Below are 56,920 nucleotides of genomic sequence, written 5' to 3' on the forward strand. Positions count from 1 at the left end.
CGCGGGACCCTTGGCGGCATGGATGCCGCCACGGAGCTTACAGGGACGTACTTGCAGCGTGTCCCGCGATGGTGGGCGGGCAAGGGCCCTGCAGCGGGCGCGAAGACCTCGAGGGCGAGGACACCGCACCAGATAGTTGGCTGGTGATTTTGTTGAAGAACGAAACCACCGCATCGTGCGGTTTGCGGGTTGCGGGTTGCGGGTTGCTGTGCTGAAACTTTGCGCACCGATCAACTCGACTGGTCCTTGTCCGCCCACCGTCGCGGGACCCTTGGCGGCATGGATGCCGCCACGGAGCTTACAGGGACGTACTTGCAGCGTGTCCTGCGATGGTGGGCGGGCAAGGGCCCTGCAGCAAAGCCGCAGATCGACGGCTTTAAAAGGTGACATCACCTAACGCAAGGGCTCAAACCGAGTCCCCATCCCGATTCACCATGCCGCCCACCGCCACGCCGGATAGAATTGCGGCATGACCGAATTCATTCCCCCTGGCACGCTATACCACTCCCTGCCTTCGCCGTTTCCGATGAAGCGCGGTGGTGAGCTGCATCAGGCTCGTGTGGCTTACGAAACCTGGGGCACGCTGGCTGCCGATCGCAACAACGCGGTGCTGATCGTCACCGGCTTGTCGCCCAACGCGCATGCGGCCGCAAATCAGGCCAACCCCGAGCCGGGTTGGTGGGAGGCGATGCTGGGGCCGGGCAAGCCGATCGATACCGAACGCTGGTTCGTGGTGTGCGTCAATTCGCTGGGCAGCTGCAAAGGTTCGACCGGGCCGGCCTCGATCGATCCGGCCACCGGCGAGCGCTATCGGCTGCGCTTTCCGGACCTGTCGATCGAAGACGTGGCCGATGCCGCCGCCGATGTGGTGCGCGCACTGGGCATCGAACAGCTCGCCTGCCTGATCGGTAACTCGATGGGCGGCATGACCGCACTGGCGCTGTTGCTGCGGCACCAAGGCATCGCGCGCAGCCACATCAACATCTCCGGCAGCGCGCAGGCGTTGCCGTTTTCCATTGCCATCCGCTCGCTGCAGCGCGAAGCGATCCGGCTGGATCCGCACTGGAACGGCGGCCACTACGACGACACGCGCTACCCGGAATCGGGCATGCGCATGGCACGCAAACTCGGCGTGATCACCTATCGCTCGGCGCTGGAATGGGACGGCCGTTTTGGCCGGGTGCGGCTGGATTCCGAACAGGCCGACGACGATCCGTTCGGGCTGGAATTCCAGGTCGAAAGCTATCTGGAAGGACACGCGCGCCGCTTCGTGCGCTTCTTCGATCCCAACTGCTATCTGTACCTGAGCCGCTCGATGGACTGGTTCGATCTGGCCGACTACGCCGAGCCGACTCCGAGCGCACAGAGGCCATTGGCTGGCGCCCGCGGCCCCGGCGCGCCTGTTGGCATTGCGTCGGCAAGCCAGGGCTCCAGCGATGGCGAGGTGCTGGCCGGCCTGTCGCGTATCCGCATCGCGCGCGCGCTGTCGATCGGCGCCAACACCGACATCCTGTTCCCGGTGCAGCAACAGGAACAGATCGCCGATGGCCTGCGCGCCGGCGGCGCCGATGCCCGTTTCATCGGCCTGGATTCGCCGCAGGGCCACGACGCCTTCCTGGTGGATTTTGCACGGTTCGGCCCGGCGGTCCGCGATTTTCTGGACGCCTGCTGATTGCCAGGTCCAGAGCCACATCCAGAGCCAGATCACGCCCCTCGCAGACCGCCAGCAGCGTACTGCCGCGCCGGCTGCTGGCCGGCCTGTTCGCGGTCGGCATGCTCGGCCTGGTGCTCGCAGAACGGCTACCGGCTGCGATTGCGCTCTGGTACGCGGCAACCAGCATTGCCGCGCTGATCGCCTATCGGCTGGACAAGACCGCAGCCACACGCGGCCAGCGCCGCACCCCGGAAGCCACCCTGCATGCCATCGCCTTGCTCGGTGGCTGGCCCGGCGCGCTGCTGGCGCAATCGCTGTTCCGGCACAAGACCGTCAAGACCTCGTTCCAGATCGCGTTCTGGGTCAGCGCGCTCGCAAACGCCGCGGCCCTGGCCTGGGCGGTGTATCTGACGCGCTGAGGCGCGCCATGCCTGCGCTTCGACTGCGCAACAGCGATACAGGCGCGGCCGGTGCTCGGTACGGCATGCCCACGCGTCCCCCCGGTCATGAGCGCGCCATCCACGCCCACCTTACGACTGCGCGCTTCGTTCTGTTGGTCGCTCCAGGACCCAGCCATGGCGAAGGCCGCTCACTCCAGCGGCTGCAGCGTTCCATCACGCATGCGGTAATGCCGGTGCACCACACCGGCAGGCACGCTGTAGTGGGTGATCATCACCAGGCTGCGCTCGCCGAGTGCGGTGGCCAGATCCAGCAGCAAGGCGTGGGCGGTGTCCACGTCCAGGCCGTCGGTGGGTTCGTCGAGCAGCAGGATGGGAGCATCGCGCAACAGCGCACGCGCCAGCGCGAGGCGACGTGCCTGGCCTGCCGAAAGCGTGGCGCCGTTTTCGCCCACCCAGGTGTCCAGACCACGTTGCGCACGGGCCCAGTCGTGCAGGCGCACCTTCTCCAACGCCTGCCACATCGCCGCATCGTCGGCAGCGGCATCGCCGATGGCCAGATTCTCGCGCACGCTGCCGGCAAAGACCGGCGCATTCTGCGGCAACCAGGCGATGCGGCGATGCCATTGCGCCTGTGCGCAGTCACGCAGATCGATGCCGGCGTAGCGCACCTGCCCGGCCTGCGGATCCCATAGCCGCAGCAGCAATGCCGACAAGGTGCTCTTGCCGCTGCCGCTGTCGCCACTGATGGCGATGCGCTCGCCAGGCGCCAGGGTCAAATCGAGTGCGTGCAGCACCGGCCGTACGCCACCGGGCCACGCAAACGACACCTGCTGCAGTTGCAGCGTGCCAGTCCGTGGCATGTCGATGGCCTGCACGGGATCGGCGACCGACGGGGCTTGATCGACGATGACCTGCAGGCGCCGGGCAGCGACGCGCGCGCTTTGCAGCGACTGCAACGCAAGCCCGGCACCGGCCCATACCTCCAGCAGCGCCATGGTCAGAAACACCAGGCCGGCAGCCATGTCCGCTGCGATCAGCCCCCGCTCGGCGGCGTGCAGCGCAAGCCACAGCATGCCGGCCAGACCGAAGGCAGCGCAGACCGCGTGCAGCAGGTTGCCGGCGATCAGGCGACGCCGTTGCAGGCGGTCGCCCTGCCCCACGGCCGCCGCAGTGGCGTGAAGCCGATGCAGCCAGGCGCCTTGCGCATCGACCGCGGCCAGGTCGGCCGCACCTTCCAGGCCTTCGAACGCCTGCGTGCGCAATGCCGTGCGGTGCTGCGCACGCAACTGCTCGCGCTGCGCGCCGCCACGTGCGACCTGCCAGGGCACCAGCCCGCCGATCAACCCACCCAGCGCCAGCAACAACAGCGCCGCGGGCGGATAGATCAAGGCAGCGGCAACCGCGCCGGCCAGCCAGATGCCGACCAGCGCCGACAGCGGCGCGAGCGCACGCACGCTCAGGCCATCGACTTCGCCGATGTCCGACATCAGGCGCGCCAGCAGATCGCCGGTGCGCGTGGCCGACAGCCGCCCCGGCGCCAGCGGTAACGCACGACGGAAGAACCACACCCGCAGATCGCGGGCGATGCGCAAGGTGGCATCGTGGCCGATCAATTTTTCACCATAGCGCGACACGATGCGCGCAAACGTCAACGCACGAATGCCGGCCGATGGCGAGAAGAAATTGAAGCCAGCCCCCATGCCGGCAACGCCAGCCAATGCCGCGGCCGTGAGAAAGCTGCCGGACAGGCTCAGCAGGCCAACCCCGGCCAGCATGGTAACCAGCACCAGCAGCGCAGACAGCAACAGCCGCCAGGCGTGCTGGCGAAACACCCCGCTCAAACGATCGTGGCGTGTGTCGTTCATGGCGCGCTCGCCGTCACGGTCGTGCCACGCAGATCGATCACCACATCGGCCCAGCGCATCACCGCAGGGCTGTGCGTTGCCAGCACCACCGCGCGGCCACGTGCAAATACGCCAAGCGTGCGCAGCAATTCGGCTTCGGTGTCCGGATCGAGAAACGCGGTGGGTTCGTCCAGTAGCAGCAGATCCGGCTCGCGCAGCAGCAGCCGCGCCAATGCCACACGCCGCGCTTCGCCACCGGACAGGCCGAAGCCGCGCTCGCCGATCAGCGTGTCCAGGCCGGCCGGCAACTGCGCGGCGAAGCGCAGCACCTGCGCGGCATCGGCCACCGCGTGCAGGCGTGCGCTGCTGGCCTGCGGATCGGCCAGCCGCAGATTGTCGGCAATGCTGCCGTGAAACAGGTACGGCCGCTGGGTGGCATAGCCCACACGCGTGCCCGGGCGCAGCACTACACTGCCCGCTTCGGCTGGCAGCCAGCCGGCAAGCCCTTCCAGCAAGGTGCTCTTGCCACTACCGCTGGCACCGATCACCGCCACGCGCTGCCCGGGCTGCAGGTCCAGCGAGAATTGCGTGATCACCGTGTGCGGCGCACCAGCCGGACGCAGTGCCAGAGCACGTGCCCGCAGCAACGGCGCATGCGCCTGTGCAGGCTCCAGGGCGTGTTGCGACAGCGCCGAGCCCGGCGCGCTGCCATCAACATCGTCGGGGAAGCCTTCCAGCAACCGCTCGGCCTCCGTCACTGCGGCCAGCGCGTTGGCGCGGTCGTGGTAATACGCTGCAAGACGCCGCAACGGCGCAAAGAATTCCGGCGCCAGCAGCAGGCAGAACATGCCCGCACCCAGCGACGGCAGCCCATGCAAGTCGAGCATGCCCAGATAGCTCAAGCCGAAATACAAGGCCACGATCGCCACGCTCACCGAGGCGAAGAATTCCAGCACCGTGGACGACAGGAACGCGATGCGCAGCACCTTGAGCGAACGCTCGCGCACGCCCTCCGCCGCCGCCGCAATGCCGCCCAGTTCGGCCTGGCCACGGCCATACACCCGCAGCAAGCCCAGCCCCTTCAGACGGTCGGCAAAGTGCCCGCCCATCCGTGCCAGCTCGCCGAGTTGCTCGCGACCTGCAGCTTCCGCACCCCATCCCACCAGCATCATGAAAAATGGAATCAACGGCGCGGTGAGCAACAGCACCAGGCCCACCACCCAATCGACCGAAAACACCGCAATCAGGATCACCGGCGGCACCAGCATGATCTCGGTGCGTGCCAGCTGATAGCCGACGAAATACCCTTCCAGCGCATCGGTGTGCGCCAGGCTCAACTCCCCCAGTTCGCCGCTGCGTTGCCGGCGTAGCCAGAGCGGGCCGTGCTGCACCAGACGGCGCGCGATGCGGGCACGCAATTCGCGCTTGGCCGCATCGGCCACCTCGCCGGTCAGCGATTGCGCACAGCCGTTGAGCAGTGCACGCCCGAGCAGCGCGACCAGCAACCCCACGCCCACGTTGCGTAACTGCGCCAAGGCCACGTGCTGCACCAGTACCGCTTGCACCAACCATGCGATGGCCGCCGACTGCGCCAGCAACAACACCCCAGACAACGCCACCGCCACAGCGGACAGCCGACGGGCACGCGCAGCGGGTGCGGCAAGCGCATCCAGCCACTGGCCGCGTTGACGGCGCTGGGCGTGCGTTTCGCTGACTTGCACGCTGGGCTGGCTCACATGGCTCTCTTCAGGCGCTGCATCGCAGGCGATTGTAAGTCGCCACTGCCCACTGCGGGATGGACAGTGTGCCGCACCCGAGCGGGGCCGCATTGATTTGGATCAACGCGCGCGGCGCGGCGGCGGCAGATGATCCGCCATGTTCCTCACCGATACTCAACCAGGCCACCCCGCCATGATCGACTCGACAGTTGTCGAACTGTCGCGGCTGCAATTCGCAGTCACCGCGATGTACCACTTCATCTTTCCGCCGCTGACCATGGGCCTGTCGTTCCTGCTCGGCATCATGGAAAGCGTCTACGTCATGACCGGCAAGCCGATCTGGCGGCGCATGACCATGTTCTGGGGCGTATTGTTCGGCATCAACTTCGCCATGGGTGTCGGCACCGGCATCGTGATGGAGTTCGAGTTCGGCATGAACTGGTCGTACTACAGCCATTACGTCGGCGACATCTTCGGCGCGCCGCTGGCGATCGAAGGGTTGATGGCGTTCTTCCTGGAGGCGACGTTCCTGGGCCTGTTCTTCCTGGGCTGGAACCGCCTGAGCAAGCTGCAGCACCTGATCACCACCTGGCTGGTGGCCTTGGGCAGCAACTTCTCTGCGCTGTGGATCCTGATCGCCAACGGCTGGATGCAGAACCCGACCGGCGCGGTGTTCAACCCGGACACCATGCGCATGGAAGTGGTCGATTTCATGGCGGTGCTGTTCAACCCGGTGGCGCAGGCCAAGTTCGTGCATACCGTCAGCGCCGGCTACGTGCTCGGTGCGGTGTTCGTGATGTCGATCAGCGCGTTCTATCTGCTACGCGGCAAGCACACCGAGATGGCGCGCCGCTCGTTTGCGGTGGCCGCAGCCTTCGGCCTGTTGTCGTCGCTGTCGGTGGTGGTGCTCGGTGACGAGAGCGGCTACGCCGCCAACGAACACCAGAAGATGAAGCTGGCCGCGATCGAAGCGATGTGGGAGACCGAAGCCGCGCCGGCCGACTTCACCGCGTTCGGCATTCCCAACCAGCAGACCCATCGCAACGACTACGCGATCAAGATTCCGTACCTGATGGGCCTGATCGCCACGCGTTCGCTGGATCAGCCGATTCCCGGCATCCTGGAACTGGTCGGCCGTGCCGAACACCGCATCCGCGGCGGGCAGATCGCCTACGGCGCGCTGCAACGCATCCGCGCCAACAAGGACGATCTCGAAGCACGCAAGATCTTCGATGCGCATTGGCAGGATCTTGGCCACGGCCTGCTGCTCAAGCGCTATCGCGACGACATCGGCAATGCCACGCCCGAGCAGATCGCGCAGGCGGCGATGGATACGGTGCCACGTGTGCTCCCGCTGTTCTGGACGTTCCGCATCATGGCAGGCATCGGCGTGTATCTCATCGCCTTCTTCGCCATTGCGTTCTGGTTCGCGTGCAAGCACACCTTCCAGGAAAAGCGCTGGTTCCTGACCCTGGCGTTGTGGACGCTGCCGCTGCCGTGGATCGCCATCGAGTGCGGTTGGTTCGTGGCCGAGTACGGCCGCCAGCCGTGGGCGGTTGAAGGCGTGCTGCCGACCTTCTATGCCGCATCGGGTCTGGATCTGTATGAAATCGTGTTGACCCTGGTCGGCTTCACCGCGCTGTACACCACGCTGCTGGTGATCGCGATCAAGCTGTCGCTGAAGACGATCCGCAAGGGCCCTGACGCGCTGTTTCCGCCGACGCCATACAGCCCGTCACCGAACGGCGACTCGCCCCACGCTTCCTCACCCCATGCCCCATTGAGCACCGGCGCACTGGCCGGTGGCGCACCGTAAGCCAGGAGAGACACCATGGATTTCATCTTGCTCGACTACACCACATTGCGCGTGATCTGGTGGCTGTTGCTTGGCGTATTGCTGTGCGGTTACGCGGTGATGGGCGGCTTCGATCTGGGCGTCGGTGCGCTGCTGCCGTTCGTGGCGAAAAACGATGCCGAACGTCGTCTGGTGATCAACACCGTCGGCCCGGTCTGGGAGGGCAACCAGGTATGGCTGATCCTGGGCGGTGGCGCGATCTTCGCTGCGTTCCCGCCGCTGTATGCGGTGAGTTTTTCCGGATTCTATCTGGCGATGTTCGTCATTCTGTTTGCGCTGATCCTGCGGCCGGTCGGCTTCAAGTTCCGCGGCAAACTGACGGACCAACGCTGGCGCAACAGTTGGGATTGGGCATTGTTCGTCGGCGGTTTCGTTCCGGCGTTGATCATGGGCGTGGCGGTTGGCAATGTCGTACTGGGTGTTCCGTTCCATTTCGACGACAGCATGCGCATCTTCTACACCGGCAATCTGTTCGGGCTGCTGACCCCGTTCGCGCTGCTCGCCGGTCTGCTCAGCGTGGCGATGCTGATCGCCCACGGCGCGGCGATGCTGGTGCTCAAGACCAGTGGACCGGTGGCCGAACGCGCCGCGCGTATCGGCAGCCTCGCCGCGCTGGGTGCGGTGGCATTGTTTGCCGCAGCCGGCGTCTGGGTGGCGTTTGGCCTGCCCGGCTACGCCGTGACATCGGTGCTGGCGACCGATGCGCAGACCAATCCACTGGCCAAGACCGCTGCACTGACGGCTAGCGGCGGCTGGCTATACAACTACGGCAGCATGCCGGCCACCTTGGTGGCGCCGCTGGTCGGCCTGCTCGGGCTTGGGATGAGCGCAGTGCTGCTGCGTGCACGACGCGGCGGGCTGGCGTTCATCGCCTCGGGCAGCGCCATCATCGGCATCGTCTTTACCGTGGGGTTTGCGCTGTTCCCGTTCCTGCTGCCGTCCTCCACTGCACCGAGTGCCAGCCTGACGCTATGGGACGCTTCCAGCAGCCGTCTCACGCTGTGGATCATGCTGCTGGCCACCACCGTGTTCATGCCGATCGTGCTGGCCTACACGGCGTGGGTGTATCGCGTGCTCCGGGGCAAGGTGACTGCCGACGAACTCTCCGCCAATCCCAATGCGTATTAGCTGACGCGGTTGCGGCGATGCCGGCATGTCGTCGCAGCTGCGCTCGCCTTCCCACTTCCTCAACGTTTTTCAGGAGCACACACGATGTGGTACTTCGCCTGGATTCTCGGCACCGGTCTGGCGGCATTGGCCGCTGTTCTCAACGGCATGTGGTTCGAGGCGCGCGAGCCCGAGCGTGCGCATCGGCCTCAGGAAAAATAATTGCGATGGATGCTTGCCGATTCCGCATTCCCTATGTAACATACGCGGCTCCTTCGGGGTGTAGCTCAGTCTGGTAGAGCGCTACGTTCGGGACGTAGAGGTCGCAGGTTCGAATCCTGTCTCCCCGACCAGTTTCAAAACACAAAACCGGCCTCGTGCCGGTTTTGTGTTTTCAGGCGCCGCCGCACGGATGTGCACGGTGCGGATGGTCTGTCATGTCTGTTGTCACTGCCGCCTCGTCTTTGTCCGCCCAATCGCGTGGGCGCGCCCTGGTGCTGGCCGCCATTTTGTTGTCCGCCTTCAACCTGCGCACGGCGGTGACGTCGTTGACCCCGTTGCTGGAACGCATTGCCGGCGAATACGGGTTCGGGGCGACGACCATGGGCGCACTCGGCATGTTGCCCACTGCCGCATTTGCGCTGACCGGCGTTGCAACGCCTGCGGTGCTGCGTCGCTACGGGCTGCTGCGCACCGCACTGGTATCGATGGCGCTGGCCACGCTGGGGCTGATGGTGCGACCACTGCTGCCGGGCACCGGCGGGCTGCTGACCGGTTCGCTGGTGGCGCTGGCCGGCATGGGCATGGGGAATGTGGTGCTGCCGCCGTTGGTGAAACGCTACTTCGGCGACCGCGTGGGGCGGGTCAGCACGCTGTACATCACCGTGCTGCAGGTTGGCACCCTGCTGCCGGCGTTGATGGCGGTGCCGGTGGCCGATGCGCTGGGCTGGCGCAGCTCGATGGTGGTGTGGGTGTTGCCGGCACTGCTGGCCCTGGTGGCCTGGGCGCTGGTGCAGGCCAGCCAGGGCCGCCCGCGCGCTACCGGACCGGCACCGGTCACGCCCACCTCCGAAGCCGAAGGCCGGGTCGCACGCACCGCCCTGGGCTGGAGCATGGCGATCACCTTCGGCATGACCTCGCTGGTGACCTATTCGATGTTCACCTGGCTGCCCACGCTGCTGCGCGAAGCCGGCGCCTCGCCCGCGTTCGGCGGCACCATGGTGGCGCTTTTCGCCGCGCTCGGCATGGTCGGCGCATTGACCATGCCGGCCTTGGCAGTGCGCATGCGTAACCCGTTCCCGATCGTGTTGCTGTGCGCGGCCTGCCACCTGGTCGCGTTTGCCGGGCTGTGGTGGGCACCGCTGGCGGCGCCGATCCTGTGGGTGACCTTGCTTGGCCTGGGGCCCAGCACCTTCCCGCTGGCCCTGGTGCTGGTCAACCAGCGCAGCCGCACGGCCGCCGGGTCGGCCGCGCTCTCCGGGTTCTCGCAGGGCATGGGCTATGCGGTGAGTTGCCTGGGGCCGTTTCTGTTCGGCTGGCTGCATGCGCACAGCGGCGGCTGGAGCTCGCCGTTCGTGTTTCTGGTGATCTGCATCGTGGTGCAGCTGGGCGCCGCCTGGGTGGTGTGCCGCCCGCAGTTGCTGGAAGACGTGTGGGCGCCGCCGGCGCGCGGCGCCCGTGGGCTCAACGCACCGGCAGACTGATGTAGGTGGGCTGCTCCGGCGTCACGTAAACGCGCTGGGTAGCCTTTTGATAATCGCCCGGCTTGGCGAAGAAGATATTCGGCACGTAGGTTTGCGGGTTGCGGTCGTAGAGCGGGAACAGGCTGGATTGCACCTGCACCATCACCCGGTGGCCTTTCTGGAAGGTGTGGTTGGCGGTGGGCAGGCCGAATTCGAACGCCAGCGGCTGATTGGACGCCAGCGGCTTAGGCGCGCTGAAACTCTCGCGATAGCGGCCGCGGAAGATCGCCAGCGAGACCGGCAACTCGTAGCCACCCATCTTGGGGGTGGACGCCATCTCGTCCGGGTACACGTCGATCAGCTTGACCACCCAGTCGCTGTCGCTGCCGCTGGTGGAGGCCTGCAGATGCACATCGGGCGCACCGGCGATCTGCAACGGCTCGGTCAGCGGCTCGGTGACGAAGGTCAGCACATCCGGGCGTCCGTCCACAAAGCGTTGGTCGTGGACCAGCCAGGTGGTCCACATGCTGCGGTCGGCAAAATCCACCGGGCGCGGTGCGAACGGCACCGGCTTGGCTGGATCGGAAACGTATTCTTCAAACGCGCCCTGCCCTGCAGCGGGCTTGTCGAAGGACAGCTTGCCGCCGGCCTGCAGATACAGCGGTTTGCTCGCCGACGCACAGCCCTTGGCGCAACTGCGCGGCCAGGACTGCAGGCGATCCCAGCGGTTCTCGCCGGTGTCGTAGATGAACACCGGCGGCGTGCTCGCCTTGGGCGCGCCATCGACCAGGTATTGATCGAAGAACGGGCGCAGCACATCGCGACGAAACTGACGCGCGGTGTCGCCATCGAAATTCAATGCGCCCAGGGAGCTGCCGTCGTAGTTCACCTGGCTGTGCCGCCATGGCCCCATCACCAGATAGTTGAGCGTGTTGCGCTTGTCGCGCGGCTCCATCGCCGCGTAGCTGTGGATCGCGCCCCACATGTCTTCCTGGTCCCACAGCCCCTGCAGCCACATCGTGGGCACCTTGAGCGGCGTGCGCGCCATCACCTTGTCCAGCGCCTGCTCCTGCCAGAACGCATCGTACGCCGCGTGTTCGGTGAGCTTGTGCCACCACGGCAACTGCTCCAGCCCGGCGGCCTTGGCGAAGTCCCCGGCCGAGCCGGCCTGCAGGAAATTGCTGTAATCGTCCTGCCCCTGGCGCGGGATGCCGGCGCCCTTGCCGCGCTTGCTGAGCTGGCCGGTGAAGTAGTCGAAGTTGACCTGGCGGAACGCGCCGTAGTTGAACCAGTCGTCGCCCATCCAGCCATCGATCATCGGGCTTTCCGGCGCGGCCACCTTCAACGCCGGATGCGGGTTGGTCAGTGCCATCACCACGGTGAAGCCTTCGTAGGACGAGCCGATCATGCCGACCTTGCCGTTGGATTCGGTCACGTTCTTGACCAGCCAGTCGATGGTGTCCCACGCATCGGTGGCGTGGTCCACGTCGCCGGGATTGAGCGCGCCGCGCAGCGGGCGGGTCATCACGTAGTCGCCCTCGGAGCCGTACTTGCCGCGTACGTCCTGGAACACGCGGATGTAGCCGCCTTCCACGAAGACGTCGTCGCCGGGCGGCAGCAGGTCCTTCATATGCGGCGAGGCCAGGCGCTCGCTACGGCCGCTGGCGTCGTATGGCGTGCGCGTCAGCACCATCGGCGCGTTGCGTGCGCCCTTGGGCACCACGATCACGGTGTGCAGCTTCACGCCATCGCGCATCGGAATCATGACCTCGCGCTTGACGTAGTCGTTGGCAGCCTCGCTTGCCACGAACGGCTTGCCGGTGATGTCCGGCGTCATCGGCGAGGTCTGGGCGAAGGCACTGCCGGTGGCGGCGGCAATGGCGGTGGCGAGCAGGCAGACAGCAAGGCGGCGCATCGACGACTCCGGAACGGGCGGGGCAATCGACGACTGTAGTGAGGCCACAGGCTGCCGGGGGAGTGTCAAAGGTCGTGGTCGGCGGGTTGGACGTGCGCTGAGTGGCTGCGGATACGGCGGGGTGTGGGCACGGTTTGCACGCACGGTGGCTGCGGACAATGGCGCAGGCAGGGCTGCGTCAGTTCGCGACGCCACGCCTCCACCACCAGGGGCGCGGCAGCGCTGCTTCAGCAGGCAAAGGATCGCTGGCGGGCCGCCACGGTCCTGGTCGGCCGCGTGCCGATCAGTGACGCACCTGGCCTTCGCCACGCACCACAAAGCGCTCCACGGTCAGCGCTTCCAACCCCATCGGGCCATACGAATGCAGGCGCGTGGTCGAGATACCGATCTCCGCGCCCAGGCCGAGCTCGCCACCATCGGAGAAGCGCGAGGAAGCGTTGACCATCACCACCGCCGAACGTAGTGCATGCACGAAACGCTCGGCGTTTGCGGCGTCCTCGGTGGCGATCACTTCGGTATGGTCCGAGCCGTACTGGCGAATGTGGGCCAGTGCGGTGTCAAGATCCGGCACGATTCGGATCGCCAGGATCAGATCCAGATACTCTGCGGCATAGTCGTCGTCGCTGGCAGGCGCGATCTCGGGCACCACCGCACGCGTTGCCGCGTCGCCACGCAGTTCCACGTTGCGCGCGCGCAGCGCAGCGGCTGCCAGCGGCAGGAAGCGCTCGGCGATGTCTGCATGCACCAACAGCGTTTCCAGCGAGTTGCAGGCCGATGGCCGGCTCGCCTTGCCGTCGACCAACAGGCGCACGGCACGCTCCACATCGGCCGACGCATCCACAAACAGATGGCACACGCCCTTGTAATGCTTGATCACCGGCACGCGCGCGTGTTCGGCGACAAAGCGGATGAGCCCTTCCCCACCACGCGGAATCGCCAGGTCGATGATGTCGCTGAGCTGCAGCAGCTCCAGCATGGTCTCGCGACGCAGATCCTCGACCAGCGTCAAAGCCGCTTCCGGCACACCCGCCGCACGCAATGCACCCTGCAATGCGCGCGCAATTGCGGTGTTGGAATGGATCGCCTCGGAGCCGCCACGCAGGATCACGCCATTGCCGGCCTTGATGCACAGCGCGGCCGCATCGGCGGTGACGTTGGGACGGGCCTCGTAGATCATCGCAATCACCCCCAGCGGCACGCGCACCTTCTGCACGCGGATGCCGTTGGGGCGCGTGTCGTCGCGTGTGACCTGACCGACCGGGTCCGGCAACTGCGCCACCTCGCGCAATGCCGCCGCGATGCCGGCCAGGCGCACCTGGTCCAGCGCCAGCCGGTCGAGCATGGCTGTGCCGGTGCCTTTGGCGCGAGCGGCTTCAAGATCGCGCGCGTTTGCGGCAAGGATCAACGCGGCATCGGCTTCCAGTGCGGCAGCCATCGCGTCGAGCAGATCCTGCTTGGCCTGCGCGGAAAGTTGCGAGAGCACCTGCGCGGCCTCCCGGCACTGCAGGGCCAGCATTTTCATTTCGGACATGGTGGGAACGTTCGGCCGTCGAGACTGCAGCAGAAAGTAGCGCAAAGCATCGCGGAGAGCCAAAGCGGTCGCGCTTGCAACGATCTCTCGGCGCGCCGCTGCCGCAGCGCAGACGACTGGATCAGGGCGCGTGCAACGCGCTGGCTCCCGGACGAGCATGGGTAGCGCGTCGCGCTTGCGATGCGCTACAGCACCACCAGGTCGTCGCGATGCACCACGTTCTCCCCATAGCTGTACCCGAGCACGGACTCGATCTCGCGCGAATGGCGGCAGGCAATACGGCGGATATCCACTGCCGAATACTGGCTGACGCCGCGCGCCAGGCAGCGCTCGCCGCTGTCGTCGCGCAGACGGATCTCCACCATGTCGCCACGCCTGAAGTCGCCCTCGGCCCCGGCCACGCCGCCAGGCAACAACGATGCGCCCTTCTCGCTCAGCGCGGTCGCCGCGCCGGCATCGATCAGGATGGCACCGGCTTCCACCGGCGCATGCCGCAACCAGTACTTGCGCGCCGCAATCCGCGTGCGCGCGGCATGGATGCGCGTCCCGCATAGGCGATCCTGCGCCAGCCCGCGTACCACCTCGCTGCTGCGGCCATTGAACAGATAGGTCTCGATGCCCGCGGCGCCGGCCTTGGCGGCAGCTTCCAGCTTGGTGCGCATGCCGCCGGTGCCCACGCTGCTGCCGCTGCCGCCGGCCATCGCCATCACCTGCGGCGTGAGATCGGGGACATCGTCGAGCGGCCGCGCCAACGGGTTGCTGCGCGGGTCGGCGCTGTACAGGCCGTCGATATCGGTGGCGATGAACAAGGCATCGGCATCGACCAATGCGGCGACGATCGCCGCCAGATTGTCGTTATCGCCCAGCTTGAGCTCGTCCACCGATACGGTGTCGTTTTCGTTGACCACCGGCAGCGCGCCAAGCCGCAACAACTCGCCCAAGGTAGCGCGTGCATTGAGATAACGGCGACGGTTGCGCAGGTCGTCGTGGGTCAGCAACACCTGCGCCACCGGGCGCTCGAAAAAGCGTTGCCAGAGCGCGATCAATTGCGCCTGCCCCAGCGCAGCCAGCGCCTGCCGCGCGGCGATCGGCGCGCCGGCCTCGGCAGCTTTGGGCAGGATTGCCCGGCCGGCCGCCACCGCGCCCGACGACACGATCACCAGCTCCCGCCCGGCGGCCAGATTGGCCGACACGAACTGCGCCAGGCCCAGCGCAAAGCGGGGCGACAGGCCACCACCGTCTGCGGCCAGCAGGCTGCTGCCGACCTTGAGCACCGCACGCCGCCACGGCGGCAGCGCTTGCTCGGTGAACGGCGAGGTGTTCGCAGGCGTGGTCATCGTGGCGAAATGCTCAGTGCGTCTTCCATTCGTGGACGGTCAGCGTGGAGGCATCGCGCAGCACCAGCGGATCGCGTGCCACGATCTGCTGCGCCTGCTCCAGGCTGTCCACGTTGACCAGCACGTAGGCGCCGCCGCTGCCGTCGCTGAAGCCGCCGGTCAGTTCCAGCTGCCCGGCCGCCCGCAGCGTATCGAGAAATGCGCGATGCGCCTCCACCACATCCGCCGGAAAGTGCGGTTTGCGCATCGCCAGCACCAGATAGCGCATCGACATCAGCCGGCCTCCTTGTCGGGTGTTGCCTCACTACGACCGAACGGGGTGGAAATCACCAGGAAGCGCGCTTCCATCGCGGACAGGTTATGCATCTGATGGGTGGAACCGGGCGGCACATGCAAGCCCTGCCCCACGCGCAACACATGCTGTGCGCCGTCCAGCTGCAGCATCACCTCGCCGGCCAGCACATAGAAGAAATGCCGCGCGCGACTATGCCGATGGCGCAACTCTGCAGCGCCTGGCGGCATGTGTTCCTCGAGCACGCTCAAGTTGGGGTCGCGCAACAGGTGCCAGCCGTGGCTGGCTTCGCCCCAGGGGTAATGTTCGGCGGTGTCGGTGCTGATCATGGCCATCAGACCAGGGCCTCCCATCGGGCACGCAGCACGTCCAGCTGCAGGTCCGCTGCGGCACCTGGCGAGACACGTGCAGCCAGGCTGCCTTCCGGCGTGCGCCCCTGCCCTGCGGTTTCCGATGCTTCCGCTGCAGCCTTGTAGGCATCGCGGAACGGGACGCCGGCCACGGCCGCTTCCACTGCCACGTCGGTGGCGTACATGCCCGAGTCGATCGCCGCATGCAGCTTGTCCCGGCGCCATTCCAGATTGGCGAGCAGCGCCGGCAACAGTTCCAGCGCGGCCAGGCCACGGCCGAAACCGTGCACGATGGCGCCCTTGCTGCTCTGCAGATCGCGGTGATAACCGGACGGCAGCGACAGCAGCTGTTCGATCTCGGTCCGCGCGGCCGCCACGCTGGCATGGGTGGCGCGCATCAGTTCGATGACATCGGGGTTGCGCTTGTTGGGCATGATCGAGCTGCCGGTGGTGTACTGCGCCGGCAACGCGACAAACGCAAATTCGCCGCTGGTGAACAGCGACAGATCCCAGGCGATACGCCGCAAGTCCAGGGTGGCGCTGCCAAGCGCCTCGAGTGCGGCCAGCTCGTACTTGCCGCGCGACAGTTGCGCGTAGATCGGCGAGACCTGCAGACGTGCAAAACCGAGCTCGGCGGTGGTGTGCGCGCGGTCCAGCGGCAGATTTACGCCGTAGCCGGCAGCGGTGCCGAGCGGGTTGCTGTCCACCAGGTGCAAGGTGTCGGTCGCGCGCACGGCATTATCGATAAACGCTTCTGCCCAGCCGGCCCACCACATGCCCGCCGACGACACCACCGCACGCTGGATATGCGTGTAACCCGGCACCGGCAACGCGGCTTCGGCCTGCGCGCGATCCAGCGCCACCTTGGCGATCTCGCCGCTGAGCTCGGCCACGCGCCGCAGTTTGTCCTTCAACCATAGCCGCGTTGCGACCAGGATCTGATCGTTGCGACTGCGTCCGGTGTGGATCTTGCGGCCGGCATCGCCCAGGCGCTCGGTCAGGCGTGCTTCGATCGCCGAATGGCAATCTTCGTACTGGGCATCGAGCACGAATGCGCCGCTACGGAAATCGTCCGCCAACAGATCGAGTTGTTCGCTCAGGCCGCCCAGCTCCTGCAACGACAGGATGCCGATGTGCTGCAGCCCCTGTGCATGCGCCTTGCTGGCCGCGATGTCGTGCAGGAAGAACTCGCGATCCAGGATCACATCGTCGCCGGCCAGGAAGGTCTGGATTTTGGCGTCAACCGCAACACCGGGTTTTTGCCACAACAGATTGGTCATCGGAAAGCGTCTCGAAGTAAAGCATCAGGTTAAATCCCCGCACATGGATGCGCGGGCTTCTGCGAGGGACTCGCATCTTTGAATCCCCGCACATGGCGGTGCAGGCTTCTGCGAGGGACTCGCATCAACAAATCGCGGTTAATTCGTCCCAGCCCAATGCCAGGTTGAGGTTCTGCATCGCCTGGGTCGCCGCGCCCTTGAGCAGGTTGTCCAGCGTCGCCACCACCACCACCCGCTTGTTGCCGGGCGCCAGGGTGATGCCGCCGATCTGCACGCCGTGCTTGCCGGCAATGCGGCTCACCCACGGCGCCTCGTCGACAAGCTCGACCAGCGGCTCGCCCGCATACCGCTGCGCATAGCGCGCCTGGATCTGCTCGCGTGTCAGCGCTTGCTGCAGCCACAGGTTGACGGTCATGGTGATGCCACGGAAATGCGGCGCCACGTGCGGCATGAACTCCACCGGCACGCCAAGCTGCGCCGACACTTCGCGCTCGTGCATGTGGTTGGTCAGCGCATACGGCATCAGGTTATCGGCGAGCAGCTCGGGGTTGTTCTTGTCCGACGGCGTGGTGCCCGCACCGGAATAGCCGGACACGCCAAAGCATTGCGGCGGGCCGGCCAGCTGATCCAGCAAGGGGGTGATCGCCAGCTGCATCGCGGTGGCATAGCAGCCAGGGTTGCTGATACGGCGCTGCCCCGCATACCTGCCACGGGTGAGCTCGGGCAAGCCGTAATACCACGCCGGGTCGAAACGATAGTCCGCCGACAGATCGATCAGCAGCGTCTGCGGCCGGCTCGCGTCGATTGCGGCAACGAACGGCTCGGCCTTGCCGTTGGGCAGCGCCAGGATCACCACGTCGGCGGCCTTGGCGGCCACCGCGTCGGCGTCCAGGCTTTCGAATCGCAGATCGCCGCGATACCCGTCGTTGTGGTCGGCCACGGCCTGCCCGGCCAGTTCGCGCGATGACACGAACACCAACTGCAGGTGCGGATGCGCCGCCACCAGCTTGATCAATTCCGAACCGGTATGCCCGCGGGCGCCAACGATGCCGATGGTTGTTGCTTGAGCACTCATGCGTTTGCTTCCAGGCGGAACTGCAGGTGGCGTTTCACCCCCGCCCATTCCGTATCGATGATGGAGAACACCACGGTATCGCGCGGCGTACCGTCGGCGTGGCGGGTGTGATTGCGCAGTACGCCGTCCTGCTTTGCGCCCAGCCGCGCGATTGCCGCGCGCGAGGTGTGATTGAACCAGCTGGTCTCGAACACCACGCTCAGGCAGCCCAGCGTTTCGAAGGCGTACTGCAGCAGCATCAGCTTGGCTTCGGTATTGACGCCGCTGCGCTGCACGCGCGGCGCGTACCAGGTGTAGCCGATCGACAGCTTGGGCACTGTCGCATCCAGCCCGTAATAGCGTGTGCAGCCGACGACCTCACCGGCCGCATCGCGCACCGCCAGCGGCAGTGCCGTGCCCTCGGCGCGGGCCGCCAATGCCGCCCCGAGGTAGGCATCGACCTGGGCCGGTGCCGGCACCCCGGTGTACCACAGGTGCGACAGCGCACCGTCGCCCAGTGCCGCGCGCAGACCATCGGCATGCGCTGGCTGCAGCGGCTCCAGGGTTGCGTGCTGCCCGCGCAAGACAGGCATCTGGCTCCAGGCCAAGGGCAAGGCGATGGGCGTCATTATGCTCAGCCCAGCAGCGTCGGCTGGCGCGTCGCACAATGCGCCACGCAGTGCTGGATCTGCTCGAAATTCTCCAGCCCGTACCAGAACACCTTCCACTTTTCCTGCTTGATGCAGCCGTCGGATTCGGCGTAGTAGAAGATGTTGACCTGGTTGTTGTGACGCGAGCGCCAGAACAGCTGCGGAGTTTCCTCGCGCATCACGTTCCACACTGCGCGGCCCAGGCCCTCGCCCTGCGCATCGTCGAGCACGGCAAACTTGTCCAGATAGATCAGCGCGCTTGCACCCAGCATGCCTTCGTCGGTGAGGATCACCGCGGCGCGATAGTTCTCGCTGACATAGGCACGCAACAACTTGGTGTTGCTGAAGTAATCCGGCACCAGCGTGCGGCCGAAGCTGGATTCGATCAGCGACTTCAGGCGAGGCAGATCCAGTTCGTCCCAGGAGGTCGCGCGCAACACGCGCTCGCCCCGCCGCACCAGCGTGCCCGAGCCCTTGTGGGTGAACAGTTCCTTGGCCAGGTCTGCCGGCCGGGTGATCGACACCGACGATTCCAGCGGCAGCCGGTCGAGCAGATCCTTGATCTGTTCGATCTTGACCCGCATGCCGCCGTTGATCCACGGCTGCTGCATCAGATGATCGTATTCGGTGGACAGGTTGATCGAATCGATCAGCTTGCCGTCGGCATCCAGCAAACCGCCGGTACCGGTGAGGAAGATGATCTTGTACGGCTGCAGTTCCTGCACCAGTTCGTTGGCGGCGAAATCCGCATTGACGTTGAGGATCTGCCCACTCGGCGTTTCGCCCAGGCTGGTGATCACCGGGATCGAGCCGGCCTGCAGGCTGGCTTCGATCGGCGCCAGATTCACCGCCTTGACCTCGCCGACCAGCCCATAGGTGTCACGGTCCAGATACTGCGCTTCGAACACGCCGCCGGTGATCGATGTGGCACGCGCACCGTTCTGCTGCAGCGCTTCCACCAGCTTGAGGTTGGAGGCCTGGAACACCTTGCGCACGATCGCCAGCGCTTCCGGCGACGTCACCCGCAAGCCGTTGACGGTCTGTTTTTCGATGCCCGCTGCAGACAGCTCCGCATCCAGCTGCGGGCCGGCGCCATGCAGCACGATCGGGGTCAGGCCCACCTCCTGCAGGAACGACAGCGACGAGGTCAGCGCGTCCAGGTCGTCGCGCAGCACCGCGCCACCCACCTTGACCACCGCAAAGCGCTTGGCGTCCAGCTGCGAAAAACGCTTGAGGTACTGGCTGATTTCCTTGGCGCTGGCCATGCTCGAAAGCAGGCGCACGATGGTCTGGCGGGTCTGTTTGTGGGGCTGTGCGGAGAGGGACATTGCGGTGATCGATAGGAGGAATGGCCGCGCCAGGCGCGGAACGCGGCGTCAGTGCGCGCCGTTGATGATGCGGTGTACCGAGTCGGCATAGCGCTGCAGTTGCTCCAGCGTCACGAATTCGTCGGCGGTATGCGCCTGGGCGATATTGCCCGGGCCATAGACCAGCGCGGTATAGCCGCCGGCGGAAAACAGCGAGGCTTCGGTCCAGAAATCCACCGCGTTGCCGATCGGCAGGTCCAGCGCATCGGCCACATCGCGTGCGGCCAGGCGGCGTTCCTCTGCGCGTGCGATGTGACCCGACGGCAGGCTCGGCCCGCGAAAGGTTTCTTCGAAATGCGCTGCCGCAGGATCGGCAAAGCCGGCAAACGTGGCCAGCAAGCCGTCCACGTCCATCGACGGCAACGGACGAAAGCCAAACCGTAGCTCCGCCGCCGGCGCGATCATGTTGGCCTTGATGCCACCGTCGACGCGGCCGATGTTGAAGCGCAAACCGGTCAGGCCGCCGAAGCGCGCATGCGCCAGCGACTCGACATGGTCCAGCGCCTTGCCGCCCCAGCGCATCGCCTGGTGCAAGGCACTGGCGGACGGATCCTGCTTGCCCGATGCGTGCCCGGCACGGCCGGCAAAGCGCATCAGCACCGAACTGATGCCGCGATGCGCCAGCACTGCCTCGCTCATGGTCGGCTCGGCCACCAGCACCGCCTCGTAGGGCAAACCACGCGCCAGAAACGCAGCGATGCAGCGCGGGTCGTTGGCCTCTTCGTCGGAGGAAAACAGGAACGCGGCATCGCCATCGCCGGCATTGGCCGCTGCCACCAACGCCGCCGCCGCGCCCTTGATATCGCACACCCCCAGACCGATCACCCGGTCCTCGTTACGCCGCATCACGTGCGGATCGGCACTCCAGTGCGGCGAATCCGGCACCGTGTCCAGATGCACGTTGAACAGATACCTGGGAGTTCCGCGCACGGCATACAGGCTCACTGCACCGGCGCCGTGGTCGATCACCTCGACCTGGAAACCGGGCAGCTGCGCGCGCAGGTAGTCGAAGATGCCGCCCTCGGCAGCGATCGCCCGCGGCGGATTGCGGGTGTCGAAGGACACCAGCTTCTGCAGATGCGTCAGTGTGTTGTCGAGCAGTGTGGTCATTGATCGCGTCTTATTGCGTCGGGTCGCGTGTGGTTGGTCTTTCTAGCGCCCATCTAGCCGCTTCCACGCCTGCAGGGGAAGCGGCCCGAGAGGGCAGATGGGGCATGCGGCAGGTCGCCCTCATCCGGCGCTATGCGCCACCTTCTCCCGCGTGCGGGAGAAGGAACATAGGCTGCCTGCGGCGGTCGTCTCAGCGGTTGACCTGCGCATAGAGCGTCGAGCTCATCCCGAACAGCTTGATGAAGCCTTCGGCCTCTTCCACGCCCCAGTCGGCCGACTGCGCGTAGGTCGCGCCCTTGGTGTTGAGCAGGTGCGGTGAGCGCACCGCCACCGCATCGACGCGGCCGCCGCGGGTTTCCAGCGTCACTTCGCCGTTGACCTTGGCCTGCGAGGACTTCAGGAACGCCTCGATGTCGGTCTTGAGCGGGTCGTGATAGAAGCCTTCGTACACCAGCTCCACCCACTTGCGCGCCACGTCCGGCTTGAAGCGGTTCTGCTGCTTGGTCAGCACCGCATCTTCCAGCGCACGGTGCGCGGTAAGCAGCGAGATCAGGCCCGGCGCCTCGAACACGATGCGGCCCTTCAGGCCGATCACGGTGTCGCCGGTGTACACGCCGCGGCCCACGCCGTACTGGGCAAACAAGGTATTGAGCTTGGCCAGGATCTTGGCGCCCGGAAGCGGCTTGCCGTCCAGCTCCACCGCCTCGCCTTCGACGAACTTCAAGGTCACCGTCAACGCTTCGGTCGGCCACGCACTGCGCGGGGCGCACCAGCCACGCGCCCCTTCGCCCGGCGCTTCCCAGCGGTCGATTTCGCCGCCGGACATGGTCAGCCCCAGCAAATTCTCGTTGATGGTGTAGGCCTGCTGTTTGGCGCGCACGCCGAAGCCGCGCGCTTCCAGGTACTTCTGCTCGTAGGCGCGAGTCTGGGTGTGTTCCTTCTGGATCTCGCGGATCGGCGCGACGATCTGGTAATCGCCCAACGCCTTCACCGCCAGGTCGAAACGCACCTGGTCGTTACCCATGCCGGTGCAGCCGTGCGCAATGATGCGCGTGCCCAACTCTTCGGCGCGCTTGAGCGCGGCATCGACGATCAGATAGCGGTCCGACACCAGCAACGGGTACTGGCCCTGGTAGCCCTCGCCCGCCCACACGAACGGCTTGACGAAGCCTTCCCAGATCGCCGGGCCACCATCGACGGTGACATGGCTGGCGGCGCCCAGTTCGGCGGCGCGCTTCTCGATGAAGTCGCGCTCCTCGGCATCCACACCGCCGGTATCGGCAAACACGGTATGCACCGCATAACCACGCTCCTGCAGATACGGAATGCAGAAGCTGGTGTCCAGGCCACCGGAGAAGGCGAGAACGATATCCTTCTTGCCGCCGGGAATCGGGAGTTGGGAATCGGGAATGGTGGAAGCAGTGCTCATCATTGTTTCCTTGGTACGTAAAAGTGGGGATCAACGTTCTTGCTGTTGCGATTCTCTATTCCCGATTACCGATTCCCGCTTGCGAAGCGAGCGCCGCCATGATCGCCTTCTGCACATGCAGGCGATTCTCGGCTTCATCGATGGCGATGCAGTTGGGCGAATCCATCACCGCGTCGGTGGCCTTGACGTTGCGACGCAGCGGCAGGCAATGCGAGAACACGCCGTTGTTGGTCAGCGCCATCTTGCGTTCGTCGACGATGAAGTGCTGGTACTGGTCGCGGATCGGCTTTTCCGGCTCCCAGTTGCCGAAGAACGGCAGCGCGCCCCAGCTCTTGGCATAGACGACATCGGCGCCGGCGTAGGCGCTGTCGATGTCATGGCTGACCTGCAGCGAGCCGCCGCTTTCGGCCACGTTCTGCGCCGCCCAGTCCATGTAGCGCTGATCCAGGATGTAGTCCGGCGTCGGGCACAGCAGGGTCACGTCCATCCCCAAGCGGGTGGCGATGGTCAGCGCGGAATTGGCCACCGCAGTGTTGAGCGGCTTGGGGTGATAGGTCCAGGTCAGTACGTACTTCTTGCCGCGCAGATCCGGCGTACCGAAGTGCTCCTGCAAGGCCAGCGCATGCGCCAGCTCCTGGCACGGGTGGGTGATCGTCTCCATGTTGATCACCGGCACCGGCGAATACTTCGCGAAGCTTTTGAGCACCTGGTCCTCGCGGTCCTTGGACCAGTCGACGAACTTGGGAAACGCGCGCACACCGATCAAATCGACATAACGACCCAGCACCCGCGCCACTTCGGCGATGTGCTCTTCGGTGTCGCCATCCATCACCGTGCCCAGGTTGAACTCGATCGGCCAGGCATCCTTGCCCGGCTGCAGCACCACCGCATGCCCACCCAACTGGAACGCGCCCAGCTCGAAGCTGGTGCGGGTGCGCATGGACGGGTTGAAGAACACCAGCGCGATCGACTTGCCCTTCAGCTCGCTTCCCAGCTTGTTGCGTTTGAACAACGCGGCCTGGGTCAACAGCGCGTCCAGTTCGGCGCGGCTCCAGTCCTGGGTGTTCAAGAAGTGCTTCAGTGACATCGATCGATCCTTTGCTGCGTGCTTCTGCTGCGTGGTCCGCCAGGAGCGACGGGGTGCGCGACATGCGCGTTTCTTGCGGTTGAAACTTTTGTGACGCCAAAACGAAAAAACCCAGCCTGTGGGCTGGGTCTTCAGAACGGACAGCAAAACGCCCCGGTTACCCAGCGAAAATGTGGGATTCCGGTCGGCGGGCACGCGAGGTCATGCCGGAGGCCATCCGGGCGGCGCTGGTGTCGTGCTGAAAGGGGATTGCTTGCATAGGGCGCGAATCCTCGCATGCATGCGGGCACGGCGCAACCGCCATGCGCCTCAGCGCGGCGGTGCGACGATGGCGTCGGGAATGTACGGGGTCACCGACACCCGGATGCGCAGCCGGTTGCCCGGATCTTCCGGCAGCCGCGAACGGTACTTGGTGCCCTTGTAGACGTAGTCCACGTCGAAGGCGATCGGGCGCCGGAACTCGCGCGGCACTTCCACGACCTTGCAATTGCGGCGGGTGCTGGTGGGCGGCACTGCCGCCGGCGTCGCCGGCTCGGGCCGACGCGAGAACATTTCCTTAACCGAATCGACCATGCGGTTGATGCGGCCCTCGTCCTCGACAGCGGCAACCGGCACCGGCGTCGCCTGTTCGGCCTCGCACTGTTCTTCGATGCGGGTGGCGCGCAGGGTCTGGTAGACCGGCTCGACATTGAGCACCTGCGCGTAATCCAGCTTGACGTTTTCGATCACGACGACCCGGTTTTTGACATCGGGCTCTGCCGCATGTGCCGGCAATGCCTGCCAGGCCAGCACACACAGCGTGGGGAACAGAAGAAGTCGCATCAGGACCGAAGTGGCGAAGCCAGGCAGTACGTAAGTGTATGGAGCTTGCGATCTCCGGGGCTGAACGCAGCCCATCCGGTCGCCGGTGTCGGCGTGCCGGTTCGCCATCTTGCCGCAAGGGGCTAGAATCGCGCGGTTACCCTTTTTCAGATGCCGATGAGCCTGCGCCTGCACAACAACCTGACGCGGCGGGTCGAACCGTTCGCGCCGCTCGATCCGTCCTGCCCCACCCTGTATGTGTGCGGCCCTACCGTCTACAACTACGCGCATATCGGCAACGCCCGCGGCCCGGTGGTGTTCGACGTGCTGGCCGCACTGCTGCGGCGGCGCTATGGCGCGCTGCGCTACGCACGCAACATCACCGACGTGGACGACAAGATCAACGCTGCCGCACAGGCGCAGGGCGTGCCGATCTCCACCATCACCGACCGCTTCGCCGCGATCTATCGCCAGGACATGGCCGCGCTCGGCGTGGTGCCGCCGGATATCGAACCGGAGGCCACCGCGCATATTCCGCACATCGTGGCCATGATCGAGCAGCTGATCGAGGGCGGCCATGCCTATGCCGCCGAAGGCCATGTGCTGTTTGCAGTGGCCAGTTTCGACGGTTACGGCAAGCTGTCGCGGCGCGACCCCGACGAAATGCTGGCCGGTGCGCGCGTGGACGTGGCGCCGTACAAGCGCGACCCCGGCGACTTCGTGCTGTGGAAGCCGTCCAGCGACGAGCTGCCCGGCTGGGAGTCGCCGTGGGGCCGCGGCCGCCCCGGCTGGCATATCGAATGCTCGGCGATGGCCGCCGCGCACCTGGGCCCGACCATCGACATCCATGCCGGCGGCGTGGACCTGCAGTTCCCGCATCACGAAAACGAAATCGCGCAAAGCGAATGCGCGCATGGCGGCGCCACCTTCGCCCGCTTCTGGCTGCACAACGGCATGCTCAATTTCAGCGGCGCCAAGATGAGCAAGTCGCTGGGCAACATCGAGACCGTGCACGACCTGATCGCCAAGCACCCGCCCGAAGCGCTGCGGCTTGCGCTATTGAGCGCGCATTACCGGCAGCCGCTGGATTGGTCGGATGCGCTGATCGAGGATCAGGTCAAGCGGCTCGACGGCTTGTACGGAACCTTGCGGAGCCTGAAGGCGATCCAAGCGCAGGCAACGATTCCCGAGCAGATAGAAGACGCGCTCAGCGACGACCTCAACACACCGCTGGCGCTCGCGGTGCTGGCAAAGCTTGCGAAGGATGCGAACCGGGCGCTGCTGGAGCTCGCACCGGCCGGTGGCCCAGGCGACGGGCTCAGCGCGGAGAATCTTGCAGCATTGCAACGTGCCAAGGCCGAGCTGCTCGGGGCCGGAATGGCGCTGGGCCTGCTGCTGCAGGACCCGGCCACCTGGTTCTCGCGCGGCACCGATGCCGGCGACGATGCGCGCATCACCGTGCTGGTCGAAGAACGCAATTCTGCCAAGAAAGCCAGGGACTTCGCCCGCGCCGACGCCATCCGCAAGCAGCTCGCCGACGAAGGCATCGTGCTGGAAGACACCCCGCAAGGCGTGCGCTGGAAGCGTGCCTGACCGTCGGGAGAAGGTGCCCCACAGGGGCGGATGAGGGTACGGGCGAAGTCACATGCATGGCTTTTTTTGAGATGGGCGAAGCCACCCGCATCCAATTCCAGCCAGGCTTCGCCCGCACCCTCACCCCAACCCCTCTCCCGGAGGGAGAGGGGCTTTGACCGAACGCCCCTGGATTTTTTGCGACCGATTCTGGAATTTTGATGACCACCACCCCCTTCCCGCTAGAACCCACCGCCACCGATGCGCAGGCCGCGATCGCCGAGGAGTTCTCCTTCTTCGGCGACTGGTCCGAGCGCTACCAGTACCTGATCGACCTGGGCCGCAAGCTGCCGACCTTCCCGGAACAGTGGAAGACCGAAGAACACCGCCTGCATGGCTGCCAGTCGATGGTGTGGATCGTGCCCGAAGGCAATGCGCAACGGCTGGACTTCCATGCCGTCAGCGATTCGGCCATCGTGTCCGGGCTGATCTATCTCGCACTGCGCGTGTATTCCGGGCGTAGCGCGCAGGAAATCCTGGCCACCGAACCGGACTACATCGCCGGCATTGGCCTGGCCAAGCACCTGTCGCCAACGCGCAGCAATGGGGTGGCCGCCATGCTGGCCTTCATCCGTGAAACGGCCCGCGCACAACAGTGAGTACGCCGACGCCCTCGCCCACCGATTCGCTGCGCACGCTGTTCGCCCATCCTGGTTTCGGCCTGGTGTTGCTGTACCGCGTCGCGGCGATGCTGTCGTATCAGGTCGTGGCGGTCACGGTCGGATGGCACATCTATGAGATCACGCGCAATCCGCTGTCGCTGGGGCTGATCGGCCTTGCCGAAATCCTGCCGTTCTTCTGCATCGCGCCGTTTGCCGGCTATCTGGTCGACCATCTGCCGCGCAGGCGCCTGGGCATGGTCGCAGTGCTGGGGCTGGTGACCACGGCACTGCTGTTGATGGCAGTCGCGCAGGGCTGGCTACCCATCCAGGGCGTATGGCCGATCTACGCCGCCATCGCATTGACCGGCGCGGCGCGCTCGTTCCTGTCGCCGGTCTACAACGCCTTGTTCGCGCGTGCGTTGCCGCGCGAAGCGTTCGCACGCGGCGCCAGCATCGGCAGCGTCACCTTCCAGGCCGGCATGGTGATCGGCCCGGCACTGGGCGGCGTGCTGGTCGGCTGGGGCGGCAAGGGACTGGCCTATGGCGTGGCTGCCGGCGTGGCGCTGGTGGCGATCCTGGCCCTGGCGCTGTTGCGCGTCAGCGAGCCGGTCAACGCCGGCCCGCGCGCGCCGATCTTCCGCAGCATCGCCGAAGGTGCGCAGTTCGTGCTCTCCAACCAGATCATGCTGGGCGCGATGGCGTTGGACATGTTTTCGGTGTTGCTGGGCGGCGCTGTCTCGATGTTGCCCGCCTTCATCCAGGAAATCCTGCATTACGGCCCCGAAGGCCTGGGCATCCTGCGCGGTGCGCCGGCGCTTGGCTCGATCGTGGTCGGTGTGTGGCTGGCGCGGCACCCGCTGCAGCGCAATGCCGGACGCATCCTGATGCTGTCGGTGGCCGGCTTCGGGCTGTGCACCATCGCCTTCGGCCTGTCGCGGCACTTCTGGCTGTCGGCGGCGATCCTGCTGGTCTACGGCATGTGCGACGGCGTGTCGGTGGTAGTACGGCAAACCATCCTGCAGCTCGCCACACCGGACGCGATGCGTGGCCGGGTGTCGTCGATCAACGGCATCTTCATCGGCTCGTCCAACGAACTGGGCGCGTTCTACGACGGCGTCATGGCACGGCTGGTCGGGCTGGTGCCGGCAGTCGTCATCGGCGGCTGCGTCACCCTGGGCGTGGTGGCGACCACGGCCTGGAAGGCCCCGCGGCTACGCAAACTGGATTTACGCGACCTGCAATAAGCGCAGCTCACAAGACGGCTGCGCGCAGTGCAGGACGGGTGCAGTCGGTGCTTGGCGCGGCAGCGGATACCGCGTGCGCGGGTGATGAGCGCGGCGGCCAAGTCCGCCCATGACTGCCCGCCACGTGTTGCCGGACGCCCCGAGCCTAGTCTGGCGAGGCCACCCCGGTTGCAGATCCCGCCGGTGCCTGTGACGACGGCTACGTGCGCGTTATCGGACGCTCCGCTCCAGGCCAGGCAACGGGTGCACATGCCGCCCTTGCCTATGACCCGTGCTTGCTATGTGTCGTCAGACGCTCAAGCCAAGCCTGGCGAGGGGGCTGCGTATGCCGCCAGCCCCTGCACCGCTTGCGCGCGCGCTCGCTCGCTCGCGTTGCGGCAGTCGATGCAACCGCATCAAGCGGCCACGCAAAACGCGGCGTGACCTGACGCCTGCAACGGCGCGCCACCACAACGGCCTGCGCCACCCCACCGCCACACAAAAAACCCCCGCACATGGCGGGGGCTTTAATGCGAACGGAGGAAGACGATCAGTCGCCCTGCTGCTTCTGCAGGTGCTCCCAACGCTCCTGGGCGTCGATGGTGCGCTCGGCAGTCAGACGCGCGTCCAGACGGTCCAGGCCGATCTCTTCGCCGGTATCCACGCAGTAGCCGTAGTCGCCGTCTTCCAGACGCTTGAGCGTGCTGTCGATCTTGGAGATCAGCTTGCGGGCGCGGTCGCGGGCGCGCAGTTCCAGCGAATTCTCGGTCTCACGCGTGGCGCGTTCGGCTTCGTCGCCGATATCGCGGACTTCTTCGCGCAGGTTTTCGATGGTCTGCTTGGATTCCTCGACCATCTCGTTGCGCCAGCTCTGCAGACGCTGACGGAAGTATTCCTGCTGCAGCTTGCTCATGTACTCCTCGTCCGCCGAAGGCTTGTAGCCCTGCGGGAGGATCGGACGACCGGTGGTCTCGTCGATCTTGTAGTCGACCACCTTGTACTTGGTCTTCGGCGTCGGGCTGGAGGACTTGGCAGTCACGGCCACTGCCACCTTGCCGACCGGACGGGTCGCGGCGGGCTTGGCGGGGGCTTCGGTTTTGGTTGGCGTTTTTGCGGAAGATTTCGAAACGGGCACGGGATTCTTAAGTGGCGGGGTCGCAGGCTTTGCCGGCTTCGCAGGGACGGCCTTGGGGGCCGGTGCGGGCGCGGGCTTCTCAGCCTTGACCGGGACTGACTTGGCCGGAACCGGCTTGGCGGCCGGCTTCGGTACGGACTTGGACGCCACCGGCTTGGCAGCCGGTTTGGCGGCAGCCGGAGCTGCCTTGCTCGCCGCCGGCTTGGCAGCGGTCTTGGCGACAGGTTTCACGGGCTTGGTCGCTGCGGTCTTGGAGGCCGCTGCCGGCTTGGCAACGGTCTTGGCCGCAGCTGCCTTCTTGGCAACCGGTTGCTTGGGAGCCGGAGCCGCCTTCTTGGCGGCCGGTTTTGCAGCAGCGGGCGCCGCTGCCTTCTTCGCAGCGGGTTTGGCGGACTTCTTGGCGGCCTCTACGGCCTTTTTTGCAGGTTTTTTAGCAGCCACGAAACGCTCTTCCTTGGTTCCCCCGGGGCCCGGGAAAGCGGGCCTTTATAACGTACCCCGCGGACCCCCGGCAACCACCTATTAATGCAACTGGCATATGATTGGCAAGTGATCGGACGCCTGCTCATCGCGCTGTTGCGCTTCTACAAGCTGTTCATCAGCCCGCTGCTCGGGCCGCGCTGCCGTTTTGCGCCCAGTTGCTCGGAGTATGCGATGACCGCCATCGGCCGCTTCGGCCCGCTACGCGGGAGCTGGCTGGCCGCGCGCCGGCTGGGCCGCTGCCATCCCTTCCATCCGGGCGGCTTCGATCCGGTGCCTGACGCGCCCGCCTCCGCTGCCCCTTCCCCTTCCTGCAGTTGCAAAGGACCTCATCCATGAGCCGAACCGTCATCATCAACGCCCGCCTGGTCAATGAAGGCAAGGAGTTCGACGCCGATCTCCTCATCGAGGGCGGTCGCATCGCCAAGATCGACAGCAAGATCACCCCGGATGCAGGCGACACCGTGGTGGACGCGGCCGGGCGCTGGCTGCTGCCGGGCATGATCGACGACCAGGTACATTTCCGCGAGCCTGGCCTGACCCACAAGGGCGATATCGCGACCGAATCGGGCGCAGCGGTGGCCGGCGGCCTGACCAGCTTCATGGACATGCCCAACACCAACCCGCCCACACTGGACGCGGCCGTACTGCAGGCCAAGTACGATGCCGCCGCCGGGCGCGCCTGGGCCAACTACGGCTTCTACATGGGTGCCAGCAACGACAACCTGGCCGCGATCCAATCGCTGGACCCCAAGACGGCTCCGGGCATCAAGGTGTTCATGGGCGCCTCCACCGGCAACATGCTGGTCGACAATCCTGAGACGCTGGACGCGATCTTCCGCGACGCGCCGACGCCGATCATCACCCATTGCGAAGACACCCCGACCATCGATGCGACGCTGGCGCAGTACAAGGAAAAATACGGCGATGCATTGACCCCGGAGATGCACCCGGACATCCGTTCGCGGCAGGCCTGCCTGAAGTCTTCGCAGCTGGCGGTATCGCTGGCGCGCAAGCACAACACCCGCCTGCACGTGCTGCATATCTCCACCGCCGACGAGTTGGGGCTGTTCGAAGCCGGCCCGCTGGTGGACGCCGACGGCAAGCTGCGCAAGCGCATCACCGCCGAGACCTGCATCCACTTTCTGCGCTTCGACCGCAGCGACTACGCGCGGCTGGGCAACCTGATCAAATGCAACCCCGCGATCAAGGACGCCGACGACCGCCTTGCCCTGATCGAAGCGCTGGCAGAAGACGTCATCGACGTGCTCGCCACCGATCACGCCCCGCATACCTGGGAAGAGAAGCAAAAGCCCTACGCGCAGGCGCCCTCCGGCCTGCCGCTGGTGCAGTACGCGCTGGTCGCCGCGCTGGAGCTGGTGCACGAGGGCAAGCTGCCGATCACCCGTATCGTGCAAAAGTTCGCGCATGCGCCGGCGCAGCTGTTCGATGTGGAAGAGCGCGGCTTTCTGCGCGAAGGCTACTTCGCCGATCTGGTGATGATCGACAACACCCCGTTCACGGTGAAGCGCGAGCAGGTGCTGTCCAGATGCGGCTGGTCGCCGTTCGAAGGCACCACCTTCCGCTCGCGCATCGCCGCAACCTGGGTCAACGGACAGCAGGTGTGGGATGGCGAACAGCTGGTCGGCAGCGCCGCCGGCCAGCGCCTGACCTTCGACCGCTGATGCGCGCAGCCTTCCTTGGTGCATGGCTGGCGCTGGTGCCGGCCATGCTGAGTGCGGGTGCGGTGCAGGCGCAGGCCACAAGCGAGGCTGGCGTGGTGTTCCCGGCCAGCGCCTCGCAAGGGGCGATGGTGATCGGCAAGGTGCCTGCCGGCAGCAGCGTGCAATATGCGGGGCGCACCTTGCGTGTCAGCGGCTACGGCAGCGTGGTGTTCGGCATTGGCCGCGATGCCACCGGCCCGCTGCAGGTGCGCATCACCCTGCCCGATGGCACCCAGCGCACCAGCAGCATCGCGGTGACGCCACGCGACTGGCCAACCGAGCGCGTCAATGGCGTGCCACCCAAGACGGTGAACCCGCCTGCAGCCATTGCCGAGCGCATCAAACGCGAGCAGGCGCAAGTCACCGCCGCGCGCGATCGCGACGATGCACGGACCGATTTTGCGCAGCCCTTCATCTGGCCGGTGCAAGGCCGTATCAGCGGCCGGTTCGGCAACGCGCGCGTGTACAACGGTCAACCGGGCGCGGGACACTCCGGCATGGACATCGCCGTACCGACCGGCACGCCGGTCGAGGCGCCGGCGGCCGGCGTGGTGACCTTTGCAGCGCCGGATCTGTATCTGACCGGCGGCACGCTGCTGCTCGATCACGGCTTTGGCATCAGCTCCAATTTCCTGCACCTGTCGCGGATCGACGTCAAAGTAGGCGATCGGGTGGAACAAGGCCAGGTGATTGCCGCAGTGGGAGCGACCGGTCGCGCAACCGGACCGCATCTGCATTGGGGGATGAATTGGTTCGATATACGCATCGACCCCTTGCTGGTGCTTGAGCGCGGGAAGTAGGTCTGCTGATCTGCTGACTCGTAGAACACCGGCGCGCAGCGGCGCGGCAATCATGCCGGCAGCCAACGCTCTCTGCGGCGCGGTTCGATATACGTATCGACCCCTTGCTGGTGCTTGAGCGCGGGAAGTAAATGCAGTTGGGCGGCTTCTCCCTTCTCCCCTCGGGAGAAGGTGGCGCGTAGCGCCGGATGAGGGTGCGGCGGCGGCGGGTTAACTGAGCAACCGTACCCTCACCGCAACCCTCTCCCAGAGGGAGAGGGGCTTTCAGCGATTGCGGCCGCACGGCGACCTGTCAGCGATTCCACCCACTTGTCGATTGATCGGATGGATTTGCTGCGCGTGCGAAGCTATGCGGCACTAAAAGCGTGAGCCAATGACACGCCAGCGCCACTGTGTAAGCACAGGCAGACATGCTGAACTCGCAGACAAGACCAGACCGGGAACCAGTAACCGGGAGCTGCGCTTGTCCCTCCGGAACCGCAGGTCAAGCATCGGGAAACTTAATAAAGATCGGAACGCCGCCACGTTCCGCCACACCTACCCGCTGCGCTTGTGTCCGTCGCCGGGCTTTGGGGTATAACCGGGAGAGCGTCGATCATTGCCGATGACAGCGACCGGTCAGCCAGCGATGGTCGATTGGTGTCGCGGCCCAGTCCCGGCAACCGGCGTGCTTCGTCTCCCCTCCCCCCGACTGCAGGAGATGTGCGACATGCGCAACGAGCAACTCAAGCCCACACTCGGTACCTGGCAGCTGTGGGGCATTGCAGTGGGTCTGGTGATCTCCGGCGAATACTTCGGTTGGAGTTATGGCTGGGGCACCGCCGGCACGCTTGGATTTCTGGTCACCACCGTGCTGGTTGCGGTGATGTACACCTGCTTCATCTTCAGCTTTACCGAGCTGACCACCGCCATTCCGAATGCGGGTGGACCGTTCGCCTACAGCCTGCGCGCGTTCGGGACGTATGGCGGGATGCTGGCAGGCCTGGCCACGTTGATCGAATTCGTCTTTGCGCCGCCGGCCATCGCGATGGCGATCGGTGCGTATCTGAATGTGCAGTTCCCCACGCTGGACCCACGTATCGCAGCCATCGGCGCGTACGTGATCTTCATGAGCTTGAACATTGTCGGCGTGGCGATTGCGGCCACCTTCGAGCTGATCGTCACCTTGCTGGCAGTGATCGAACTGCTGGTGTTCATGGGCGTGGTGGCACCGGGTTTCAGCGTGGCGCGCTTCGCCGCCAATGGCTGGGCCGGCAGCGACGTCTTTGGCCCAGCGGCAATCTCCGGCATCTTTGCCGCGATCCCCTTTGCGATCTGGTTCTTTCTGGCGATCGAAGGCGCGGCGATGGCCGCCGAGGAAGCCAAAGACCCCAAGCGCACGATCCCGCGTGCCTACATCGCCGGCATTCTCACCCTGGTGGTCTTGGCGCTGGGGGTGATGGTATTTGCCGGCGGCGTGGGCGACTGGCGCCAGCTCTCCAACATCAACGATCCACTGCCGCAGGCGATGAAGGCGGTGGTCGGCACTAGTTCGACCTGGCTGCATATGCTGGTGTGGATCGGCCTGTTCGGCCTGGTGGCCAGCTTCCACGGCATCATCCTGGGCTATTCGCGGCAATTCTTCGCGCTGGCGCGTGCCGGCTTTCTGCCGCATGGGTTGGCGACGTTGTCGCGGTTTCGCACGCCGCATCGCGCGATCCTGGCCGGCGGCGCCATCGGCATTGCCGCAATCTGCAGCGACAGCGTGGTGAAGATTCAGGGTATGTCGCTGACGGCGGCAATGATCACCATGTCGGTGTTCGGCGCCATCGTGATGTATGTGATGAGCATGCTCAGTTTGTTCAAGCTAAGGCGCAGCGAGCCCGGCCTGGAGCGTAGCTTCCGCGCGCCGGGGTATCCGGTGGTGCCGGCGATTGCGCTGTTGCTCGCGCTGGTCTGTCTGGTGGCGATGGTGTGGTTCAACCCGATCGTGGCGCTGATCTTCGTCGGCCTGCTGCTGTTCGGCGCGCTGTGTTGCGTGCTGAGCCTGCGCAGCCAGGCCTCGACTGTGGCCAACAGCAGATGAGCGGCTTTGCCTGCACCGTTGGCGGCGAGCAGTTCCGCTTCGCCGATCTGAAGACCCTGCTGGCCAAGGCAACGCCGGCGCGTTCGGGCGATCAACTGGCCGGGCTTGCGGCCGACTCGGAGCGACAGCGTGTGGCGGCGCAGATGGCGCTGGCGGATCTGCCATTGCGCCATTTCCTCGCTGAAGCGGTGGTGCCGTATGAAAGCGATGAAGTCACCCGGCTGATCGTCGACCGGCACGATGCCCACGCATTCGCTACTGTCGCGCACCTCACCGTCGGCGGCTTTCGCGATTGGCTGCTGAGCGCGCAGGCCGACGAAGCCGCGCTGGCCGCACTGGCACCCGGACTGACTCCGGAAATGGTGGCCGCCGTGTCCAAGCTGATGCGCGTGCAGGACCTGATCCTGGTGGCGCAGAAGATCCGCGTGGTCACGCGCTTTCGCAATACCTTGGGGTTGCGCGGGCGGCTGTCCACTCGCCTGCAACCCAATCACCCCACCGACGACGCCACCGGCATTGCCGCCAGCGTGCTCGACGGGCTGTTGTACGGCAACGGCGATGCGGTGATCGGCATCAATCCGGCAAGCGATAGCCTGGCGGCCACCACGGCGTTGTTGCGCATGCTCGATGCGGTGATCACCGGCTACCAGATCCCCACGCAGTCGTGCGTGCTGGCCCACATCACCACCACCATCGAGGCCATCAACCGCGGCGTACCGGTGGATCTGGTGTTCCAGTCCATCGCCGGCACGGAGGCGGCGAATGCCAGCTTCGGCATCAACCTGGCGCTGTTGCAGGAAGGCCATGAGGCAGGCGTGTCGCTGCGACGCGGCGGTGTCGGCGACAACGTGATGTATTTCGAAACCGGCCAGGGCAGCGCGCTGTCGGCCAATGCGCATCACGGCGTGGATCAACAAACCTGCGAAGTGCGCGCCTATGCGGTAGCCCGACAGTTCAAACCGCTGCTGGTGAACACCGTGGTCGGCTTCATCGGCCCGGAGTATCTCTACGACGGCAAGCAGATCATTCGTGCGGGGTTGGAGGATCACTTCTGCGGCAAATTGCTTGGCGTGCCGATGGGGTGCGATATCTGCTACACCAACCATGCCGAAGCAGACCAGGACGACATGGATGTCTTGCTGACCCTGCTCGGCACCGCCGGCATCAACTTCATCATGGGCATTCCCGGCTCGGACGATGTGATGCTGAACTACCAGACGACCTCATTCCACGATGCGCTGTACGCGCGTCAGGCGCTTGGCCTGCGGGCGGCGCCCGAGTTCGAGCAATGGCTGGAGCAGCAAGGCATTTTGCGATTGCACGAGGATGGACGGTTTGCACTGGGCAGCGAGGTGCCCGCGGCATTTCGCCGCGCGTTGTCGCACTTTCCCAGCGGGGCGCCGCAATGAGCGAGCGGACAGACTCCCCGCACGATGCCTGGGCGCAACTGCGCCAGCTCACCCCTGCGCGCATCGCACTCGGACGGGTCGGTACCAGTCTGCCCACCGCAGCCCATCTGGATTTTCAGCTGGCGCATGCGCAGGCGCGCGATGCGGTGCATCTGGCATTCGACCCGGCGCCACTGCAGGCCGCGCTGGAACAACGTGGGCGCCGCAGCGTTCTGCTGCACAGCGCTGCGGCGGACCGGCACACCTATCTGCAACGCCCGGATCTTGGCCGTCGCCTGGCCGACGACGCTGCCACGCATCTGCGCGGACTCACCGCCGTTCATGGCGGCGGGCATGATGTCGCGGTGGTGGTCGCTGACGGGCTCTCTGCGCTGGCCGTGCATCGGCATGCGGCGAACATGCTCGAACAGATCGATGCCCTGGCCGCGCATGAAGACTGGTCGTTGGCGCCGGTGGTGCTGGTTGCACAAGGACGCGTCGCCATTGGCGACGAGGTCGGCGAGCTGCTCAACGCGCGCGTCGTGATCGTCCTGATCGGCGAGCGGCCGGGACTGAGTTCGCCCGACAGTCTCGGCCTGTATCTCACCTACACGCCACGCGTCGGCCTGACCGATGCCGCCCGCAACTGCATCTCCAATATCCGCGCCGAAGGACTGAGTTACGCCGACGCCACGCATAAACTTGCGTTCCTGTTGCGCGAATCGTTCCGCCGCAAGTTGTCCGGTGTGCAACTAAAGGATGAAGCAGAACAACCGGCGCTGCCGTCGGCCAGGCCTGCCGATGCCGCTCCGCGCACGTTCCTGTTGCCGGATGCGTGACGTTCTGGCCTAAGGAGATGGAATCGGTCATGAGCAAGGCAGCCAGCCGAGCGCGTACTCCGCGTCACGCATCACACGCCATCCTGCGATCCTGGGGATGCGGACAGGCCGATGACAGCCTGCGTGCGGTCATCTTTCGCGCAGCGCCGGTTCACTGACGACTCCGTTGTCGTAAACGGCCAGCGATGCTGGATGCACACCGTGGTTCGTCTCAAAATCGAAGCGGATATCGCGCCCGATCGCAAAGAAACGCGTCGTCGATTCGGGATAGAGCGTGGCCACGAAATTGCCGGTAACCAGTTCCAGATGGTTGCCATCGACGGTCACCGCAATGTCGCCGGCATGGATTGTCGCTGGCGAATCGGATGCAACCGCGTCGACTGCGACAAGAAGCGACAAGGCGATGAATAAATCGGCGAGTTTCATGCCGGATCCCGCTGTGGTGGAGTCCGATGGCAACCTTAGCCCAACATCTGGCGCCGCCCGGAAGTCACCATGCCCGCTGGTTGCCGAGCCGAGCGATCGGGCCGCGATGCAACGTGCAGTGCCTGGGCAATTGCAAGGCGCATCCATCTCGCACATCCGTCATCAGCCCACGGCAACCCGCTCATGGATGCGCATGACGATTAAGGCAGCGCGCCATCGTGCGGATTGGCCATCGTGCGGATTGCTTGCGGCATACGTGCTGGTCTGCAGCTCGCTGTCATGCACATGACGCAATGCATTGCGCACGTTCTCGGGCAACCGGTCGACATCCAGCAACACTTTGCCAGAATGCACATCGCGTACCGCCGATGCCTGCAGCACAAAATCGCCACCGTTCTCGATATTGACCACAAGCTCGGCACCGTCGTTGCGAATCTCACGTACCGCGCCAACGCCAACCTCGCCGTCGCGCAAAAATACCATCTGGCCGATTTCGATCTGCTGCATGTCAGTCTCCTGGCTGAGCGCTGCGGCACAGCCGCGCTGTGCCTTGGCAGACGATCATTGCGCCGTCCGCTGTTGTGTGCCGGTGAAGCGCAGATCAGCGCCGCGTGGGCGCGCGCAACAACGCACCGACTGGCACATCCTGGCACATCGCGCGGACGGCTCCGCCAAGCGCTCCAATCCTGCAACGCCATGCGAACGCTAGCGCGTTGTCGGCAGGTGTCGGTGACCACCGTGCAGGGAACTCAGCACACACGCGGCCATGCAGGCCGCATGTGCGCGTGGACATCAACGCAGCGGGACGTCCGCCACCTTGTCTTGATAATCCTTCTTCGGGTCCACACCGAACAACACCTTGATGCCGGCGAGCAGGCTTGACCCGTTGAGCCAGATCTGTGCGTGGTCGGCGTCCAGACGCAACAACGCCAACTTGGGATCGTCCTTTCCGCCTTCGTACCAGGCTGCGACGTACGGGTTCCACAAACGCTCGACCATGGCCGGATCGGTGTCCTCGATCAGCGAGCCGCTGATACTGGCAAACAAATCATGGCCCTTGCTGCTGAAGGCGCCGATGACGCGACGGCCCTGCCCCAGCATCGCGATCAAGGCATTGTCCTTGGAGGTGAAAAACCAGATGGGGCCACCGCTGTCGCCTTCGATCTGTGCGGTCATCGGACGCGCATGGCCATCTTCGACGCCATCCAGGCCGAGCATCACGGTGCGATCGGATTTCAGGGCCTTCCAGAATTTTTCCTGCAGTTCTTTGGGATCTGTCATTTCGGTTCCTGACATACGCGTTATTACGCGGGCCGCTGAGTCTGGAAGGCCGCATGCCCACGGCATGTGAGGACGCTGCGTGCAATGCAGCGGCAACCCAAAGCCACGTCGACAACGCGACGCAATGGCGCGCGTTGCGACCTGCACCCGATGCAAAGCGTGACCACTGCGCACATCCTGCACATTGCTTGGCACCATCGGCACCCGCAAGCGAACCCGGCAGTACCATCGCTCCTGCACCACATGCGAGGCGAGGTGAACTTCGACACGCCCGTGGCGCAAGCTCCATCGCAGGCAACCGCGCTCGACGTTCACGCCGCGCCCTGCATCTGCGATATCCCACGTGTCTGATGCGTCCCTTTCCGAGAGAGCACCACACCATGTCCGTCTCGCATATCCGCACGACCTGCATCGCCGCTGCACTGCTCAGTCTTGTCAGCGCCAATGCGGCCGCACTCACCGGCACCGCCTCACGCCCGCAGCTCACCAGCAGCGAAGCAGGCAGCTATACGATCGCCAAGGCCCTGGCCAAGGCCGGGCCGCTCACGGCCTTGGTCACCGACAACTGGAACCCCACCGCCGGCGTCGCCTTGCTCAGCGCGGACTATGCAGTGGCCGCCGATGGCTCAACGCGCTATCGCACCGTGCAGTCGGCGGTCGATGCGGCAGTGGCAGCAGGCGGCAGCACGCGCCGCTACATCAGTATCAAGGCCGGCACCTATACCGAACTGGTGTGCGTGCCGGCCAACGCGCCGCCGCTGACCCTGTTCGGGCTGGGCACCGACGCCACCGATACCGTCATCCGCTTCAACAATGCCAACCCGACGCCCAAGCCGGCTGGCACGGCAAGTCACCTCTGTGCCAGCAATGCGTCGGCGACCACGGTGGGCACCTCCAACAGCGCGACCGTGACGGTGCGTGCAGCGGGCTTCCAGGCGCGCCACCTGCGCGTGCACAACAGCTATGTCGAAGGGACCTATCAGGACAACAACCAGTCGGCCGTCGCCCTGGCGGTGCGTGGCGACCAGGCCAGCTTCGAAGACGTGCTGGTGACTGGCAATCAGGACACCTTGCTGATCAGTGCGACCAATGCCGCCAACGTGATTCGCGCCTATTTCAAGAACTGCACGATCGAAGGCGATGTCGACTTCATCTTCGGATCGGGCATAGGAGTGTTCGACAACGCCCTGATCCGCTCGGCGGGTACGCGCCTGGGCAGCAGTCGTGGCGGCTATATCTTCGCGCCGAGCACGCGCCCGGGCAGCAGCTATGGGTTCCTGGCGATCAACAGCCGCTTTGTCGCCGGCTCCGGTTCGCCCGACAACCAGACCTATCTGGGCCGCGCCTGGGACGAAGGTGTCAGCAATCTGGGTGCTTACGTCAATGGCACCTCGCCCAATGGCCAGGTGACGGTGCGCGACTCCAGCCTGGGCAGCCATATCCGCAAGACCGCGCCCTGGAATGCCTCCACCGCCAGCCGCCCGTATTGCAGCAGCGGCTGCACCAATTCGGCAAACCGCTTTTACGAATACGGCAATACCGGGGCCGGGGCCGCCGACTGACCCATCGCCACGACAGCTGCGTTTTTTTGTAGCGTCCTGGCAGCAACATTTAGGCCTGGCACCGCTAGCCATCGCCTGTTGGCAATCCGCGTGATGCGGTCTGTCGACAGGCGATGGTGTTGACCGCCCATCCGCTTGCGCGATGGCAACGCGTTATCGGAATGGGCACTGCATTGGGTGACTTCGGGGACGCGGCGTCGAGTTCGCCCCTCCGACGTCGGCCGCCCACATCAGGCACCAGGCTTGCCGCTCCCTTGCGCAATCGACATCGCAACATCGATACCTGCACTGCATGCCCGGCGTACCAGGCACGGTCATACGGCTGTCATGCAACGTATCGCCTCTGCGCGCAGATCGCACCGTCGCCACGCCCCATCGGAGCCCTCCCCCAATGCAATCTCCTTTCGCCTTTCCCGCCATCGCAGCACTGACGCTCGCCGTGTTCGGCATGACAAGCTTGCAGGCCGGCGCAGCGCGGCCGCACGGGCAGGATGTGCCCGACACCGCGCACAGCATCTCCACCCGTTGGGGCGTGGTCCGGCAGCCGACCTTGCCGACCCAGATCTGCGCCACGCTAAAAGCCGCACTGATGCCAGTGGCCGGTTCGTTGGACACGCTGGATCAGGACCCGGCCCACTCCAAGCGCGATACCGCGCGCCTGCAGGCAGCCATCGACGATTGCCCTGCCGGCAGCGCAGTGCATCTTGTCCCCGGCGATGCCGGCGAATCCGGCATGCTAAGCGGGCCGTTGACCATCAAGAGCGGGGTCACGCTATGGATCGACCGCGGGGTCACCTTGTTCGGCTCGCGCAATCCGCAGGACTACGACAACGGCCTGGGCAGCTGCGGCACCGCCACCAGCGACAAGGCCAAGTCGTGTAGTCCACTGATCCATCTCTCCGACACCGCCAACAGCGCCATTGTGGGCGCCGGCAAGATCGACGGCCGTGGCGGCAGCACGCTCACAGCCGGGCCCAATGCCGGCAAGGCCAGTTGGTGGGATCTTGCCTATCTCAACGTCACCCAGGGCTTGAGCCAGCACGTGCCGCGCCTGCTGCAGATCGACGACAGCACCGACGTCACCTTGTACGACATCACCCTGGAGAACTCGCCCAATTTCCATGTCATCAGCGACAACGTGGTGGGCCTGACCGCGTGGGGCATCAAGATTCTGGCGCCCAGCCTGGTCTATTCGCGTCCCGGCTACCGCTGCCCGGCAGGCAGTACTCCGGACGTCAATCCGCACGCGACCTGCTTCACGCCGGAGACTGCCAAGAACACCGATGGCTTCGACCCGGGCCAGTCGAAGAATGTGCTGCTGGCGTACTCGTACATCGGCACCGGCGATGACGGTGTGGCGATCAAGGCGCACGCCAACAGCAAGCGCAGCGTCACCTCGGAAAACATGCTGTTCGCCTACAACCAGTTCTACTACACCCATGGTTTTTCGCTGGGCAGCGAAACCGATTCGGGCATGCGCCATATCTCCGTGCGTGGCTTGAGCATCGACGGCTTCAACGCCAACGATGTGCAGCGCGATCCCTACTCGGCCAATGGCCTGCGCATCAAGTCCGATGCCTCCCGCGGCGGCCAGGTCTACGACATCAGCTTCGAGAACATCTGCATGCGCGGGGTTGCGCGGCCGCTGGTGTTCGATGCCAACTACGCCAACCCGGCCACCCGCGACAAGCCCCCGCAGTTCAACGGCATTTCGCTCAGTCACGTGCATTCGCTGGGTTCGACCACCTTGGGTGGCGGCGAATTGAGTTTCTATGGGTATCGCGACGCCGGCACTACCCGGCCGATCACCATCTCACTGGACAATGTCGTGCTGGAAGGCGGCAAGGTCAGCTTCGCGCAGCCGCATTTCGGCGGGCCTGCGAGCAACCCGGGCGCGACGCACTTCACCTTCAAGGGCGGGCCGGTGAGCTTTTACGATCAGCTGACCGAATCGGTGCCCAACGATGTGCAGCTACAAGGCAAACCCGGCCCGGGCATGCCACTGCAATGCAATGACGCCTTCATTGCCTATCACTCGGTGCTGCCGGATTCGCCGATTTGAATCCCACGTGCCGAGCGCCACGGCAACCACATGCGGATGCAACGCTTGCTGCGGTCTGTCGGTCGCAGCAAGCCACCAATCCGAAGCCAACGATGTAACGGGCTTGCAACCGCCGCATCCGGCCAGCGGCGTAGCAGTGCGCTTGCACGGTACGGCCATGCGGCCGTCTCGCTTGCGCTCAGTCCGCGCCGCTAGCTGCGCGCCAGCTATGCCACAGCTGCTGCACCGGCGGCGGATAGGCTGCCTTGCCGCCCAGTTCGCGCTGCAGACGCAACCGTGCCAGGCGCGACCACACCCGGTGCGGCCGTGCCAATGCCGGCTTGCGTGGCCACGCACGTAGCAGCTGCGTGCGCCAGGCAACTGTGGTGACGCCGCCGGGCGCGGCGCTGTCACCGGCCACGCGTTGCCGTGCGTCCAGCCATTGCACCGACACCGCACTGGCATCGCCTGGCTGGCTGCGCGCAAACAACACCGCTTCCACAGCGACCACCGCCTCGGCAAAGCCACGCAGTTGATCCAGCGCCTGCTGCAGCGATGCCGGCTGCGCACGTGCCACCTGCATCGCCGGCAAGGTCTCGGCCAACTGCGCCCACGGCGCACGCACCGGCTCCAGCACGCGCCCCAGCGGGTGCCGCGAGCGTTGACCGGACCAGTCGCGCAGTTCCTGCTGCCACCACGCCAGCTTGGCATCGGCCGGCAACGGGTCGCCGGCGATATTCATGATGTCCTCCCATTCCTGCAGCAAGGCGAACCAGGCTGCAGCCAGGTGCCGCTGCGGTTCGGGAACGAAAGGCTCGGCAACCGACCATTCCGGCCAGCGGGTTCGCCACTTGTCGAGAAAACTGTCGAGGGCGCTGGATTGGCTCATGGCGGGTCCAGAAAAAAGTCAAAAAGAATCAGGTCTGCGGCCACGTCGCCGGGTTCCACAGCAGCTGCGGCTGGTCTACCAGCACATCGGCCTGCCAGCGCTCCGGCACGTCGTCATGCAGGCGATAGCCCCACAACACCGCCACCGACGGCATGCCCGCCGCGCGTGCCGCAAGAATGTCGCGCTCGTCGTCACCCACATAGACGCACTGCGAAGGTGCAACGCCGATTCGCTCGGCCGCGGTCAGCAATGGCAGCGGATGCGGCTTGCGCTCGGGCAAGGTATCGCCGCCGATCAGCACGGCGCAGCGCTGCTGCCAGCCCAGTTGCGGCAGGATCAACCGGGCCAGGTATTCGGGTTTGTTGGTGACGATGCCCCAGATGCAGCCGGCGCTTTCCAGTCGCACCAGCAGCTCTTGAACACCATCGAACAGCTGCGACTGCGTGCCGATCAAGGCTTCATAGCGGCTCAGGAATTCCGGCACCAGCGCCGCGCGCGCCGCGTCATCGAGCTCGGCGAAGGCCACGCCCAACATTGCACGCGCGCCCTTGGACACCACCGGCCGCAGCTGCTCCAGCGCCACCGGCCCACGCTCCCGCGCGGCCAGCATCGCGTTGACGGTCGCCAGCATGTCCGGCGCGCTATCCAGCAAGGTGCCATCCAGATCGAACAACACCGCCCGCGGAAACCTCGCAGCCGCCCCGTCGCTCTGCAGTCGTGTGCCGCCATCGGGACGGTGGGACTCGGCAGACATCAAGCACGCACTCGCTGTTGCCAATCCCAAATCCCCACTCCCCAATCCCTGCTCGTCACGGCCTCACCGCGTACGCCAGATAATTGACCTCGGTGCGCGAGGACAAGCGCGCGCGATTGCGCCAGGGCTCGTACACCATGCCGCTGACGTCTTGCAGCTGCAGCTCGGCGCTGCGCAACCAGGCCGCAAGTTCTGCCGGCTTGATGAAATCCTTGTAGTGATGCGTGCCCTTGGGCAGCAGCCGCGCGATGTACTCGGCGCCGACCACCGCCAGTGCGAACGCGGCCGGCGTGCGATTGAGCGTGGACAGGAACAGCTTGCCGCCCGGCTTGAGCAGGCTGGCGCAGGCGCGGATGATCGCGGTCGGGTCCGGCACGTGTTCGAGCATTTCCATGCAGGTCACCGCATCGAAGCTACCCGGCTGCTCGGCCGCCAGGTCTTCCACCGACTGCACGCGGTAATCCACCTGCACGCCCGATTCCAGGCTGTGCAGCCGAGCGACTTTCACCAGCTCCGGTGCCAGGTCGATCGCCGTGACCTGCGCGCCCAGGCGCGCCATCGACTCGCTGAGCAAGCCGCCGCCGCAGCCCACATCCAGCACGCGTGCGCCGGCCAGCTCCTGGCGCGCGGACACGTAGCCAAGGCGCACCGGGTTGAGCGCATGCAGCGGCTTCTGCGGGCCATCGGCGTCCCACCAGCGGTTGGCCAGCGCGGCGAATTTGTCCAGCTCGGCCTGATGGAAATTGCTGGAGGTGGATTGGGTCGTGGGATTCATGCGGAACTCCGTGATGCGATGACGCGCGGTCAGGCGCGGACGGTGCGGATGCGTTCGCGCCATTGCCGCGCATTGGCGACCAGGGCAGCGGTATCCATGTCGATCAGCTCGCGCTGCACCAGCTTGGGCTTGCCGGCGATCCACACATCGGTGACCTGATGACGGCCGGCGGCATAGATCAGTTGCGACAGCACATGATGCAACGGTTGTGTCTCCAGTGCAGACAGATCCACGCAGACCAGATCGGCCTGCTTGCCGACTTCGATCGAGCCGATCCTGTCGCCGAAGCCCAGCGCGCGCGCGCCGCCCAGCGTGGCTGCGCGCAGCGTGGTGGCCGCATCCAGCGCGGTGGCATCGTTGGCCACGGCCTTGGCCAGGATCGCGGCGGTTCGGTTTTCGCTGAACATGTCCAGGTCGTTGTTGCTGGCGCAGCCGTCGGTGCCGATGGCCAGGTTCACCCCGGCACGCTGCAATGCGCAGGCCGGGCAAAAGCCCGAGGCGAGCTTGAGGTTGGACTCGGGGCAATGCACCACGCTGACGCCGCGTTCGGCGCACAGATGGATTTCTGCATCGGTGAGCTGGGTCATGTGCACGGCAATCAGGCGATCGTTGACCAGGCCCAACCGATCCAGGCGCGCCAGCGGGCGCTGGCCGTATTGCTTGACCGAATCGGCCACTTCCTGCGCGGTTTCATGCGTGTGCAGATGCACCGGCATGTCCAGCTGGTCGGCAAGCATGCGCACGCGCTCGAAGTTGGCATCGTTCACCGTGTACGGCGCATGCGGTGCGAACGCAGTGCCGATCAACGGATCGTCGCGCCATTGGTCGTGCAGCTCGCCGGCCCGCGCGAAGTATTCGTCGTCCGACGACGCCCAGGCAGTGGGGAAATCGATGATCACCGCGCCGACCAGCGCACGGAAACCGTGTTGCTTGTACACCGCCGCCTGCACATCGGCGAAGAAATAGTTCTCGTTGACGCAGGTGGTGCCGCCACGCAGCATTTCGGCGATCGCCAACGTGGTGCCGTCGGCCACGAACTCCGGCCCGATCACCGCCGCTTCCACCGGCCAGATGTGCTGCTGCAACCACACCATCAGCGGCAGATCGTCGGCAATGCCGCGCAGCAAGGTCATTGGATTATGCGTATGCGCATTGACCAGGCCCGGCATCAGCGCCGCTTCGGGGCGCGAGACGGTCTGCTTCGGCGCAAACCGTGCGCGCGCTTCGGCAATCGGTGCGATCGCCACGATGACGCCGTTGCTGACCGCCACCGCGTGGTCTTCGAGCACCACCGCATGCGGTTCGATCGGCACCACATAACCGGCTTCGATCAACAGGTCGCACGCTTCGGGAGGGGCATTGGTCATGAGCGTATCCATAAAGGGTTAGTTGTCGAACGGCCAGCTGGGATCGCCAGCAGCCACAGGCACGTAGCGCTGGCCGTTGTACTGCACTACCTGGCGCACGCGACGGGTGCGTTCGGTATCGGTGTCGCCGCCGGCGGCGCTTTCCCTGGTAGACACGTTGGCTGTCAGCACGATGTCCGCGTAGCCGGCATGTCCCTGCGGCGCCATGCCCAGGCTCAGATTGGCGACTTCGGTGATCACATCGCCCTTCCCCGGGCTGCAGGGCTCGCCTTTCACGCGTTGCCACGCATAGAGATCGCGTTGCAGTACCGGACGCAAGCTGCGCCCCTCGCGCACCAGCAGGGTCAAGGCCTGATTGCTGTAAAAATCCGGGCAACTGGGCCCACGCGCAGCGCTATGCACCACCACACCGATCGCGCGCACGCCCTTGGCCAGGTCGTAGCGCGCAGTATCCAGGCGCAGGCCGTCGGCAGCGAGTTCGAACGCGGCGTCCTCGCCCATGTCCTGCGCGTAAGACGCCAGCACCTTGCCGCTGGCGGCATCGAGCATGGCAACGCGCAACGCAATGTCGCGCTCGCCAGGCTCGGTCCGTGCGTCGCCAGCAAATGCGATTGCCGCCAGCCGGATGGCCGGATCGTTCGGCCACGGTTTGCAGCTCTGGACCACCACCCGGTCGACCGACAGCGCAGTTGCGGCGCCGCCCACCCGGCCAGACGTCGCGATGGCCGCAACGGCGGCCACGTCAGCGTCGTCGCAGGTTGCGCCAGCCGTTTGCGCAACGGCCGGGCACGCTGCGAGTGCAGCCCACAGCCCCACCAGCACACCGGCACTGCGTACCGCTCGACCAGGCCAGCGTCCCGGGCGCATCCGGCTTACTTGACGCGCGCCGAGTATTCGCCCGAACGGGTGTCGACCTTGATCACTTCGTCCTGATTGACGAACAGCGGCACGCGCACCACTGCGCCGGTTTCCAGCGTCGCCGGCTTGCCGCCGCCACCGGAAGTATCGCCGCGTACGCCCGGGTCGGTCTCGGTGATCTTCAGTTCGACGAAGTTCGGCGGCTGCACCCAGATCGGTGCGCCATTCCACAGCGTCACGATGCAGTCTTCCTCGCCCTTGAGCCACTTGTCGGCGCCGCCCATGCCGGCCTTGTCGGTCTGCACCTGCTCGAAGGTTTCCGGGTCCATGAAGTGCCAGTACTCGCCATCGCTGTACAGGTAGCGCATGTCGGTATCGACCACGTCGGCCACTTCCACGTCGTCGGTGGCCTTCATGGTCATTTCGACCACGCGGCCGGACTTGATGAAGCGGTACTTCATGCGGGTGAAGGCCTGGCCCTTGCCCGGCTTGACGTATTCGGTCTCGGTGATGACCGCCGGTTCGTTGTTGACCAGGATCTTCATGCCGTTCTTGACGTCGTTCATGCCAACAGTGGCCATGGTGCAGCTCCTCGATAAGACCACGACCCGCCACACGGTGGCCGGTCGGATTAGAATGGGGCGCCCGCCGCAACCGGCGGGCATTGGTTTTGTGACCGCACATGATAACCGCAGCCCCCGTCGCCTTACAGCCATCCCCGCCCACCGCCCTGCAGCCGCCGCGCTGGCAGCAGCAGTGGCGCGACGCCGTGCGCGACCCGCGCACGTTGCTGGAACTGCTGGGCCTGGACGCGCAAGCGGCCGGTATCAGCGCGGACGCAGCCGCGCAGTTCCCGCTACGGGTACCGCAGGCATTCGTGGCGCGGATGCGGCACGGCGACCTGCACGACCCGCTGCTGCGGCAGGTACTGCCGCTGGATGCAGAAATGCAGCCGGTGCCGGGCTACGGCCTGGATGCGGTCGGCGATGCCGCCGCCAAGACCGCCGCCGGGGTGATCCAGAAGTACCGCGGTCGCGCCCTGCTGATCGCCACCGGCAGTTGCGCGGTGCATTGCCGCTACTGTTTCCGCCGCCACTTCCCGTATGCGGAAGAAACCGCCGCGCGCGATGGCTGGCGTGAGGCGGTGGAGGCGATCGCTGCCGACCCGGATATCGACGAAGTGCTGCTGTCCGGCGGCGACCCGCTGTCGCTGGCCACACCCAAACTGGTCGAACTCACCGATGCCCTGGCCGCCATCGGGCACCTCAAGCGGCTGCGCATCCATAGCCGCCTGCCGGTGGTACTGCCCGCGCGCGTGGACGCGCCCTTGCTGGCCTGGCTGCGCAGCCTGCCGTGGCCGGTGGCCTTCGTGATCCACGCCAACCATGCCAACGAATTCGATGCCGACGTGGACACCGCCATGCAGGCATTGCGCGGTGCCGGCGTGCAACTGCTCAATCAGGCGGTGTTGCTGCGCGGGGTCAACGACAGCGTGGACGCGTTGGCCGCGTTGAGCGAACGCAGCTTCGCCGCCGGCGTGCTGCCGTACTACCTGCATCAGCTCGATCGCGTAGCCGGCGTGGCGCATTTCGAAGTGGACGACGCCCGCGCACGCGCCCTGCATGCGGAACTGGCCACGCGGCTGTCCGGCTATCTGGTCCCGCGCCTGGTACGCGAAATCCCCGGCGATACCGGCAAACGGCCGCTGTAACCCCAACGCCCAACGCACCCTCTCGTAGGAGCGCACTCGGGCGCGACGAAGCCTTACCGATAAAGCCCCATCGCGCCCTGGTGCGCTCCTACGGGGTTATCGGGCACCGCGTCGCGCGCGAAATCTTCGACGAAAGGCCACGGCAACCACCCAGACCCAGCGCACCCTGCCGTAGGAGCGCACCCGGGCGCGACGGAGCCTTACCGACAAAGCCCCTTCGCGCCCTGGTGCGCTCCTACGCTGTTCAGCCCGCGGCGATCAGCTTGACCATGTCGGCCGGGCTCAACGGCCTGCTGAACCAGTACCCCTGCCCCAGGTCGCAACCGCGCTCGCGCAGCAGGTTGAATTGTGCTTCCTGCTCGATGCCTTCGGCCACCACGGTGATCCCCAGCGAATGGGCCATGTTGATGATGGCGGTGGTCAGCGCCAGATCGTCCGGGTCGCGCTGCAGGTCGGCGATGAAGCTCTTGTCGATCTTGACCCCGTCCACCGGCACCTGGCGCAAATGGCTCAAACCGGAGAAGCCGGTACCGAAGTCGTCCAGCCACACCTTCACCCCGGTGCGGTGCAGCTGATCGAGCAGGCTGGCGGCCATCATCTCGTCGCCGATCACCGCCGTCTCGGTCAGTTCCAGGTGCAGCCGCGCGGCCGGCAAGCCGGACTCGGCCAGGCACTCGGCCACGGTGTCGATCAGATCGCCGCTGCGCAGCTGGCGCGGCGACACATTGACCGAAATGAACAGGCCCTCGCCCACTTCCGGCCATTGCGCCGCTTCCAGGCAGGCCGCGCGCAGCACCTTGGGGCCGATCGTCTCGATCAACCCGCTCTGCTCGGCGATATCGATAAAGGTAGAGGGCGCAATCGTGCCCAGCGCCGGGTGCTGCCACCGCAGCAGCACCTCCACGCCCACCAGTACGCGGTCGCTGGTGCGGTAGATCGGTTGATACACCAGCCGCAATTCGTCGCGCTCCCAGGCACCGCGCAGCTCGTGCTCCATGTGCACGCGACGCTCCACCGCATGGTCGGCCGCGCGGCTGTAGAAGCGGTGGCAGTTCTTGCCGGCGACCTTGGCCTGGTACATCGCGATGTCGCCGTTCTTCAACAGCGCGGTGGCATCGTTGGCATCGTCCGGAAACAGGGTGATGCCGATCGAGGTGCCCAGGAACACTTCACGGCCCTGCACGTTCAACGGGCGGCTCAACTCGTGCACCAGGCGGTCCGCCAGCTGTGCGGCGAGCAGGCTGACATCGCCGCTTTGCAGCAGGATCACGAACTCGTCGCCGCCGAAGCGCGCCAGGATCGCATCGTCGCCACCCAGCGCCGAAACCGCGCGACTGATCCGGCTGGCGAACTGCAGCAAGGCCTCGTCGCCGGCCTCATGCCCTAGCGTGTCGTTGACGCGCTTGAAGTCGTCGATATCGGCAAACAGCAGCGCCAGCTTGCTGTTGCTGCTGCGTGCGGTGTTGAGCAGGTGGTCCAGCCCTTCGCGAAAACCGAGGCGATTGGTCAGCCCGGTCAGCGCATCGGTGTAGGCCATATGACGCACTTCGCGGTCGTGCCGGGCGATGCTTTCGCTCATGCGGCCGAAGGCGGAAATCAGCTCGCCGATTTCGTCGTTGCGCGGATGCGGCGGCAGTTGCACGGCATAGTCGCCACGCTCGATCTGGCGTGCGGCCGCAGCCAGCAACCGCACCGGCGCCACCAGCGTGCGCTGCACATAGATCGCCAGCAGCACGCCCAGCGCCACCAGCGCGGCCAGCAGCACCAGCAACCAGCCCAGATCGCGTTTGCCGATCGCATTGAGGTTCTCGACCAGGGTCAGGTTGGCGCCAGATTCGATCTTGCGCACCCGCTCGCGCGACATGCCCACGCGCACGCCGCCGATACGCTGATCGCCGACCTTGATCGGCACCGTCACGTCCAGCACCTCGGGCGAGGATTGCAGCAACATCGCCTGCGCCGCCACCGCCCTGGCCGCGAGCGGGTCGTTCATGCGCTGTCCGTAGCGCTGCAGGTTGGGCGTGCCGTCGTGCACCAGCAGGCCGCGCCGGTCGAACACCAGCACATACGTCACCACTTGCTGACGCGACGCATTGCGCACCAGCGCCCCCACCGCGCCCAGGTCGGAGTAATACAGCGGGTTGGCCAGCCCGGAGGCCAGCTCGGTCGCCAGCGTCTCGCCGCGGGTGCGCAGGCTGCGATCGAACAGCTCGTGCAGGATCTGCGCGCTCAGCCCGCGCACTTCGCGCTGCATCGCACTCTGGCGTTGCAACAGCGACGCCAGGATCGCGCCGACGAGCAACAGGGTCAGCGCCATGACCAACAGGAAACGTGCCTGCAACCCGAAGCGCACCTGACTCATTCCATTTCATTCCTGACGTGCTGCAGGCCGGTGCTCAATGCATCCAGACGCCTGCGACTCTCGCTATCCAGCGGGTAAAACGCGGTGGTGCCGAAAAAACGTTTGAGCGCCGGTGCGGCCTTCGGGTCGGAGGCGGCCTGCAGCAACACCGCGCGAAGGCGGCGCTCCACTGCCGGGTCCATGCCGGAGCGCACCATTTCCACCGCCCGCGGCACCGGCGCGCTGCGGTACACGATGCGGAAATCGCGTTTGAACACCGGCGGCAGATGCCGCTCGTCGTCCCAATCGAGATTACTGAAGGCCCCGGCATCGATCAGGCGCTTGTGCACGAAAGCGGCGATGTTCAATTTGGAGCCGACCATCAGATAGCCGACCGAACCAGGCACCTGGGGGTCGTCCGGCGACAGCAGCACATCGCAGGCAATGCCGTTGCGCATCAGCTCCAGCATCGGCACCAGATAGCCGCTGGTGGACGATGCATTCTGCAACGCCAGGCTATGCCCGCGCAGTTGCGTGAGCGACCGGATCGGGCTGTCGCGGCGCACGAAAAACACCGTATGGAAGTCGCGCACACCGCCCCGCTCGGTCATCAGCAAGGGATGTACGCCGCCGCGCCGCTCCAGCAGCATCGCCGCACCGGTGGTCTCGCTGACCCAGTCGACCCGGCCACGCCGCAGGTAACTGGACATCTGGCGCGCATCCGGCGCCATCAGGATTTCGCCCCGACGGATGCCCACCTCGCGCATGCGCGGCACCACGTAGTCCAGCAGCGGTTTGAGTTGATCGTAATGTGTGGCGGGGTCATCGCTGATCCGCCCGAGCACCAATACCGAGGAGGGCGCTGCCGCAGCCGTCACGGCCAAGCCTGCACCGGCCACCAGCCAGCAGGCAATCAGACACCATTGTAGACCGCGCAAAACGGACACTCCCCTAGAGCCGCGGACAGCCTAGCCGAATCTTTGAAGATGTGACAGACGTCAGTTTCCGGCACGCCTGGCCAGCATTGCCATGCGCTGCGCATCGGACAGGATGCCGCGGATCAGCCGCACCTCCTGCTCGGTCATCTCCGCGCGCAGCAGCAACCGCCGCAACTTGCGCATCGCCGACTCCGGCGCGCGGCCCTTGTGGAAGTCGATCTCGTCCAGGGTCTCGCCCAGCTGGCCGAACATGCCTTCCAGCTGCGCATGGCTGGCCGGCCCGTCGCGCAGGCCGGAGGCCGGTACCGGCACGGGGTCGGCCTCGCCGGCGGCCAATTGCGCCAGCCGCACCTCATAGGCCAGCACCTGCACCGCCGCCGCCAGATTGAGCGAACTGAACTGCGGGTCGGACGGGATATGTACCGCCGCATGGCAGAGCTGCAATTCGTCGTTGGTCAGACCGGTGCGCTCGCGGCCAAACACGAACGCCACCTCGGCCGGCTCGCCCGCCTTGGCCAGGGCGCGCTGCGCGCCTTCGTCCGGCAGCAATTCTTCCAGCGCCACACGGCGCGCCCGTGCAGTGCAGCCGATCACCAGCGTGCAGTCGGCCACCGCCTCGCCCAGCGTGTCGAACAGCGGCGCATTGCCCAGCACGTCCTCGGCACCGGCCGAGCGCCGATAGGCGTCTTCATCGAGCGCGCGCTCGGGGGCCACCAACACCAGCCGCGAGACACCCATGGTCTTCATCGCACGCGCGGCGGCGCCGATGTTGCCTGGATGCTGGGTACCGACGAGAACAAAACGGATGCGCTGACTGACGGACATGAACGGAGATTGGGGAGCTGTTCGGCCGTAGATGGTAAACTGCGCGGCCGGCTTTCGCGCCGGACCGCTCTTTTACCTTCGCCATTTCCGATTCTGCCTTCACGGGAGCTTTAACCATGCAGAAACCCGCCGTCACCGTCATGGTCAAAGCCGCCCGCCTCGCCGGCAATGTGCTGTTGCGCGGTATCAACAAGCTGGATGCACTCAACGTGGTGCAAAAGGGCCGCATGGACTACGCCAGCGAAGTCGATGCCGATGCCGAGAAGGTCATCATCAAGGAACTCAAGCGCGGTTACCCCGAGTACGCCGTGTTTGGCGAAGAAGGCGGCGTGCAGGGCGGCAAGAGTGGCCGTTACACCTGGGTCATCGACCCGCTCGATGGCACCAGCAATTACCTGCGTGGGTTTCCGCACTACTGCGTGTCGATCGCCCTGGTCGAAAACGGCGAACCCACCGACGCGGTGATCTTCGATCCGCTACGCAACGAGCTTTTCACCGCCAGCCGCGGCGCCGGCGCCGTGCTCAACGACCGCCGCATCCGCATCGCCGAGCGAAAGGATCTGGACGGCGCAATGATCCACACCGGCTTCCCGCCGCGCGAGCGCGCACGGATCAGTGCGCACCTGAAGTGCGTCGATGCCCTGCTGGTCCAGGCCGAAGACGTGCGCCGCACCGGCTCAGCCGCGCTGGACCTGGCGTATGTGGCCTGCGGTCGCGCCGATGCCTACTTCGAAGCCGGCGTCAAAGCCTGGGACATCGCCGCGGGCGTGCTGCTGGTACGCGAGGCCGGTGGCCGCGTCTGCGACTACAAGGGCGCCACTCCGCCGCGCATGGACAATATGGGCCCGGAGACCCAGCAGATCGTGGCCGGCAACATCAAGATCAGCGACGCGCTGCAGAAGGTCATCGTCAACACCGGCTACGCCCGCGAGTTCGACGCCAAGTTCTGATTGCCTGCAGGCAAACGCAGGAGCGCACCTGGGCGCGATGGGGCTTTATCGGTAAGGCTTCGTCGCGCCCAGGTGCGCTCCTACACGACAAACCGCAGCAAACAAAGAAGGCCGGGATCGCTCCCGGCCTTCTTGTGTCATAGCCTGCGCGCAGGACTCAGGCGATCGCAGCGTGGTAGCGGCGCTCGACTTCTTCCCAGTTCACTGCGTTATAGAACGCGCCGATGTATTCCGGGCGACGGTTCTGATACTTCAAGTAGTACGCGTGTTCCCACACGTCCAGGCCCAGGATCGGGGTATTGCCCTCAAACAACGGGCTGTCCTGATTGGCGGTGCTTTCCACCACCAGCTTCTTGTCCGGGGTCACGCTCAGCCATGCCCAGCCCGAGCCGAAGCGGCTGACGGCGGCCTTGGTGAAGGCTTCCTTGAACTTCTCGAAACCACCGATGTCCTTGTCGATCGCCTTGGCAACTTCGCCCTTGGGCTCACCGCCGCCATTGGGCGACAGCACGGTCCAGAACAGCGAATGGTTGGCGTGGCCGCCACCGTTGTTGCGCACCGGGCCCTGCAGGTTTTCCGGCAGGCTCTTCAGCTTGGACACCAAATCGTCGATCGGCAGGTCGGCGTATTCGGTCCCTTCCAGCGCCGCGTTGACGTTGTTGATGTAGGTCTGGTGATGCTTGGTGTGATGGATTTCCATCGTCTGCGCATCGATGTTCGGTTCCAGCGCGTCGTAGGCGTAGGGCAACTGCGGAAGGGTGTAGGCCATGCGTGTCTCCTGGACTTGCCGCCCGGCGAAGACCGGGCGTTGCGGGGTAGATGGTAAGGACGCCGACGGCGCTTACCAAGGGCAGCGGCAGGGAAACTTCATCCCATTCGAGCAGGGACCGCGCCCTGTTGGCTGCACACCTTGCACCAGCCCCCGGTTACTTGGATGTGAATCGCGCAGCCGCCCGGCCGCGTTCAAAGTCGACACAGTCGCGCGACGGCATACTTGCTCTGCCGCACACTCTTCGCTCCCGGAACGTCTTCATGCGCAAGCCCGCTTTGCTGATCGTCGCCATCGTGCTGCTCGTCGCCGGCTTGTGGGGCATGCGGGCATTGCAGACGCCCAAGCCGCAGTTTGCTCCGCAGCTCAGCGCACCGATCGCCGCCATACCGCCAGCGCGTCAGGTGCCGCACTTGCCGGCCTTTCTGCCGATCGAAGCCATGGCCACCATCGTCCTGATCCAGCGCGGCGGGCCGTTCCCGCATGCCCAGGATGGCAGCGTCTTCGGCAACCGCGAACACCGGCTGCCGGAGCGCCCGCGCGGCTACTACCGCGAATACACCGTCGACACGCCTGGCAGCACCGACCGCGGCGCACGCCGCATCGTTACCGGCGGCACCCCGCCGCAGACCTGGTACTACAGCGACGATCATTACCAGAGCTTCAAGTCGTTCCAGGGCCCGACACCGGAGCAGGCGCCATGAGCGCGGGCGACTTTGCGCTGGACCTGTCCGACCCGCAGCAATCGGGCGTCTATCAAGCCGACACCGACGATCTGGACACGATGGCTGCGCTGGCACGCGATGCCGGCCTGCGCATCCTGCGCGTGGATCTGGCCACCTGCAGCGACAAGCGCATGCTGTTGATGCGCCTGGCCACCCAACTGGACTTCCCCGCCGGCTTCGGCCGCAACTGGGATGCCTTGAGCGATGCGCTGCGCGATCTGGCGTGGCTGCCCTCCCCGCGCGGCTACGCGCTATTGATCGACGGCGCCGAGGCATTGGCGCAGGCAGCGCCGAGCGAGCGCGATACCTTGCTGGACATTCTGGACGAAGCCGCCACCAGCTGGGCCACGCGCGGACTGACGTTTGCAGCGTTCGTGGCGCCGGCCAGCGCTTGCGATTGAATGAGTCGGCTCACCATTGCTGCCTGAAGATGACAGGCGCGTTACCTGCATGCGCGGCGTCGCTTGCTTGTAGCTGAGCGCAACTTGCAAATGGCGGCATGAGGCGCGGCCTGCGAAGCGCAGTCATCGCCCGCAGGGACGCAGCGACGCCTGCGCGAACAAACAGCGCAGCGCGACACCCAAGGCCGGCACGCAACCGCGCGTCGGCGGACTACTCCAGCTCGCTCCAGCGCGCGTATGCCGCATCCAGCTGCGCCTGCGCGTCGCTCAATGCTGCGGTGTGCGCGGTCATTGCCGCACTGTCGCGCTGATAGAACCCCGGGTCGTTCATTGCCTCGGTCAGCGCGGCGACCTGCTGCTCCAGCGTCTCGATCAAGCCAGGCAATTGCTCCAGTTCGCGCGCCTCCTTGTAGCTCAGCTTGCGCTTGGGCGCGGCATCCACCGCTGCCGCCGCAACTGCCACGGGCGTGGTCGCTGCAGCAGTCGCCGAGGCCTTGGCGACCGCCATCGCGTTGGGCGCCGGGGTGCGCCGCTGCCGCAACGAATCGCTGTAACCGCCGACGTAATCGCCGATCAGGCCATCGCCTTCCATCACCAGCGTCGAGGTCACCACGTTGTCGAGGAAGTCGCGGTCATGGCTGACCAGCAGCAAGGTGCCGGTGTACTCGCCCAGCAGCTCCTCCAGCAACTCCAGCGTCTCCACGTCCAGATCGTTGGTCGGTTCGTCCATCACCAGCAGGTTGGACGGCTGCGCGAACAGCCGCGCCAGCAGCAGGCGATTGCGCTCGCCACCGGACAGGCGGGTGATCGGCGCGCGGGCGCGCTCGGGCGTGAACAGGAAGTCCTGCAGATACGCATGCACATGTTTGCGCTTGCCGTTGATTTCCAGGAAATCGCGGCCTTCGGCCACGTTTTCGATGGCGCTCCAGTCCTCGCGCAGGGTCGAGCGGTACTGATCGAAATACGCAATCTGCAGATTGGTGCCGATGCGGATTTCGCCTTCCTGCGCCTGCAGGTCGCCCAGCAGCAACTTGAGCAAGGTGGTCTTGCCGCTGCCGTTGGGGCCGATCAGGCCGATGCGATCGCCACGCTGGATGATGGTCGAAAAATCCTTGACCATCGTGCGCGCGCCGAACGCAAAGCCGACCTCCTTGGCCTCGATCACCTTCTTGCCGGACGACTCGCCCTGCGAGACTTCCATACGCACATTACCGGTCAGATCGCGCCGCTGCACGCGCTCGTTGCGCATCGACTCCAGACGCCGCACACGGCCTTCGTCGCGGGTCCGCCGCGCCTTAATGCCCTGGCGGATCCAGATTTCTTCCTGTGCCAGCATCTTGTCGAAGCGCGCATTTTCCTGCGCCTGCGCATTGAGCCGTTCTTCGCGGCGGCGCTCGTAATTGGCCCAGTCGCCCGGCCAGCTGGTGACCTGGCCACGGTCGATCTCGACGATGCGGGTGGCCAACGCACGCAAAAAGCGCCGGTCATGGGTGACGAACAGCACGCTGCCGTTCCAGCCTTTCAGGAACGACTCCAGCCAATCGATCGCTTCGATATCCAGATGGTTGGTCGGCTCGTCCAGCAGCAGCACATCCGGCGAGGACACCAGCGAGCGCGCCAGCAGCACGCGTCGCTTCATGCCGCCGGACAGCCGCGCAAATTCCGCATCGCCGTCCAGTTCCAGCTTGGTCAGCGTCTCGCCGACGCGCTGATCCAGCGCCCAGCCCTCGGCCGCGTCGATCTTGGCCTGCACCTTGCCGAACGCGTCGGCGTCGAACACCGCGGCATGGCTGAGCTGGTGGAACTCGGCCAACCAGTGGCCCAACTCACCCAGGCCATCGGCCACCACATCGAACACGCTTCCGCCGGTGCCCTGCGGCACCTCCTGCTCCAGCCGTGCAATGCGCACGCCCTGCTGCACGCGCACTTCGCCGTCATCGGGCTTGAGCTCGCCG

Annotated in this window: 51 protein-coding genes and 1 tRNA gene (1 of these 52 cut by a window edge); 22 read left to right on the plus strand and 30 right to left on the minus strand. The window is 65.7% G+C overall.

Annotation, left to right across the window (positions count from 1 at the left end; genetic code table 11):
- Window positions 1–469 precede the first annotated feature (469 nt).
- Both FHY19_RS00005 and FHY19_RS00010 read left to right on the plus strand, forming a co-directional pair.
- A complete protein-coding gene (locus FHY19_RS00005; RefSeq protein ID WP_259160661.1) occupies window positions 470–1,672 on the plus strand; it encodes a homoserine O-acetyltransferase in 1,203 nt (400 codons plus the stop codon).
- A gap of 101 nt (window positions 1,673–1,773) precedes the next feature.
- On the plus strand, window positions 1,774–2,073 hold the full coding sequence (locus FHY19_RS00010; RefSeq protein WP_259150586.1) for a DUF1294 domain-containing protein: 300 nt from the start codon (window positions 1,774–1,776) through the stop codon (window positions 2,071–2,073).
- A gap of 170 nt (window positions 2,074–2,243) precedes the next feature.
- Here FHY19_RS00010 and cydC read toward each other — a convergent pair whose 3' ends face one another.
- Window positions 2,244–3,920, minus strand: coding sequence for a thiol reductant ABC exporter subunit CydC (gene cydC / locus FHY19_RS00015; protein ID WP_259160663.1), 1,677 nt, complete (start codon window positions 3,918–3,920; stop codon window positions 2,244–2,246).
- On the minus strand, window positions 3,917–5,728 hold the full coding sequence (cydD, locus tag FHY19_RS00020; RefSeq protein ID WP_259160665.1) for a thiol reductant ABC exporter subunit CydD: 1,812 nt from the start codon (window positions 5,726–5,728) through the stop codon (window positions 3,917–3,919). Before cydD ends, cydC begins: the two co-directional genes overlap by 4 nt.
- Before the next feature lie 82 nt (window positions 5,729–5,810).
- Here cydD and FHY19_RS00025 point away from each other — a divergent pair, with 82 nt between their 5' ends.
- The 5 genes from FHY19_RS00025 to FHY19_RS00045 all read left to right on the plus strand — a co-directional run bounded on the left by FHY19_RS00025 (window position 5,811) and on the right by FHY19_RS00045 (window position 10,282).
- Window positions 5,811–7,433 carry a cytochrome ubiquinol oxidase subunit I gene (locus FHY19_RS00025; protein ID WP_259160667.1) on the plus strand — a complete coding sequence of 541 codons (1,623 nt, stop codon included), beginning with the start codon at window positions 5,811–5,813 and terminating at the stop codon, window positions 7,431–7,433.
- A 15-nt stretch (window positions 7,434–7,448) separates the two neighbouring features.
- Entirely contained in the window at window positions 7,449–8,600 is a 1,152-nt protein-coding gene (gene cydB, locus FHY19_RS00030; protein ID WP_259160669.1) for a cytochrome d ubiquinol oxidase subunit II, read from the plus strand.
- Between the two features lie 84 nt (window positions 8,601–8,684).
- Window positions 8,685–8,801 (plus strand): cytochrome bd-I oxidase subunit CydX, encoded by a 117-nt coding sequence (gene cydX / locus FHY19_RS00035; RefSeq protein WP_055852095.1) that lies wholly within the window; start codon window positions 8,685–8,687, stop codon window positions 8,799–8,801.
- Window positions 8,802–8,855: 54 nt separating this feature from the next.
- Window positions 8,856–8,932, plus strand: a tRNA-Pro gene (locus FHY19_RS00040).
- An 84-nt stretch (window positions 8,933–9,016) separates the two neighbouring features.
- Window positions 9,017–10,282 (plus strand): MFS transporter, encoded by a 1,266-nt coding sequence (locus tag FHY19_RS00045; RefSeq protein WP_259160671.1) that lies wholly within the window; start codon window positions 9,017–9,019, stop codon window positions 10,280–10,282.
- On the opposite strand, the gene FHY19_RS00050 is transcribed toward FHY19_RS00045, so the two are convergent.
- The 13 genes from FHY19_RS00050 to FHY19_RS00110 all read right to left on the minus strand — a co-directional run bounded on the left by FHY19_RS00050 (window position 10,263) and on the right by FHY19_RS00110 (window position 24,485).
- Window positions 10,263–12,176 carry a CocE/NonD family hydrolase gene (locus FHY19_RS00050; protein WP_259160673.1) on the minus strand — a complete coding sequence of 638 codons (1,914 nt, stop codon included), beginning with the start codon at window positions 12,174–12,176 and terminating at the stop codon, window positions 10,263–10,265. The genes FHY19_RS00045 and FHY19_RS00050 overlap by 20 nt on opposite strands.
- Window positions 12,177–12,459: 283 nt before the next feature.
- Window positions 12,460–13,707, minus strand: a complete 1,248-nt coding sequence (locus FHY19_RS00055) for a glutamate-5-semialdehyde dehydrogenase (protein WP_259160674.1) — start codon at window positions 13,705–13,707, stop codon at window positions 12,460–12,462.
- A gap of 185 nt (window positions 13,708–13,892) precedes the next feature.
- Entirely contained in the window at window positions 13,893–15,044 is a 1,152-nt protein-coding gene (gene proB / locus FHY19_RS00060) for a glutamate 5-kinase (RefSeq protein WP_259150598.1), read from the minus strand.
- 13 nt (window positions 15,045–15,057) lie between these two features.
- Complete coding sequence (locus FHY19_RS00065; protein ID WP_259150599.1) at window positions 15,058–15,318, minus strand: YciI family protein; 261 nt, start codon at window positions 15,316–15,318, stop codon at window positions 15,058–15,060.
- Window positions 15,318–15,671 carry a cupin domain-containing protein gene (locus tag FHY19_RS00070; RefSeq protein WP_259150600.1) on the minus strand — a complete coding sequence of 118 codons (354 nt, stop codon included), beginning with the start codon at window positions 15,669–15,671 and terminating at the stop codon, window positions 15,318–15,320. The genes FHY19_RS00065 and FHY19_RS00070 overlap by 1 nt, the downstream gene beginning before the upstream one ends.
- On the minus strand, window positions 15,671–16,966 hold the full coding sequence (locus FHY19_RS00075; protein ID WP_259160675.1) for an argininosuccinate lyase: 1,296 nt from the start codon (window positions 16,964–16,966) through the stop codon (window positions 15,671–15,673). The genes FHY19_RS00070 and FHY19_RS00075 overlap by 1 nt, the downstream gene beginning before the upstream one ends.
- A 124-nt stretch (window positions 16,967–17,090) precedes the next feature.
- Window positions 17,091–18,041, minus strand: a complete 951-nt coding sequence (gene argC, locus FHY19_RS00080) for an N-acetyl-gamma-glutamyl-phosphate reductase (RefSeq protein WP_259160677.1) — start codon at window positions 18,039–18,041, stop codon at window positions 17,091–17,093.
- The gene (locus FHY19_RS00085) at window positions 18,038–18,649 is read right to left on the minus strand and encodes a GNAT family N-acetyltransferase (protein WP_259160679.1); all 612 of its coding nucleotides are present in this window, start codon (window positions 18,647–18,649) and stop codon (window positions 18,038–18,040) included. Before FHY19_RS00085 ends, argC begins: the two co-directional genes overlap by 4 nt.
- Before the next feature lie 5 nt (window positions 18,650–18,654).
- On the minus strand, window positions 18,655–19,998 hold the full coding sequence (locus tag FHY19_RS00090; RefSeq protein WP_259150606.1) for an acetylglutamate kinase: 1,344 nt from the start codon (window positions 19,996–19,998) through the stop codon (window positions 18,655–18,657).
- Window positions 19,999–20,046: 48 nt separating this feature from the next.
- Entirely contained in the window at window positions 20,047–21,147 is a 1,101-nt protein-coding gene (locus FHY19_RS00095; RefSeq protein ID WP_259160681.1) for an acetylornithine deacetylase, read from the minus strand.
- 190 nt (window positions 21,148–21,337) lie between these two features.
- Window positions 21,338–22,579, minus strand: a complete 1,242-nt coding sequence (locus FHY19_RS00100) for an argininosuccinate synthase (RefSeq protein WP_259160682.1) — start codon at window positions 22,577–22,579, stop codon at window positions 21,338–21,340.
- A gap of 52 nt (window positions 22,580–22,631) precedes the next feature.
- A complete protein-coding gene (locus FHY19_RS00105; protein ID WP_259160684.1) occupies window positions 22,632–23,663 on the minus strand; it encodes an N-acetylornithine carbamoyltransferase in 1,032 nt (343 codons plus the stop codon).
- A 309-nt stretch (window positions 23,664–23,972) separates the two neighbouring features.
- Entirely contained in the window at window positions 23,973–24,485 is a 513-nt protein-coding gene (locus tag FHY19_RS00110; RefSeq protein ID WP_259150610.1) for a hypothetical protein, read from the minus strand.
- Between the two features lie 156 nt (window positions 24,486–24,641).
- On the opposite strand from FHY19_RS00110, the gene cysS reads away from it, so the two are divergent.
- From cysS to FHY19_RS00125, 3 genes are all read left to right on the plus strand, one after another.
- Complete coding sequence (cysS, locus tag FHY19_RS00115; protein ID WP_259160685.1) at window positions 24,642–26,057, plus strand: cysteine--tRNA ligase; 1,416 nt, start codon at window positions 24,642–24,644, stop codon at window positions 26,055–26,057.
- A gap of 200 nt (window positions 26,058–26,257) precedes the next feature.
- Window positions 26,258–26,695 (plus strand): SufE family protein, encoded by a 438-nt coding sequence (locus FHY19_RS00120; RefSeq protein ID WP_259160688.1) that lies wholly within the window; start codon window positions 26,258–26,260, stop codon window positions 26,693–26,695.
- Window positions 26,692–27,942, plus strand: coding sequence for an MFS transporter (locus FHY19_RS00125; RefSeq protein ID WP_259150613.1), 1,251 nt, complete (start codon window positions 26,692–26,694; stop codon window positions 27,940–27,942). Before FHY19_RS00120 ends, FHY19_RS00125 begins: the two co-directional genes overlap by 4 nt.
- A gap of 529 nt (window positions 27,943–28,471) precedes the next feature.
- Here the strand turns inward: FHY19_RS00125 and dksA are convergent.
- Complete coding sequence (gene dksA, locus FHY19_RS22350; RefSeq protein WP_259160689.1) at window positions 28,472–29,497, minus strand: RNA polymerase-binding protein DksA; 1,026 nt, start codon at window positions 29,495–29,497, stop codon at window positions 28,472–28,474.
- 84 nt (window positions 29,498–29,581) lie between these two features.
- On the opposite strand from dksA, the gene yidD reads away from it, so the two are divergent.
- The 6 genes from yidD (at window position 29,582) to eutC (ending at window position 36,352) form a co-directional block, all read left to right on the plus strand.
- Window positions 29,582–29,875, plus strand: coding sequence for a membrane protein insertion efficiency factor YidD (yidD, locus tag FHY19_RS00135; RefSeq protein ID WP_259160690.1), 294 nt, complete (start codon window positions 29,582–29,584; stop codon window positions 29,873–29,875).
- On the plus strand, window positions 29,872–31,221 hold the full coding sequence (locus tag FHY19_RS00140; RefSeq protein ID WP_259160691.1) for a dihydroorotase: 1,350 nt from the start codon (window positions 29,872–29,874) through the stop codon (window positions 31,219–31,221). Before yidD ends, FHY19_RS00140 begins: the two co-directional genes overlap by 4 nt.
- On the plus strand, window positions 31,221–32,060 hold the full coding sequence (locus tag FHY19_RS00145) for a M23 family metallopeptidase (protein WP_259160692.1): 840 nt from the start codon (window positions 31,221–31,223) through the stop codon (window positions 32,058–32,060). Before FHY19_RS00140 ends, FHY19_RS00145 begins: the two co-directional genes overlap by 1 nt.
- A gap of 700 nt (window positions 32,061–32,760) precedes the next feature.
- Window positions 32,761–34,125, plus strand: coding sequence for an ethanolamine permease (gene eat / locus FHY19_RS00150; RefSeq protein ID WP_259163734.1), 1,365 nt, complete (start codon window positions 32,761–32,763; stop codon window positions 34,123–34,125).
- A complete protein-coding gene (locus tag FHY19_RS00155) occupies window positions 34,122–35,534 on the plus strand; it encodes an ethanolamine ammonia-lyase subunit EutB (protein ID WP_259150618.1) in 1,413 nt (470 codons plus the stop codon). Before eat ends, FHY19_RS00155 begins: the two co-directional genes overlap by 4 nt.
- Window positions 35,531–36,352, plus strand: a complete 822-nt coding sequence (eutC, locus tag FHY19_RS00160) for an ethanolamine ammonia-lyase subunit EutC (RefSeq protein ID WP_259160693.1) — start codon at window positions 35,531–35,533, stop codon at window positions 36,350–36,352. The genes FHY19_RS00155 and eutC overlap by 4 nt, the downstream gene beginning before the upstream one ends.
- A gap of 129 nt (window positions 36,353–36,481) precedes the next feature.
- Here eutC and FHY19_RS00165 read toward each other — a convergent pair whose 3' ends face one another.
- The 3 genes from FHY19_RS00165 to FHY19_RS00175 all read right to left on the minus strand — a co-directional run bounded on the left by FHY19_RS00165 (window position 36,482) and on the right by FHY19_RS00175 (window position 38,074).
- Complete coding sequence (locus FHY19_RS00165) at window positions 36,482–36,778, minus strand: hypothetical protein (protein WP_259160694.1); 297 nt, start codon at window positions 36,776–36,778, stop codon at window positions 36,482–36,484.
- Between the two features lie 162 nt (window positions 36,779–36,940).
- Window positions 36,941–37,285 carry a hypothetical protein gene (locus FHY19_RS00170; protein ID WP_259160696.1) on the minus strand — a complete coding sequence of 115 codons (345 nt, stop codon included), beginning with the start codon at window positions 37,283–37,285 and terminating at the stop codon, window positions 36,941–36,943.
- 285 nt (window positions 37,286–37,570) lie between these two features.
- Window positions 37,571–38,074 (minus strand): pyridoxamine 5'-phosphate oxidase family protein, encoded by a 504-nt coding sequence (locus FHY19_RS00175; RefSeq protein ID WP_259163736.1) that lies wholly within the window; start codon window positions 38,072–38,074, stop codon window positions 37,571–37,573.
- 407 nt (window positions 38,075–38,481) lie between these two features.
- Here FHY19_RS00175 and FHY19_RS00180 point away from each other — a divergent pair, with 407 nt between their 5' ends.
- Window positions 38,482–39,621, plus strand: coding sequence for a putative acyl-CoA thioester hydrolase (locus FHY19_RS00180; RefSeq protein WP_259163745.1), 1,140 nt, complete (start codon window positions 38,482–38,484; stop codon window positions 39,619–39,621).
- 391 nt (window positions 39,622–40,012) lie between these two features.
- The gene (locus FHY19_RS00185) at window positions 40,013–41,683 is read left to right on the plus strand and encodes a glycoside hydrolase family 28 protein (RefSeq protein WP_259160699.1); all 1,671 of its coding nucleotides are present in this window, start codon (window positions 40,013–40,015) and stop codon (window positions 41,681–41,683) included.
- 178 nt (window positions 41,684–41,861) lie between these two features.
- Here the strand turns inward: FHY19_RS00185 and FHY19_RS00190 are convergent, their stop codons facing one another.
- Genes FHY19_RS00190 through efp form a run of 6 tightly spaced genes read right to left on the minus strand, consistent with a single transcriptional unit; the run spans window position 41,862 to window position 46,886 of the window.
- Entirely contained in the window at window positions 41,862–42,551 is a 690-nt protein-coding gene (locus FHY19_RS00190; RefSeq protein WP_259160702.1) for a phytoene/squalene synthase family protein, read from the minus strand.
- 28 nt (window positions 42,552–42,579) lie between these two features.
- Window positions 42,580–43,305: a phosphoglycolate phosphatase gene (locus FHY19_RS00195; RefSeq protein ID WP_259160703.1), complete on the minus strand. Its 726-nt coding sequence runs from the start codon at window positions 43,303–43,305 to the stop codon at window positions 42,580–42,582.
- Window positions 43,306–43,360: 55 nt separating this feature from the next.
- Entirely contained in the window at window positions 43,361–44,080 is a 720-nt protein-coding gene (gene ubiG, locus FHY19_RS00200; protein WP_259150625.1) for a bifunctional 2-polyprenyl-6-hydroxyphenol methylase/3-demethylubiquinol 3-O-methyltransferase UbiG, read from the minus strand.
- 29 nt (window positions 44,081–44,109) lie between these two features.
- Complete coding sequence (locus FHY19_RS00205; RefSeq protein WP_259160704.1) at window positions 44,110–45,447, minus strand: TRZ/ATZ family hydrolase; 1,338 nt, start codon at window positions 45,445–45,447, stop codon at window positions 44,110–44,112.
- An 18-nt stretch (window positions 45,448–45,465) separates the two neighbouring features.
- Window positions 45,466–46,269 carry a hypothetical protein gene (locus FHY19_RS00210; RefSeq protein ID WP_259163747.1) on the minus strand — a complete coding sequence of 268 codons (804 nt, stop codon included), beginning with the start codon at window positions 46,267–46,269 and terminating at the stop codon, window positions 45,466–45,468.
- A 50-nt stretch (window positions 46,270–46,319) separates the two neighbouring features.
- Window positions 46,320–46,886 (minus strand): elongation factor P, encoded by a 567-nt coding sequence (gene efp / locus FHY19_RS00215; RefSeq protein ID WP_259150627.1) that lies wholly within the window; start codon window positions 46,884–46,886, stop codon window positions 46,320–46,322.
- Window positions 46,887–46,987: 101 nt separating this feature from the next.
- Between efp and epmB the strand changes: the two genes are divergently transcribed.
- Window positions 46,988–48,016, plus strand: a complete 1,029-nt coding sequence (gene epmB / locus FHY19_RS00220) for an EF-P beta-lysylation protein EpmB (RefSeq protein ID WP_259160706.1) — start codon at window positions 46,988–46,990, stop codon at window positions 48,014–48,016.
- 244 nt (window positions 48,017–48,260) lie between these two features.
- Here the strand turns inward: epmB and FHY19_RS00225 are convergent, their stop codons facing one another.
- Genes FHY19_RS00225 through FHY19_RS00235 form a run of 3 tightly spaced genes read right to left on the minus strand, consistent with a single transcriptional unit; the run spans window position 48,261 to window position 52,120 of the window.
- Window positions 48,261–50,378 (minus strand): EAL domain-containing protein, encoded by a 2,118-nt coding sequence (locus FHY19_RS00225; protein ID WP_259150629.1) that lies wholly within the window; start codon window positions 50,376–50,378, stop codon window positions 48,261–48,263.
- Complete coding sequence (locus FHY19_RS00230) at window positions 50,375–51,304, minus strand: phosphate/phosphite/phosphonate ABC transporter substrate-binding protein (RefSeq protein WP_259160708.1); 930 nt, start codon at window positions 51,302–51,304, stop codon at window positions 50,375–50,377. The genes FHY19_RS00225 and FHY19_RS00230 overlap by 4 nt, the downstream gene beginning before the upstream one ends.
- 51 nt (window positions 51,305–51,355) lie before the next feature.
- Window positions 51,356–52,120, minus strand: coding sequence for an RNA methyltransferase (locus tag FHY19_RS00235; protein ID WP_259160710.1), 765 nt, complete (start codon window positions 52,118–52,120; stop codon window positions 51,356–51,358).
- Between the two features lie 116 nt (window positions 52,121–52,236).
- On the opposite strand from FHY19_RS00235, the gene FHY19_RS00240 reads away from it, so the two are divergent.
- Window positions 52,237–53,070 (plus strand): inositol monophosphatase family protein, encoded by an 834-nt coding sequence (locus FHY19_RS00240; protein ID WP_259160712.1) that lies wholly within the window; start codon window positions 52,237–52,239, stop codon window positions 53,068–53,070.
- Window positions 53,071–53,227: 157 nt separating this feature from the next.
- Here the strand turns inward: FHY19_RS00240 and FHY19_RS00245 are convergent, their stop codons facing one another.
- Entirely contained in the window at window positions 53,228–53,839 is a 612-nt protein-coding gene (locus FHY19_RS00245; protein ID WP_259160713.1) for a superoxide dismutase, read from the minus strand.
- Between the two features lie 263 nt (window positions 53,840–54,102).
- On the opposite strand from FHY19_RS00245, the gene FHY19_RS00250 reads away from it, so the two are divergent.
- Window positions 54,103–54,543 carry a ribonuclease gene (locus FHY19_RS00250; protein ID WP_259160716.1) on the plus strand — a complete coding sequence of 147 codons (441 nt, stop codon included), beginning with the start codon at window positions 54,103–54,105 and terminating at the stop codon, window positions 54,541–54,543.
- Complete coding sequence (locus FHY19_RS00255; RefSeq protein ID WP_259160717.1) at window positions 54,540–54,965, plus strand: barstar family protein; 426 nt, start codon at window positions 54,540–54,542, stop codon at window positions 54,963–54,965. The genes FHY19_RS00250 and FHY19_RS00255 overlap by 4 nt, the downstream gene beginning before the upstream one ends.
- Before the next feature lie 211 nt (window positions 54,966–55,176).
- Here FHY19_RS00255 and FHY19_RS00260 read toward each other — a convergent pair whose 3' ends face one another.
- Window positions 55,177–56,920: the 3' portion of an ATP-binding cassette domain-containing protein gene (locus FHY19_RS00260; RefSeq protein ID WP_259160719.1), read on the minus strand. Its footprint extends 149 nt past the window's final position; the window shows 1,744 of its 1,893 coding nt (coding positions 150–1,893); its start codon lies beyond the right edge, outside the window — the gene reads right to left on this strand; its stop codon occupies window positions 55,177–55,179.

Origin of the sequence: Xanthomonas sp. 4461, from assembly GCF_024806475.1 — a bacterium.
Lineage (GTDB): Bacteria > Pseudomonadota > Gammaproteobacteria > Xanthomonadales > Xanthomonadaceae > Xanthomonas > Xanthomonas arboricola_F.

Bases quoted from the DNA above. Each gene is read 5' to 3' on its own strand.
- FHY19_RS00005 (WP_259160661.1), top strand. From the start codon at position 470: ATGACCGAATTCATTCCCCCTGGCACGCTATACCACTCCCTGCCTTCG.
- FHY19_RS00010 (WP_259150586.1), top strand. From the start codon at position 1,774: ATGCTCGGCCTGGTGCTCGCAGAACGGCTACCGGCTGCGATTGCGCTC.
- cydC (WP_259160663.1), bottom strand. From the start codon at position 3,920: ATGAACGACACACGCCACGATCGTTTGAGCGGGGTGTTTCGCCAGCAC.
- cydD (WP_259160665.1), bottom strand. From the start codon at position 5,728: ATGCGGCCCCGCTCGGGTGCGGCACACTGTCCATCCCGCAGTGGGCAG.
- FHY19_RS00025 (WP_259160667.1), top strand. From the start codon at position 5,811: ATGATCGACTCGACAGTTGTCGAACTGTCGCGGCTGCAATTCGCAGTC.
- cydB (WP_259160669.1), top strand. From the start codon at position 7,449: ATGGATTTCATCTTGCTCGACTACACCACATTGCGCGTGATCTGGTGG.
- cydX (WP_055852095.1), top strand. From the start codon at position 8,685: ATGTGGTACTTCGCCTGGATTCTCGGCACCGGTCTGGCGGCATTGGCC.
- FHY19_RS00045 (WP_259160671.1), top strand. From the start codon at position 9,017: ATGTCTGTTGTCACTGCCGCCTCGTCTTTGTCCGCCCAATCGCGTGGG.
- FHY19_RS00050 (WP_259160673.1), bottom strand. From the start codon at position 12,176: ATGCGCCGCCTTGCTGTCTGCCTGCTCGCCACCGCCATTGCCGCCGCC.
- FHY19_RS00055 (WP_259160674.1), bottom strand. From the start codon at position 13,707: ATGTCCGAAATGAAAATGCTGGCCCTGCAGTGCCGGGAGGCCGCGCAG.
- proB (WP_259150598.1), bottom strand. From the start codon at position 15,044: ATGACCACGCCTGCGAACACCTCGCCGTTCACCGAGCAAGCGCTGCCG.
- FHY19_RS00065 (WP_259150599.1), bottom strand. From the start codon at position 15,318: ATGTCGATGCGCTATCTGGTGCTGGCGATGCGCAAACCGCACTTTCCG.
- FHY19_RS00070 (WP_259150600.1), bottom strand. From the start codon at position 15,671: ATGGCCATGATCAGCACCGACACCGCCGAACATTACCCCTGGGGCGAA.
- FHY19_RS00075 (WP_259160675.1), bottom strand. From the start codon at position 16,966: ATGACCAATCTGTTGTGGCAAAAACCCGGTGTTGCGGTTGACGCCAAA.
- argC (WP_259160677.1), bottom strand. From the start codon at position 18,041: ATGAGTGCTCAAGCAACAACCATCGGCATCGTTGGCGCCCGCGGGCAT.
- FHY19_RS00085 (WP_259160679.1), bottom strand. From the start codon at position 18,649: ATGACGCCCATCGCCTTGCCCTTGGCCTGGAGCCAGATGCCTGTCTTG.
- FHY19_RS00090 (WP_259150606.1), bottom strand. From the start codon at position 19,998: ATGTCCCTCTCCGCACAGCCCCACAAACAGACCCGCCAGACCATCGTG.
- FHY19_RS00095 (WP_259160681.1), bottom strand. From the start codon at position 21,147: ATGACCACACTGCTCGACAACACACTGACGCATCTGCAGAAGCTGGTG.
- FHY19_RS00100 (WP_259160682.1), bottom strand. From the start codon at position 22,579: ATGATGAGCACTGCTTCCACCATTCCCGATTCCCAACTCCCGATTCCC.
- FHY19_RS00105 (WP_259160684.1), bottom strand. From the start codon at position 23,663: ATGTCACTGAAGCACTTCTTGAACACCCAGGACTGGAGCCGCGCCGAA.
- FHY19_RS00110 (WP_259150610.1), bottom strand. From the start codon at position 24,485: ATGCGACTTCTTCTGTTCCCCACGCTGTGTGTGCTGGCCTGGCAGGCA.
- cysS (WP_259160685.1), top strand. From the start codon at position 24,642: ATGAGCCTGCGCCTGCACAACAACCTGACGCGGCGGGTCGAACCGTTC.
- FHY19_RS00120 (WP_259160688.1), top strand. From the start codon at position 26,258: ATGACCACCACCCCCTTCCCGCTAGAACCCACCGCCACCGATGCGCAG.
- yidD (WP_259160690.1), top strand. From the start codon at position 29,582: ATGCAACTGGCATATGATTGGCAAGTGATCGGACGCCTGCTCATCGCG.
- FHY19_RS00140 (WP_259160691.1), top strand. From the start codon at position 29,872: ATGAGCCGAACCGTCATCATCAACGCCCGCCTGGTCAATGAAGGCAAG.
- FHY19_RS00145 (WP_259160692.1), top strand. From the start codon at position 31,221: ATGCGCGCAGCCTTCCTTGGTGCATGGCTGGCGCTGGTGCCGGCCATG.
- eat (WP_259163734.1), top strand. From the start codon at position 32,761: ATGTGCGACATGCGCAACGAGCAACTCAAGCCCACACTCGGTACCTGG.
- FHY19_RS00155 (WP_259150618.1), top strand. From the start codon at position 34,122: ATGAGCGGCTTTGCCTGCACCGTTGGCGGCGAGCAGTTCCGCTTCGCC.
- eutC (WP_259160693.1), top strand. From the start codon at position 35,531: ATGAGCGAGCGGACAGACTCCCCGCACGATGCCTGGGCGCAACTGCGC.
- FHY19_RS00165 (WP_259160694.1), bottom strand. From the start codon at position 36,778: ATGAAACTCGCCGATTTATTCATCGCCTTGTCGCTTCTTGTCGCAGTC.
- FHY19_RS00170 (WP_259160696.1), bottom strand. From the start codon at position 37,285: ATGCAGCAGATCGAAATCGGCCAGATGGTATTTTTGCGCGACGGCGAG.
- FHY19_RS00175 (WP_259163736.1), bottom strand. From the start codon at position 38,074: ATGTCAGGAACCGAAATGACAGATCCCAAAGAACTGCAGGAAAAATTC.
- FHY19_RS00185 (WP_259160699.1), top strand. From the start codon at position 40,013: ATGCAATCTCCTTTCGCCTTTCCCGCCATCGCAGCACTGACGCTCGCC.
- FHY19_RS00190 (WP_259160702.1), bottom strand. From the start codon at position 42,551: ATGAGCCAATCCAGCGCCCTCGACAGTTTTCTCGACAAGTGGCGAACC.
- FHY19_RS00195 (WP_259160703.1), bottom strand. From the start codon at position 43,305: ATGTCTGCCGAGTCCCACCGTCCCGATGGCGGCACACGACTGCAGAGC.
- ubiG (WP_259150625.1), bottom strand. From the start codon at position 44,080: ATGAATCCCACGACCCAATCCACCTCCAGCAATTTCCATCAGGCCGAG.
- FHY19_RS00205 (WP_259160704.1), bottom strand. From the start codon at position 45,447: ATGACCAATGCCCCTCCCGAAGCGTGCGACCTGTTGATCGAAGCCGGT.
- efp (WP_259150627.1), bottom strand. From the start codon at position 46,886: ATGGCCACTGTTGGCATGAACGACGTCAAGAACGGCATGAAGATCCTG.
- epmB (WP_259160706.1), top strand. From the start codon at position 46,988: ATGATAACCGCAGCCCCCGTCGCCTTACAGCCATCCCCGCCCACCGCC.
- FHY19_RS00225 (WP_259150629.1), bottom strand. From the start codon at position 50,378: ATGAGTCAGGTGCGCTTCGGGTTGCAGGCACGTTTCCTGTTGGTCATG.
- FHY19_RS00235 (WP_259160710.1), bottom strand. From the start codon at position 52,120: ATGTCCGTCAGTCAGCGCATCCGTTTTGTTCTCGTCGGTACCCAGCAT.
- FHY19_RS00240 (WP_259160712.1), top strand. From the start codon at position 52,237: ATGCAGAAACCCGCCGTCACCGTCATGGTCAAAGCCGCCCGCCTCGCC.
- FHY19_RS00245 (WP_259160713.1), bottom strand. From the start codon at position 53,839: ATGGCCTACACCCTTCCGCAGTTGCCCTACGCCTACGACGCGCTGGAA.
- FHY19_RS00250 (WP_259160716.1), top strand. From the start codon at position 54,103: ATGCGCAAGCCCGCTTTGCTGATCGTCGCCATCGTGCTGCTCGTCGCC.
- FHY19_RS00255 (WP_259160717.1), top strand. From the start codon at position 54,540: ATGAGCGCGGGCGACTTTGCGCTGGACCTGTCCGACCCGCAGCAATCG.